The 57,671-nt window shown below is 34.8% G+C and carries 38 protein-coding genes (2 of these 38 cut by a window edge); 11 read left to right on the forward strand and 27 right to left on the reverse strand.

Annotated elements, in window-relative coordinates; all coding sequences use genetic code 11:
• A protein-coding gene (locus HYN56_RS04860) for a DUF4349 domain-containing protein (RefSeq protein ID WP_109191151.1) crosses the window boundary here: on the forward strand, positions 1 to 234 show its end. The gene continues 612 nt to the left of window position 1, outside the view; only the last 234 of its 846 coding nucleotides appear in the window; its start codon lies off the left edge, out of view; it ends in the stop codon at positions 232 to 234.
• A 2-nt stretch (positions 235 to 236) separates the two neighbouring features.
• Positions 237 to 1,874, forward strand: a complete 1,638-nt coding sequence (locus HYN56_RS04865; RefSeq protein WP_109191152.1) for a S41 family peptidase — start codon at positions 237 to 239, stop codon at positions 1,872 to 1,874.
• Positions 1,875 to 2,431: 557 nt separating this feature from the next.
• Here HYN56_RS04865 and HYN56_RS25145 read toward each other — a convergent pair.
• Complete coding sequence (locus tag HYN56_RS25145) at positions 2,432 to 2,803, reverse strand: hypothetical protein (RefSeq protein ID WP_205727647.1); 372 nt, start codon at positions 2,801 to 2,803, stop codon at positions 2,432 to 2,434.
• 315 nt (positions 2,804 to 3,118) lie between these two features.
• Between HYN56_RS25145 and HYN56_RS04875 the strand changes: the two genes are divergently transcribed.
• Both HYN56_RS04875 and HYN56_RS04880 read left to right on the forward strand, forming a co-directional pair.
• Positions 3,119 to 4,351 (forward strand): hypothetical protein, encoded by a 1,233-nt coding sequence (locus tag HYN56_RS04875; RefSeq protein WP_109191153.1) that lies wholly within the window; start codon positions 3,119 to 3,121, stop codon positions 4,349 to 4,351.
• 94 nt (positions 4,352 to 4,445) lie between these two features.
• Entirely contained in the window at positions 4,446 to 4,787 is a 342-nt protein-coding gene (locus HYN56_RS04880; protein WP_109191154.1) for a helix-turn-helix domain-containing protein, read from the forward strand.
• Here HYN56_RS04880 and HYN56_RS04885 read toward each other — a convergent pair.
• The 18 genes from HYN56_RS04885 to HYN56_RS04970 all read right to left on the reverse strand — a co-directional run bounded on the left by HYN56_RS04885 (position 4,777) and on the right by HYN56_RS04970 (position 42,437).
• Complete coding sequence (locus tag HYN56_RS04885; RefSeq protein WP_109191155.1) at positions 4,777 to 5,223, reverse strand: GNAT family N-acetyltransferase; 447 nt, start codon at positions 5,221 to 5,223, stop codon at positions 4,777 to 4,779. The two genes, HYN56_RS04880 and HYN56_RS04885, sit on opposite strands and share 11 nt — an antisense overlap.
• A 343-nt stretch (positions 5,224 to 5,566) precedes the next feature.
• Positions 5,567 to 6,223 (reverse strand): DUF1579 domain-containing protein, encoded by a 657-nt coding sequence (locus HYN56_RS04890; RefSeq protein WP_109191156.1) that lies wholly within the window; start codon positions 6,221 to 6,223, stop codon positions 5,567 to 5,569.
• A gap of 341 nt (positions 6,224 to 6,564) precedes the next feature.
• Positions 6,565 to 7,533, reverse strand: coding sequence for a DUF4837 family protein (locus HYN56_RS04895; RefSeq protein ID WP_109191157.1), 969 nt, complete (start codon positions 7,531 to 7,533; stop codon positions 6,565 to 6,567).
• A 47-nt stretch (positions 7,534 to 7,580) separates the two neighbouring features.
• Positions 7,581 to 9,389: a LysM peptidoglycan-binding domain-containing protein gene (locus tag HYN56_RS04900; RefSeq protein WP_109191158.1), complete on the reverse strand. Its 1,809-nt coding sequence runs from the start codon at positions 9,387 to 9,389 to the stop codon at positions 7,581 to 7,583.
• A 110-nt stretch (positions 9,390 to 9,499) separates the two neighbouring features.
• Positions 9,500 to 10,687 carry a phosphoglycerate kinase gene (locus HYN56_RS04905; RefSeq protein ID WP_109191159.1) on the reverse strand — a complete coding sequence of 396 codons (1,188 nt, stop codon included), beginning with the start codon at positions 10,685 to 10,687 and terminating at the stop codon, positions 9,500 to 9,502.
• A gap of 263 nt (positions 10,688 to 10,950) precedes the next feature.
• The gene (locus HYN56_RS04910; protein WP_109191160.1) at positions 10,951 to 11,457 is read right to left on the reverse strand and encodes a hypothetical protein; all 507 of its coding nucleotides are present in this window, start codon (positions 11,455 to 11,457) and stop codon (positions 10,951 to 10,953) included.
• Positions 11,454 to 12,158, reverse strand: coding sequence for a pirin family protein (locus HYN56_RS04915; RefSeq protein ID WP_109191161.1), 705 nt, complete (start codon positions 12,156 to 12,158; stop codon positions 11,454 to 11,456). The genes HYN56_RS04910 and HYN56_RS04915 overlap by 4 nt, the downstream gene beginning before the upstream one ends.
• 19 nt (positions 12,159 to 12,177) lie before the next feature.
• A complete protein-coding gene (locus HYN56_RS04920) occupies positions 12,178 to 12,936 on the reverse strand; it encodes a dioxygenase family protein (RefSeq protein WP_109191162.1) in 759 nt (252 codons plus the stop codon).
• Between the two features lie 244 nt (positions 12,937 to 13,180).
• Positions 13,181 to 13,684: an IS200/IS605 family transposase gene (gene tnpA, locus HYN56_RS04925; protein ID WP_109191163.1), complete on the reverse strand. Its 504-nt coding sequence runs from the start codon at positions 13,682 to 13,684 to the stop codon at positions 13,181 to 13,183.
• Positions 13,685 to 14,310: 626 nt separating this feature from the next.
• The gene (locus HYN56_RS04930; RefSeq protein ID WP_109191164.1) at positions 14,311 to 15,000 is read right to left on the reverse strand and encodes a LytR/AlgR family response regulator transcription factor; all 690 of its coding nucleotides are present in this window, start codon (positions 14,998 to 15,000) and stop codon (positions 14,311 to 14,313) included.
• A complete protein-coding gene (locus tag HYN56_RS04935) occupies positions 14,997 to 16,088 on the reverse strand; it encodes a sensor histidine kinase (protein WP_109191165.1) in 1,092 nt (363 codons plus the stop codon). The genes HYN56_RS04930 and HYN56_RS04935 overlap by 4 nt, the downstream gene beginning before the upstream one ends.
• A 163-nt stretch (positions 16,089 to 16,251) precedes the next feature.
• Positions 16,252 to 17,220, reverse strand: coding sequence for a PorP/SprF family type IX secretion system membrane protein (locus tag HYN56_RS04940; protein ID WP_240622658.1), 969 nt, complete (start codon positions 17,218 to 17,220; stop codon positions 16,252 to 16,254).
• A gap of 43 nt (positions 17,221 to 17,263) precedes the next feature.
• Positions 17,264 to 33,859, reverse strand: coding sequence for a T9SS type B sorting domain-containing protein (locus HYN56_RS04945; RefSeq protein ID WP_167398275.1), 16,596 nt, complete (start codon positions 33,857 to 33,859; stop codon positions 17,264 to 17,266).
• A 119-nt stretch (positions 33,860 to 33,978) separates the two neighbouring features.
• The gene (locus HYN56_RS04950; RefSeq protein WP_109191167.1) at positions 33,979 to 38,565 is read right to left on the reverse strand and encodes a PorP/SprF family type IX secretion system membrane protein; all 4,587 of its coding nucleotides are present in this window, start codon (positions 38,563 to 38,565) and stop codon (positions 33,979 to 33,981) included.
• A gap of 1 nt (position 38,566) precedes the next feature.
• Entirely contained in the window at positions 38,567 to 39,991 is a 1,425-nt protein-coding gene (sprC, locus tag HYN56_RS04955; RefSeq protein WP_109191168.1) for a gliding motility protein SprC, read from the reverse strand.
• On the reverse strand, positions 39,988 to 40,398 hold the full coding sequence (locus HYN56_RS04960) for a hypothetical protein (protein WP_109191169.1): 411 nt from the start codon (positions 40,396 to 40,398) through the stop codon (positions 39,988 to 39,990). Before HYN56_RS04960 ends, sprC begins: the two co-directional genes overlap by 4 nt.
• Positions 40,399 to 40,500: 102 nt before the next feature.
• A complete protein-coding gene (locus HYN56_RS04965; RefSeq protein ID WP_109191170.1) occupies positions 40,501 to 41,793 on the reverse strand; it encodes a hypothetical protein in 1,293 nt (430 codons plus the stop codon).
• Between the two features lie 191 nt (positions 41,794 to 41,984).
• A complete protein-coding gene (locus HYN56_RS04970; RefSeq protein WP_057115433.1) occupies positions 41,985 to 42,437 on the reverse strand; it encodes a hypothetical protein in 453 nt (150 codons plus the stop codon).
• Positions 42,438 to 42,871: 434 nt separating this feature from the next.
• Between HYN56_RS04970 and HYN56_RS04975 the strand changes: the two genes are divergently transcribed.
• The 4 genes from HYN56_RS04975 to recA all read left to right on the forward strand — a co-directional run bounded on the left by HYN56_RS04975 (position 42,872) and on the right by recA (position 46,212).
• Positions 42,872 to 44,020 (forward strand): DNA polymerase III subunit, encoded by a 1,149-nt coding sequence (locus HYN56_RS04975; protein WP_109191171.1) that lies wholly within the window; start codon positions 42,872 to 42,874, stop codon positions 44,018 to 44,020.
• 7 nt (positions 44,021 to 44,027) lie between these two features.
• Positions 44,028 to 44,411 (forward strand): DoxX family protein, encoded by a 384-nt coding sequence (locus tag HYN56_RS04980; protein WP_109191172.1) that lies wholly within the window; start codon positions 44,028 to 44,030, stop codon positions 44,409 to 44,411.
• Between the two features lie 141 nt (positions 44,412 to 44,552).
• Positions 44,553 to 45,062, forward strand: a complete 510-nt coding sequence (locus HYN56_RS04985; protein WP_109194728.1) for an acyl-CoA thioesterase — start codon at positions 44,553 to 44,555, stop codon at positions 45,060 to 45,062.
• Between the two features lie 142 nt (positions 45,063 to 45,204).
• Positions 45,205 to 46,212: a recombinase RecA gene (gene recA, locus HYN56_RS04990; protein WP_091490052.1), complete on the forward strand. Its 1,008-nt coding sequence runs from the start codon at positions 45,205 to 45,207 to the stop codon at positions 46,210 to 46,212.
• Between the two features lie 560 nt (positions 46,213 to 46,772).
• Here recA and HYN56_RS04995 read toward each other — a convergent pair.
• A complete protein-coding gene (locus HYN56_RS04995) occupies positions 46,773 to 47,513 on the reverse strand; it encodes a lysophospholipid acyltransferase family protein (RefSeq protein WP_109191173.1) in 741 nt (246 codons plus the stop codon).
• Positions 47,514 to 47,795: 282 nt separating this feature from the next.
• On the opposite strand from HYN56_RS04995, the gene HYN56_RS05005 reads away from it, so the two are divergent.
• Complete coding sequence (locus HYN56_RS05005; protein WP_109191175.1) at positions 47,796 to 48,173, forward strand: GxxExxY protein; 378 nt, start codon at positions 47,796 to 47,798, stop codon at positions 48,171 to 48,173.
• Positions 48,174 to 48,386: 213 nt separating this feature from the next.
• The gene (gene trpS, locus HYN56_RS05010; RefSeq protein ID WP_109191176.1) at positions 48,387 to 49,361 is read left to right on the forward strand and encodes a tryptophan--tRNA ligase; all 975 of its coding nucleotides are present in this window, start codon (positions 48,387 to 48,389) and stop codon (positions 49,359 to 49,361) included.
• A 90-nt stretch (positions 49,362 to 49,451) separates the two neighbouring features.
• On the opposite strand, the gene dprA is transcribed toward trpS, so the two are convergent.
• A complete protein-coding gene (gene dprA, locus HYN56_RS05015; protein WP_109194729.1) occupies positions 49,452 to 50,552 on the reverse strand; it encodes a DNA-processing protein DprA in 1,101 nt (366 codons plus the stop codon).
• A gap of 237 nt (positions 50,553 to 50,789) precedes the next feature.
• Between dprA and HYN56_RS05020 the strand changes: the two genes are divergently transcribed.
• The gene (locus tag HYN56_RS05020) at positions 50,790 to 51,761 is read left to right on the forward strand and encodes an HU domain-containing protein (protein WP_109191177.1); all 972 of its coding nucleotides are present in this window, start codon (positions 50,790 to 50,792) and stop codon (positions 51,759 to 51,761) included.
• A 249-nt stretch (positions 51,762 to 52,010) separates the two neighbouring features.
• Here the strand turns inward: HYN56_RS05020 and HYN56_RS05025 are convergent, their stop codons facing one another.
• The 6 genes from HYN56_RS05025 to mnmG form a co-directional block, all read right to left on the reverse strand.
• Positions 52,011 to 52,772, reverse strand: a complete 762-nt coding sequence (locus tag HYN56_RS05025) for a hypothetical protein (RefSeq protein ID WP_109191178.1) — start codon at positions 52,770 to 52,772, stop codon at positions 52,011 to 52,013.
• Between the two features lie 78 nt (positions 52,773 to 52,850).
• The gene (locus HYN56_RS05030) at positions 52,851 to 55,130 is read right to left on the reverse strand and encodes a helix-turn-helix domain-containing protein (protein ID WP_109191179.1); all 2,280 of its coding nucleotides are present in this window, start codon (positions 55,128 to 55,130) and stop codon (positions 52,851 to 52,853) included.
• A 102-nt stretch (positions 55,131 to 55,232) separates the two neighbouring features.
• The gene (locus HYN56_RS05035) at positions 55,233 to 55,817 is read right to left on the reverse strand and encodes an OmpH family outer membrane protein (protein ID WP_109191180.1); all 585 of its coding nucleotides are present in this window, start codon (positions 55,815 to 55,817) and stop codon (positions 55,233 to 55,235) included.
• A 238-nt stretch (positions 55,818 to 56,055) separates the two neighbouring features.
• Positions 56,056 to 56,904: a class I SAM-dependent methyltransferase gene (locus HYN56_RS05040; RefSeq protein WP_109191181.1), complete on the reverse strand. Its 849-nt coding sequence runs from the start codon at positions 56,902 to 56,904 to the stop codon at positions 56,056 to 56,058.
• An 84-nt stretch (positions 56,905 to 56,988) separates the two neighbouring features.
• Positions 56,989 to 57,459, reverse strand: a complete 471-nt coding sequence (locus HYN56_RS05045) for a GNAT family protein (protein WP_109191182.1) — start codon at positions 57,457 to 57,459, stop codon at positions 56,989 to 56,991.
• A gap of 117 nt (positions 57,460 to 57,576) precedes the next feature.
• Positions 57,577 to 57,671, reverse strand: the 3' end of a protein-coding gene (gene mnmG / locus HYN56_RS05050) for a tRNA uridine-5-carboxymethylaminomethyl(34) synthesis enzyme MnmG (RefSeq protein WP_109191183.1). 1,777 nt of this gene lie beyond the right edge of the window; only the last 95 of its 1,872 coding nucleotides appear in the window; its start codon lies off the right edge, out of view; its stop codon occupies positions 57,577 to 57,579.

The following is a 57,671-nucleotide window of genomic DNA, read 5'->3' on the forward strand; positions in this document are numbered from 1 at the left end:
TTGCAAAGTCGCGTTTCTGAAAGTACAATTACTATTGAATTTTATAAAACTGTAGCCGAAAAAGAAGGCGTCAAAATATCATATGGTTCAAAACTTTGGACAGCTGTTAAATCAGGATTTTACAGTTTATCTGACTTTTTAATTTCCTTAATCAGCGTTTGGCCATTTGTTATTATATTTATTGTATTAGCCTATTTTATTAGAAAAAGATTAAAAAGAAGAAAAAAAGAATAATCATGTATCCGTATTTCAAAAAGAAATTTATTATACCAGTCGCTGCGGCGGGAATGTTGTTTGTTGGAACCAGTTTTAAAGAAGATTTCTTTGAAATTGCGAAACAGATTGAGATTTTTACCACCTTATTCAAAGCCGTAAATACCAATTATGTGGATGAAACGAATCCGGGAGATTTGATGGATAAAGCCATTAAAAGCATGTTGGCAAGTTTAGATCCGTATACGGTTTATTTTAACGAACAGGATGTTGTCAATTTCAAAATTAATAATACAGGAGAATATACCGGAATTGGTGCTTTAATTTCCAGAAAAAAAGATCGTTTGATTGTTCGCGAACCTTATAAAAATTATCCTGCTGATAAAGCGGGACTTAAAGCCGGCGACGAAATCATTCAAATTGGAGATATTCTAATTGCTGATTTTAAAGATGATGCTTCTTCTTTATTAAAAGGAACAAAAAATACCAAAATCAATATCAAATATCTTCGTCAGGGAAAACCGTTTACGACTGTTTTGGTTTTAGATGAAGTCGATATTAAATCGGTTCCTTTTTATGGAAAAATTGATGATAAAACAGGTTATATCGTTTTGGCACATTTTAGCAGAAAAGCTTCAAACGAAGTAAAAGAAGCGCTTGAAAAACTGAAAGCAGACGGAGCGAAACAAATCGTTTTAGATTTAAGAGGAAATCCGGGAGGCTTACTAAACGAAGCAATTGATATCTGTAATTTATTTGTACCGAAAAATGAAGTTATTGTAACCACCAAATCCAGAATCGAAAAACACAATAACACTTATAAAACACAGAAAGAACCAGTTGATACTGAAATTCCTTTGGCAATTTTAGTAAACGGAAGAAGTGCTTCGGCATCTGAAATTGTTTCGGGTGCTTTGCAAGATTTGGATCGTGCGGTTATTTTGGGAAGCAGAAGTTTTGGAAAAGGTTTGGTACAACGTTCGGTTGATTTGACTTATGGAACTCAATTGAAAGTAACCATTTCAAGATATTACACCCCGTCCGGAAGATGTATTCAGGCACTGGATTATGCGCATAAAGACAAAAACGGCGTTGCACAAAAAACCGATGCTAAAAATTATAATGCTTTTAAAACCAGAAAAGGAAGAACTGTTTATGACGGTGGGGGAGTTTTACCGGATATTGAACTGGAAGAAGCCAAAACAAGCGCAATTGCTAATGCTTTGATTAAAAATGACGGCGTATTTGATTATGCGACCTCTTACTATTATAAAAATCCAAATCTTGGAGATAAAATTCCAACAATAACTGACGCGGATTACACTGCATTCAAACAATATCTGAAAACCAATAAAATCACATTTGATACTGAAACTGAAGTGGCTCTGAAAAATACTTTAGCTGCGGCTAAAAATGAAAAAATTGACGAAACTATTGCTCCTGAATATCAGCAGTTATTGGCCGCTTTAGAAAAAAGCGAAACCACTTTGCTGGATAAAAACCAAAAGGAAATCAAAAACATGCTTCAGGAAGAACTGATTAAGAGATATCAATATCAGGAAGGTTTGTATCAGTTTTATATCAAAAACAATTCAGAAATTAAAAGAGCTGTGAGTGTTTTAAATAACCAGACAGAATATAAAACAATATTAAAAATGTAGTGAATGATTGACACGAAGACACTAAGGCACAAAGGGTATTCTTTCTCATTTTAGGATTAATTAAACTTTGCGCCTTAGTGCCTTCGTGGCAAAAGCAATAAAAAAGCCACTTAGAAATACTTCCCAAGCGGCTTTCAAAAAACAATGGTTTGGTAGTTAGTTATATAAAAAAATTGGCTATTATCTAAATAAATCTATACAGCCAAAATTAGAATAGAATTCCATTATAACCATCCACCAAAAGTTATTTGTATGTCAGAATAAGGTAGTTTTTATTGCTGCGTTTTTTGTTTTGCCACGAGGGTTCTAAGACACAAACTTTTGTTTTTGTCAATCCCGAGGAACGAAGTAGCTCTGCAAAGCATTAAAAATTTGTGTTTGTAATTCTTCGATCCTCAGAATTACACAAGAATTCCGTCTACAAAGTTGTAAATCTTCGTCGAGTTCCGAGTGTGATTCTTCGTCTTATGAGCACAAGATTGCTTTAAAACTTTGTGTCTTAATACTAATAGTTATCGGGATTGTGGCAAAACAAAACCGCTTGAAGATTACAAAACCTAATCTTCCAGATTTTTTAATTGTGACTCCAGATTCTCAATATATTTCTTTTGCAGCTCTATGGTATATTTAGCTTCTTCATACAAAATCTTATAATCGAATTGCTGCTTTTGTGTAGAAGAAATTGGTTCTTCTTCCGCTTTACCGGGTCCTTTTAGCATTTCTCCTTTTCCTGTGAGAAGCCATTCAGGATTTATTTCAGGATATGCATATAGTATTTTCTCAATAGAAGTACTATTTATTCCTGAATTATTTGAAATAGCTTTTCCAATTTGTCCAATAGAAAGTCCAGCTGTAACTGTAATCATATTATTATTTATGCCTTTTACAGACATAAATTCAGCAAGCCTTTCCGTCGTTGAAGTATTCATAAATTATTAAATATTGAAAAAAAACTACATTTAATCACAAAACATAGAAATAAATCTATATTTTTGTTTTCGTATAAACAAATTAAGCAAAGGTATAGTTTTAAAACGATTGACATACAATAGTTCAAACTTTAACCTGTTTCTATACGCACCTCAATAATTTCCAACTCCAATTTTCTTCCAAAAGAAGCCTATAGCTTCTTTGTAAAAGCCACTATTCATACAACTTAAACTTTTATGCGGTAAAATTCGCATAAAATCGAATGAGAAAAAACCTACAGCAGACATAATTTTGCGTTTTAATTTTTAAATGTTATGAAAAAGTATTTTAAAGTGATGGTCATGTTGGGGATTTTAGGACCGTTGAATATTTATGCTCAGGTTGGTATGCCCACCAACAATCCTAATCCTAATGCAGTATTAGATTTAAACAGAACAGATGGTACCAGCGAAAAAGGATTACTGCTACCCAAAGTAGCCCTCAAAGCTACAGACAATTTTGCCCCCATGGCTGCGCATGTTGCAGGTATGAAAGTATATAATACAGCCACTGATGGCTCAGGTGAAACTGCCGTAACTCCAGGAGAGTATAACAATGATGGAACAAAATGGGTTCGTGTAGTTTCCAAAAATGAAACCTCAGATGCCTGGGCTTTAGGAGGTAATAACAATGGTGCAATAAAAGAATTAGGAACAAAAGATGCACAACCTATTCCTTTTATAACAAATGGAACAACTAAAATGAATTTGTCAACTGAAGGAGTTCTAGGTCTTGGCGGTAATAGCGATGTAGATTCCAGTATTCTTGTTCCAAATAATCCTAGTAATCCAGCTAGTGCTTGGTATTCCAGATTAAATTTAATGTCCGATAAAAACCAACAAAATCCTGCTATTGTATTATCAACTTTTACCGATGATAATACATTTGCTTCTGGTTTTAATTCTCTTTATTTTTTGAAAGGTTCTGGTTCTCATCAAAATCCAAAGCCAGCATTTGACGGTGATGTTCTTGGTCAGTTAAAATTTTATGCTTACGATAATAGATATTCTACAAAATTTAGTTTACTGACTATAATACGAGCATCAAGCTTTTTAGACGCTTCCGGTAATAAAGCTGGACTATTAAGTTTAGGAAATGGTGGTATAGCCACAATTTATGATAGTTCTGTCGTTTTTGGAAATTCTAATTATTTCGATCAAAATCAAAATAAAACTCAAGTTTTCATAGCTGGAAAAATAGGTACAAATTATAAACTTCAGTCAAGTATTACGGGTGCAAATATTTCTGATGTAGATCAAACATCACTATACATAAATACAACAAATTCTACTGTAACCTTTAATCTTGCTAAAGCAGCTGCATCAAATAATGGCCGAATAGCTACAGTTGTAGCAAGTGGAGGCACTTCATCTAAAGTTGCACTAAAACCAGCAACGGGAGACAGTATAATACTAATGGGAACAGCACCAATAACAACTACTACAGCAGCATTTATTAGTATTAAAGTAATTAGTAATGGAGTAGATACGTGGTATCAAATCCCATAAAGTTCAAGGTTTAAATATAACAACATATTCTATAAACATAGGTTTATAAATACTTACAAGTCTGTTTTATGTAATTCATTAAAAACGAAACAAAATGACTAAAGCAAAACTCACCAATGCAAGGCTTGCCAAAGGAATCTCGCAGGAAGAACTTGCAGATTTGATAGGCATGACGCAATCCAACTACAGTCGGAGAGAAAACGGTCATAAGAAAATCTCTGAAGTGGAATGGGTTAAGATTGCAAAAGTATTGGGAGTCGAAAAAGAAGTTATTTATGAACCTGATGAAGAAATAAACCTAAAAAATACAACAGTAAAAATGCTCCAGTTTAACATACCAAATTTTGTACTGGAGCATATCGAGTTGTTGAAAAAAGAAAACAAGATCCTGAAAGAAAAACTCAAGCAGTTTAAAAATCAAAATATTAATCCCTAATCATCTCAATATGCGGAATATCATCTTCTAAATACATTTCACTTGTCTGAACAAAACCGTGGCTTTCGTAAAACTTTTTTAGATATAATTGAGCTCCAATGGTTATTGCCTCTTTTCCAAAATTAGCTTTAATTCCGGCAATGGCCTCACGCATTAATTCGTGTCCCCATTTTTTATCTCTGTAATTCACGTCTACCACTACTCTTCCTATCGAAGCGTTATCAAAACTAATTCCGGCATCAAATAAGCGGGAATAGGCTACAATTTTACCTTCGTACTCGCCAATTAGATGTAATGCTTTTTTGTCTTTACCATCAAGATCCAAATAAACGCAATTTTGCTCCACTACAAAGATTTCACTTCTCAATCTGAGCAAATCATATAGTTCATTTACATTTAATGCCTCAAAAGGCTTTATTTTCCATTTTAACATTATTGTGTCGTGTTTTTGCCACGAAGGCGCTAAGACAGAAAGTTATTTTTAAGATTGCATTTGAATCTCGCAAAGTCACTAAGTCGCTAAGTTTTTTTTCTACTAAGGCTCTAATCTGCCACGAAGGCGCTAAAACACAAAGTTATTTTTAAAATTGTATTTGAATCTCGCAAAGTCGCTAAGTTTTTTTCTAATAAGGCGCTAATCTGCCACGAAGGCGCTAAGACGCAAAGTTAAGTTTTATTTTCAAGGGAAAACATAAAAGGCGCTAAGACACAAATACAAGTTTCATCAAGGATTGAAACAAAACTTTGTGGCTTAGCGCCTTTGTGGCTGAAAAAAAAGATTACTTTTTCTTCATCAAGATTTCCATGCTTTTATATTCGGTTCCATTTTTGGTGTCGAACATTTCCATTTTACGTGTTTTTGGATCTACAATCGTATATACTTCTCTGTAAGGATTCTTTTTTCCGGTAACAGGATCTGTAAATTCTCCTTTAAAGGTTGCACTTTTAGTGCTTTCATCGTATTTACCAATTCCCACCATCATTCCGGTTCCCATATTGTCTATAAAAGTGGATGTGTATTCTTTACTGGCATTATTAAATGCAAGTGTACTTTTTCCTTCAAACGGAGCACCCATTATTTTTCCAACATAATTTGATTCCTGATAACGTCCGCCCAAAATCATTTTGATAGTCGCTACTGAAGATGCTTTTTCCGGTTTTCCATTTGGTTCGTACCAAAAAGTCATCTCACAATTCCACGTTCCTGCTTCATCTGCCATCCATTTATGAGGCTCGCCCGGAGTTGCAAAATCTTGCCATGCTTTAGCTTGTGCTGCAGAATCGACTGGTTCAACTGCCGATGTTTCTTCTACTACAGGTTCTTCAGTTTTAATACTATCTGAAACTTTTACTGGTTCAATTTCGGTTTTTACTTCTTTTTTACAAGAAATAAAACATAATGTAATAATTACTAATGTTGCGGTTATTTTTTTCATAACTATTTGTTTTTATGTTTGTTACAATAACAAAAGTAAGAAATATATTAAAATGAATTTGTTTCAGGTTTGAAGTTTATATTCTAAAGCAATAGATCTAAGGGCAAAAAATAGCCAGAGATTGTCAGGATTAAAAAGGATTTTTAAAAATCTATGTGTTCTGATAAATAATATCTGGGAGCGATTAAAAGACTTTTCTTCTTTGTGACTTTGCGGTATTTTTTTAATGTCCTGATAATCATTGTGGAGTTTCTGGCGGAAATCCTTCCTTCGTCAGGATGACAAACTGGGGAAAAAGTCCAATATTCATAAACGTTGAGCTTCTTGCGCTTAAGAAAAAACTATCTCTTATCTACTTTAACTGATTTAATAATGGCTTCAAGTTCCAGCATTAAATCTCGTTCCTGATTGGAAGGAGAATAACAGAAACCTTCTATAACCAAAAGGCGGTTATATACTTTGTCTACAATTGCATAATTGATAAAAGGTCCGGCCATGAAATCGTTTTTTAGTTCCCAGGTTCCTTTGGTTTCAAAAGCTTCTTTATTATCTAGCGTTACTTTTGAGAAATAAGGTGCATAAGCTTCGCTCGTAATCATAGGTGTATTAGGTTCACGGCCTTTGATATAGCGTCCAACGGAATCACGCATGCGAACAATAGAATTGACTATGTCCTTTCTTTTTTCAAAATTATGAAGCGGAATTTGATATACCAACAAACTGGTATTTCCGCTGATAATCTCTTTTTTCAGCCAGATGAAATTCTTTTTGTGCAGCATATACTCATACCCTGTCGGAATTTCTATATTGATGTGAAATTTATTCTTGAGAATTGCAGGGTTTAGGAGAGACTTTCTATTGTCTTCCTGTACTTTTTGAATTTCTGAATTTCGGATTTGACGTATTATTTCAGCCGAATTGTCTTCGATACTACAAATAAGATCGTCAACAGATTTTTCGTAAATGCGGAAAGTATTGTGTGGTAATGTTTTACTGTGAATGATTTCGAATTTTGCTGTAGCTGTTTTTTTAACTACAATAATACTTCGGCTATCTGTCACAAATCCTTCCAGCAAACGTGCCGGATACTGGTTAATGGTAAAAAGCGGTTCTTCCTGTGTGAGTCCGAGAACCGGTGAAGCAAATTTATTTCTGATACTATCTCCCACTTCTCCATACCATAACTGATCATCGATAATAATGGAAATGGTATTGGTTTTTCCCGAAACGGAATCATCCTGTTTTTGCCCCTTAAAGCACGAAATCAGGAAAAACGGAAGTAATAGCAATAAAAAATGGGTTTTATTCATTTTCTTAATTTATGAAATAAAACCCAAATTTAAATAAGATTTTTCTTTTATCCGTTTATTTTAAGTTTCATTCCCGGTTTAATATCTTCATCTTTAATACCATTCCATTTTTTAATATCTGAAATTGTTACTCCAGGATATTTTTTAGAAATACTGTATAAAGAATCTCCTTTTTTAACGTAATAATCTTCACTAACGTTTTTAGAAGCTGCTTTTTTCTTAAATGAATCAACCGAGTTTGATGCAATTGCTGTTGAAGACGGCTCTTCTATAACTACGGCTGCTTTAGAAATAATTAGTGTTTTTCCTAAACCAATGTTATTTGAAGTTAAATTGTTAAGTTCTTTTAACTCCGCAATAGTCGTACCGAATTTCTTTGCAATGCTGCCTAAATTATCTCCCGCAACAACAACATAGTCCATATCTACAGCTGTTTTCTCTTTATTTTCTACAGATGCAACAGCTTGTTCTTTGTCTGCAACAGGAACAGTTTTAACAGGAACTTCCTCTTCTGCTTTGATTTTCAGGCTTCTTCCAACTGCTACTGCATTTGTTTTTAAGTTATTCCACTTTTTAATTTCTGAAATACTCACATCATATTTAGCGGCAATTGCTCCTAAATTATCTCCTTTTCTAACTTTATAAAATTCAAAATCGCCTTTATCAATTGCTGTCGGTTTCGTTGCTGCCGGTTTTGCTTTTGGAGCATATTTTACAGCCAATCTTGAAGAAGTTGATCTAAACTCTGTATCGTGTTTTACGTAAGCATAAATCTGATCTTCGTTAGAAACAAAGGTTGCAATTTTATCTTTTGGTAATCTGATAAAATGTTGTTCTCCCTGATAATAAGGAACCACATTCATTTTATAAGACGGATTTAAAAGCTGAATCTGAGATTGTGGCATGTCCAGTAAATCGGCAATCTGTTTGAAAGACATTTGGTTTTTGATTGCGATCGTATCTGTTTCAAAGTTTTTAACGACAGCTCTTTCCGGGTTAATTCCGTGTTCTTTATGATATTCAAAAAGATACATTGTAGCTAAGAAAGCCGGAACATACCCTTGAGTTTCTTTTGGAAGATAATTACGAATGTCCCAGTATTTTGTTTTTCCGCCAGAACGACGAATTGCTTTAGTAACATTTCCAGGACCTGAATTATAAGAAGCTAAAACCAGTTCCCAGTCACCAAAAATATTGAACATTTTGGTCATGTATTCAGAACATGCGGCAGTAGCTTTAAGAGGATCACTTCTTTCGTCGATATACGAATCGATTTTTAAAGCATATTGTTTTCCGGTTCCGTACATAAACTGCCAAAGTCCCGTAGCGCCCATTCTAGAAACTGCTTTAGGATTTAAAGCAGATTCTACAACGGCTAAATATTTTATTTCCAAAGGGATATTGCTTTTTGCAAAGGACTCCTCGAAGATTGGGAAATAATATTCTGATAAAGCCATTAATCGTGAAAACGATTTTTTACGGTTCTTAAGAAATGACTTTATTATGTTTTCTAAACCCTGATTGTATTCAATCTCAAAAGGTGATTTCTCATTCATTGCTGCCAAACGCTGTTTTAGCAATTCGGTTGGCAATTCTTCATCAACAGTAACGTCTTTGTTGATGGTTTGAATGTCTTTGGTCAGGTCGTCATAAATATCCAGACTTACTAATTCGTTCATCCATAAACTATCTACTTTTGTTGCCAGAAGATTGTCTTTTTTGAATGTGCTCTTAATAGAATCTAAATATGTTAACTTAACTTCTGGCCTACTTTCTAAAGTTGAAGCTGTCTCTTGTGAGAAGGCAGCCATCGTAAAGAAAGCAGAAACCACTATTGATAATTTCCTTACAATCATATAACATTATTTTAAAATTCTGTAATTCAAATAATTACGAGAAGTGTACTTTTGCAAAAATAAGCCCTTTATCGAAGAAAACTAATTAAAAAAATGTTAATTGTGATATTTTAGTCTAAAATCGCAGCGATTCCAGGTAAAACTCTTCCTTCTAACATTTCAAGCATTGCCCCACCACCAGTAGAAACATAGCTCATTTTATCTTCAAATCCGAACTGTTTTACAGCGGCAACAGAATCTCCACCTCCAACTAATGAAAACGCTCCTTTTTCTGTAGCTTCAGCAATATAATCTCCTAATGCGATTGTTCCTTTAGAGAAAGTTTCCATTTCAAAAACTCCTAATGGACCATTCCAAAGAATTGTTTTTGACTCTAAAATTACTTTTTTGAAGTTCTCTAAAGATTTTGGACCTGCGTCTAAACCTTGCCATCCGTCAGGGATTACCGTTACGTCTACAATCTGAGTATTTGCTGTGTTTGAGAAATCATCTGCAGCCACAACATCAACCGGAATATGAACTTGTACATTTTTCTCTTTTGCTAATCTTAAGATTTCTAAAGCTAAATCCAGTTTATCATCTTCACAGATAGACTCACCAATTTTTCCGCCTTGTGCTTTAATGAAAGTAAATGTCATACCTCCACCAATAATCATGTGATCTACTTTATCTAATATATTTTCGATAACTGTGATTTTAGACGAAACTTTAGAACCACCAAGAACAGCCGTTACAGGTTTTACACTGTTATTTAGAACTTTGTTTAAACTGTCAATTTCTTTTGCCAACAATGTTCCGAAACATTTTTTGTTTTCGAAAAACTGTGCAATGATTGTAGTCGATGCGTGTGCTCTGTGCGCTGTACCGAATGCATCGTTTACATAAATATCTCCAAGAGAAGCCAATTCTTTTGCAAAAACAACATTTCCTTCTTCTTCTTCAGCGTGGAAACGTAAATTTTCTAATAAAAGAACTTCACCTGGCTGTAAGTTTTTAGCAGCTGTCTGAGCAGGCTCTCCAATGCAGTTTTCTGCAAACTTAACCTCAACTCCTAAAATTTCAGAAGCTGTTTTTAAAATATGTTTTAAAGAATATTTTTCTTCAGCACCTTTTGGTCTTCCTAAATGCGACATTAAGATTACACTTCCGCCCTGAGCCAAAATGGCATCAATAGTTGGTTTTGCAGCTTCAATACGTGTCGTATCAGTTACATTAAAATTCTCATCCAACGGAACGTTAAAGTCTACACGGATAATTGCTTTTTTATTTTTAAAATCGAAATCGTTTAAAGTTTTCATCTTGATAATTTTTAGTTTTTTTTTAGAAAGAAAAACAAATATAGGACTTTTAGTCTTCTAATAAATTCGGATAAACTAAAAAAGAAGCAAGAAAAAGAACGAAAACGTTATAAATTTACAAAAAAAATGGTTTATTTAAGAATAAAAACAAATTTAGACCACAATTTAATACTGCCTTTTATAAAAAAACCTTTCCTGTCAACAGAAAAAACAGGAAAGGCAAAAAATGAAAATAGATTTATTTTTTGTTTTTGGAGGATAAATTAGTCTTCTGTCTGAATGTAACAAATAGACAAATTGTTCTGAACCGGAAACATAATGGTTTCGTATTCGTTTTGGTTTTCGACGTTTTTAGAAACCAGATAATTTCCTTCAATAATTCCGAAATAATTTAATAAAGGCGTATAAAAAGTAATTCCAATTTTATGTTTTGATATATCTGTTATATCTGTATTTATAATATCTAACTGATAATTGATGAAAGGAAAATAATGGCTACCCAAAACATCCATAACACGATGAAAATTTCCTTTTAACTGCTCCACATAACCACTTGCTGCAATTCCGGTTAAGAAATGCAACTGATTTGCTTTTTCATTTTCACTCAGCAATTCTCTAAATGTATTCTTCGGATTTGTTGCTGAATTGAATTGCTGACTCTGCATTTGATATTCTTTGAAAGTATCTTCAAAAACATATTTGTCCCACAAAAAAGAAGACGAATTATCTATGACAATACGATAAGCCAATTTTATCTTTGTAATCTTCATGAATTAAGCATTTTTAACGGCACTTCAATTACCATTAGAATAGCATTTTCTGAAAGAGCTTCCCATTCAATTTTATCCGTTTCTTTTAAAGCTAATCCGTCTTTGGCTTCTACAAGTCGATCCTCCACTTCAAAGGCACCATTGAGTACAAATACAAAAACACCATTTTTTGAATTTCTTAGAGTAAAAGATCCGTGTTTTCTTCCATCATAAAGTCCGATAAACCCAAGCGCTCTTTCAACTTCAAATAAAGAATAAAGCTTATTATGTCTGCTAAAATCAAATTTGTACTGCTGGAAATAGTTTTTAAAATATTGTCTTCCCATTTCAAACTCAATTTCCAGATAACTTACATTTTCATTTTCGTACGGATTGAAAATTTCAACCGTTAATTCGTCATCAGCAGCCAGAACGCGAATTTGATCTATTCGCAGAAATTCTTCATTACCCAGATTGTCTTTATATTCTATTCCGCCGAACAAAGGCAAAATGATGACATTTGTTTTAGAATTTATAAATCTCGTAATACGTTGCTGAGGAGCCAGTATTATTTCATTCAAAACCTTTAATGATCCAAATGCATTTCTGGATAAATTTTGATATTCTTCAAAATTAAAAGTCGCAAAACAATTGTGTTTTCCGGAATTGAAAATGCCTCTTGAATCTGATTTATAAATTTGGGCTGGAATCTGCGCTATCATGATACACTATTCTAAAAAATTAACTTGCTACGTTTATGGTGTGTGTTAAAACATAACCTTCACTAATACTTCCCGTTACTGTTCCCAATTCATTAGTAACTGAATCAGAAAACACATTATCTGAAGCATTATAGGTATAACCTGATAATCCTTTAGTGTACCCATTTGCAGTTGATGCATTTACTGTAGCCACTGCACTATTGGTTCCTTCAGGAAAAGCAATTTGTGTTACCAATAAAGAAGTCCCGCTTGCATTGTAAATGTGAACGTGAATGTGAGTTGCACGGCCTGAATACCAACCCGGAAAAATAGAGGTAAAGGTTACCAATCCATTTTCGTCTGTGGTTTGTCTTCCTCTTAAAAAGTGATAGGAAGTATAATTGACAGACTGCATCGAAGTACCTCCATACTCAGAATAATATCCGTCTTTATCGCAATGCCAAATGTCTACAATTGCATCTTTTAAAACGGCACAGCTTGCTTTGGTATTTTTAATTGTGATTTTAATCGTAAAAGCAACACCTGTTCTATCCATCACGATATTTGATTTTACCAAAGATGATGGCGTAATTGTTGGAAACGGACCAGCGGTTTCAGATGGTGTTACCGAACAACTACCAGAAGAAGATCCTGAACTTGAACCTGAGTCAGAACCTGAATCGGTTCCGGTTGATGAAGCAGATGAATCGTCATCTTTACTGCATGCGTTTATGATCGGAATTGCCAAAGTACCAATTCCTACTAAACCCAAACCTCTTAAAAACTCTTTTCTTTCCATTTTTTTGTCTTTTTAAATGTTATTCAATTAAATGATTAACAGCTATTTTGAAGTAAAATTATTGGAAATTGAGCCTCAATAAAAAGTTTGAGGTAAACAAGATTATTTATGAGGTAAACTGAAAAAAAAGTTTTTTTTGTAGTAAAAAACGCATTTCAGTATAATCCAGATATAGTATAAAAAGAGGCAGCCTGAAAAGTAATAAAGAAAAAATCCTCTTTGAGAAGCGTATTATACATCCAAATTAAAACAAGCAGCAAGAGCTAAAACTCCGGCCGATCGATATAAAATCAAACATCCTCAAAAGGTATTCATTTTTGAAATCAATATTGAATAATTTTAAAAAAGCAATATACTCCTCTTTAAACGTTTTGGTTTTGTGATGTTCTTCTTGATTTTCAATATATTTAATCACATTCGTCAATTGCGAATGTCCATATGAAAAAGCACCAAAACCATTCGGCCATTCAAATTTTCCATTTATCCATTTTTGTTCATTAATGAATTTGGATGAACATGATTTAATATCTCTTACTAAATCCGATAATGATACATTCGGTTTTATTCCCACTAAGAGGTGAATATGATCCGGCATTCCGTTAATTGCAATCAGTTTTTGTTTTTGATTAGTAACAATTCCTGTGATGTATTTGTAAATTTTATCTTTCCTGTTTTTAGAAATTAGGCTTTGTCTTCCCTTAACTGCAAAAACAATTTGAACATAAAGTTGCGAATAAGTATCGGCCATTTTTTTATTAAATTTATTGAATAGTAAATCTAGAAAACAAATCAAACTGTAAGATAAATATTTCTTTTTTTTATACAGATAAATATGTCGCCTCTCCGGGGCTTTATGCAGGGGTTGCTAAATTATGCTATAAATATTGGGCTTCTCCGAAGCCATTTTAGATCTCTTGCAAAAGTTTTGAAGAGACGAAATATTTATAGCAAAATTTGCTCAACATTACTTAAAATCCCAATTGCTCGAACTGGAAATTCTGACTATTAATATTGGGTAACTCTTCAGTCATTTTTAAAGCTTTGGTAAAGTTTTGAAGAGATGAATATTTATACAATGGTTATTTAAAATCCCCCATCTCGTAAAAGGAAAATTTTAGGAAACAAAAAAAAAGAGCTTCGGAGAAGCTCAATATTTATAGAAATCGGATAATCATCGACAATAAAGCTCCAGCGGAGCGGCATCTTTATTTACAATGGCTGTAGATTTTGCTCCGTTGGAGCTCTTTTGTATTAACGTAATTAAATTTCTATAAATACTTTGCTCCTTTCAAGCTTAGTAAAATAAATAGAGATCAAAACAAAAAAGATTGTCTAATAATGGACCGCATGATTGAATATACAATCGGTATTATATCACTTTCCTTCGAAAAGTGCAAAAAATGCTTCTTCGTAACTCACACTGATTGGAATTTCGGTCTGATCAATGTATATAATTTTGTTTCTGATTTTAGAAACCTTGGAAATGGGAACTATAAACGAACGATGTACACGTACAAATTCTGTTTCAGGTAATTTCTGAATTATGGCTTTTAAGGTCATACGTGCGACAACTGTTTTTTGATCTTTGATATGAATCTTTAAATAATCATCCAGACCTTCAATATACAAGATATCTGAAAATAGGATTTTAATAAGGCTGTAATCGGCACGGATGAAAAGATATTGTTGTTCGATATTTTGGTTTTGCAATTTCCATTGCGAATAGGCTTTTTCAGTGGCCTGCTGAAATCTGGAAAGCGAAATTGGTTTCAATAAATAGTCGGTTGCACTGAGTGTAAAACCTTCAACAGCAAATTCAGAATAAGCTGTTGTGAAAATAACCATTGTTTTGTGTGGGAGTTTTTTGTAGAAATCCAATCCGGAAATCGACGGCATATTGATGTCAAGAAACAGCAAATCGACTGGATACTTTTTTAAGTATTTAAATGCTTCATCCGATTTTGTAAAAGTTCGTTCCAAATCTATGTATTCAATAGTATCACATAAACTTTGAAGAATTTCTAATGCTAATGGCTCATCATCTAATGCTATTGCTTTTATCATCGTATTTTAACGCTCAAATTTACCACATACTTTTCTGCCGAATCTTCTATCATTAAAGCATGTTTGTTAGGATATACCAACTTTAATCTGTCAATCGTATTCTGAAGTCCAATTCCGGACTCGGACTGAACCGAAAAGGTCTTTTTATTGGAAACATATAAAGTTAGTATTTCTTCTTCAATATCAATTTTAATATAAATTTCGGAAGTCTGATCCGGATTTACACCATACTTGAAGGCATTTTCTATAAAAGAAATTAAAATAAGCGGTGTTATGACTTTTCCATGCGTACTTCCAATTACTGAATAATTGATATTTACGGTGTTTCCTAAACGTGTTTTTTGAAGCGAAATAAAGTTGCTTATATAATTGATTTCTTTAGTCAGATCGATAACCTCATCATTTGAATTGACCATAATGTAACGCATCAACTCAGAAAGCTGAACTACTGCATCCGGAGTTTTGTCGTCTTTTTTTAAAGCAAGCGCATAAATACTGTTCAGAGTATTAAACAGAAAATGCGGATTGATTTGTGCTTTTAAAAAGGCTATTTCTGATTTTACTTTTTCTTTTTCAACACTTTGCAATCTACCCGAAATGGCAAAAAGCAAACTGGTCACTACACCAATTAAATAAACCAAAGAGGTATGACCATATTGTGTTGGCGGACCACCATTGAATTCAAAAGACATGGGATGACTTCCGTGCGGAGGCGGAGGAAATCTTGCATCAAATGGTTTGGGGTGACCGGGAAATTTTCCGGAATGGTATTCAAAATCTAAAAAGTTTCGGCTTGGATGATCCAAAACGGTGGAAATCCAAAGAAAGAATAATAGAAAAACAATTATAATTAAATAGTATAAAAGTTTTTTGTCTGAGAAATATAGTTTCGGAATTAAATAATAATAATTGAAATAGAAGAAACAGAGTAACCCAAAGTAGATAAAAAGATAAATTCTGTCATGCGCATTACTGTACAGATTTGGCAAAGAAAAAACGGTATTTGTAGACGTAAATGCATACGGCAAAAATAAAAAAGCGAGGCACAATACTATGTGTTTCGCATAAAATGAAAATTTTGCTTTCATAATTCAAATCTGATTATACCGTTTTTAAACAAAAATGATAAAACTCAAATTTAATGTTATTGCAGATTTATTTCAAATTATTGCGGTAAAAACACCTAATGTTGCGACTCGCTTTTAAAATGTCAGCCTTTTTCGGGCCTATATTATAATCGTTATTTGGCGATTATTCGTGAACAGGACTCTGCGTACAAGGACAGTTACTGATCGATTGTAAGAAATCAAATCCGATTGTTATCGAATGTGTTCCTGAATTGTAACTTCCAAGACCGTTAAACATTAACTGGTAAGAATAAGCAAAATAGAACTTAGATTTCATAAAACCGGCCATTGGTCCCATTGCTAATGGTTTTGGGAACTGGTCATTTAAGAAACGATACGAAACGCCAATCCAATAGTAATCTTCGTAACGATTGTAACGTCTGTATTTGAAGTTAAAATCGGTAGTAGAACGCTGGTCACTTGCAAAATACTGCAAGAAAACCGATGGTTCATATTCGATACGTCTGTTTTCGCCATCTCTAAATGTAAACCCTGAATATACCTGGAAATTGGAAAGCAAATCCGGTTCGTTGGTTCTATCCTTAGTTAGGTTTTTCTTTAAAACGTTATTGGCATTAAAGCTTAAATAAAATCCTTTATGACGGTATAAAGCACTAAGGTCAAAGTTATTATTTGAAGTTTGACGATTATCTGTTACAGAAGGATCAAGACCACCTCCGACTCCTTCAAAATTCCCTGTTTCTAAACGGAAGGTATTTATATTATACGAGATACCAAATGATAGATATTTTTCAGAATAATAATCTAAGATAAGGTGGTGTGCAAACGAAACTTTGGCTCCGGTTTGTTTTGTATTACCGTTACTATCGTTATACAACGATATACCAACTCCCGAACGATCCAGAACACGAAAATCTGCATACAATGATTGGTTATCCGGTGCATCTTTAATTCCGACCCACTGTGTTAAACCATTGGCCCTGATACGGAGGTTATCTCCAATACCGGCATAAGCAGGTGAAAGAATAAAAGGGTTATCAGCTAAATACTGTGTAAACACCGGTAGGTTTAACTCTTGGCTGTAACTTGTTGTTACAGCCATGAGTACTAAGGATAAAATAAACTTTTTCATTGTAATAATTTTTTTAGATAACATCATTGGGGCTATAATTTTGTTATCTGTATAATGTGAAATGTCCAACAAACTCTCTATTATCTTTTGGATCATTCAGTTTAAGAACATACCAGTAATCTCCTGTTGGTAATTCATTTCCGTTGTATCTACCGTCCCATTTTCCTCCAACTTTATATTTACCGACTACTCGACCGTATCTGTCATAAACATCGAACGTCAGATCTTTGTAAGCTAATGCACCACAACCTGGACCAATAGTAGTATTAGCACCTGAACCGTTTGGTGTAAAGTAGTTCGGCAGACAGAAGTCGTAGAATGTACCAGGAACATCAATTGTTGCTTCACAACCATTTTTGTCTCTTACAATCACTTTATAAACATCTGTTCTGTAGATTCTATAAGTATTTGATGAAGAGAATGGCTCTCCGTTGAAACTGTATTCGTATGGCGCAACACCTCCGGAAGCTTTTACTGATATCGTATTGATTTCATTGCTTTGTTTTGTTGTATCAATTAAACTTAGTTCAGCAATTGCATTTACAGGGAAAACTGCAGTTGGCACTTCACATCCGTTAGTGTGTCTTGCAACGATGAAGTGATCACCAGCAGGAACATTTGTGAAGATGTTACTTGGCTGATAAGTACCATTGTTGTCTAATGAGTAATCTACATCTGTAGGACTATTAGATGGATCAACAGTAACTATTATCATATTTGCTTGTGCATTGTTAACACAATCGTATGTTACCTCAACAGTTGGGTTAAGAACTACAGCATTGTCCATATTAACTTCAACCATAGTTGTACAACTAGCATCTTTAATGTAAACATTGTGTAAACCTCCTTTAAGGTTACTAAAGTCATGTCTTGTACCATTATTCAATGGAACATAAGTACCATTTTCATTATCAAGACTAATACTGTATGGCAATGTACCACCAGAAACCTCTATACTAAATGCACCATCTCTGTCACCATCACAAATTTCTTGTATAATAGGACCAACCACTTTACCTTCTAAAGGATTTGGCTCTGTGATTTCCCGTTCAATAATTACGAAACATGAGTTTTCATCCTGAACTATTATTGTATAAGTCCCCGGAGCTAATCGATCAAAAATAAACTTATCATCGAATTGTCCTAAGTTTGGAGAAATTGCATATTTAATAACACCTGTACCACCAGTTGCAGCAATAACAATTTTACCATCATTAGCTCCAAAACAAGTTGCATTTGTAACTGATGGAGTTGCAAGCAACTCTGCATCTGGTTCTTTAATAGTTATTGGACCAGAATCGTATTGACAATCTCCACTATCAACTCGTACAACATACACTCCTTTAGGAAGTAAGTCGAAATAACCCTCTGGTTGAGGACCTCTTACAACCACACCAGAATCATTAAATAAAGTATAAGAATAATTTCCTAATCCACCTACACCTACAGCATCAATAACTGCAGTAGCACTTCCTTTACAATAAACCTCAGCGTTCATTAAATCTATCTCTAAATCTAACGGTGCTAATGGGTTTATAGTAACATTGTTAGAAATAACTCCAATACATCCATTAGAATCTCTTACATAATACTGGTGATCTCCTATACCTACTGAAAAAGTCGTAGATGATCCAAATGAACCAGCAATAGTTGTAAATGTCTTATCAGTACTATACTCATAAGGACCAGAACCACCAATTGCACTTAAAGTTAATGTCGCATCAGTTTTACAAGTAATTCCTGTAGCAAGTGTTAATGACGGCTCAACTTTTGACGGCTCGTTAATCACTATCTCAGCACTTGGTGCTGAAACACAGTTAATTCCGTCAACCACTGTTACACTATATCTTCCTGCACTTAAACCTGAGAAAACTGGGCTAGTTTGCGATTCACTTGACATTACAGGATCAGTAGAAAGATAATTCAAGATATATGAATAGTTCATTTCCTGACCTCCAGTTGGAAGATCAACAGTAATTTCACCACTTGTATCTCCATTACACAATAAAGTATTTACAGTTGCATTTGCTGTAACTAAAATTGGATCTGGATTTTTTAATGTTACTGTTGCTGTATCAATACATCCATTAACGTCTTTAACGTTTACGGTATAAACTCCTGCTGTCAAATTCTCAAAATAAGACTGAGTAGAATATCCTACACTTACTGGACCAACCAATTCATAAAGGTAGTCTCCACCTAGCCATCCACCTTCAGCGCTTACCGTGATAGTACCATCATTACCCGGATCACAAGTGATTGGAGTATGGCTTTCTGATATTGTTAAGGCTGCATCAGGCTGTTCGATTATAAATGATCTTTCAATCTCACAGCTTGGCGGACCAACTAATTTTGCTGTTACAGTATAATTACCAGCTGGTAAGTTCGGAATATTTATTGTTGCTCCTGATGTTGTTCCGCTAAGGTTAACAGGACCCGTAATAACATAATCAAAAGCTCCTGCATCATCACTTGGGTCTGTTTGGTTGTCAACAATAGTTAAATCAACACTTCCTGTTGCACTTCCAAAACAAACAACATTTTTAGTAATTCTCTCCAGTTCAAATGTATTTGGATTATTTACATAATGAATATTTGTAATAAAACATCCTGTAATAGGATTAGTTACTGTAACTAAATAGTTTCCAATTGTCAATCCTGTGAAAGCGCCATCATTATTTGTTTGATCGTAAGTACTTCCAACTGAAATTCCTTTTACATTGTAACTTAAAACTGGCATTGGTGTAGCAGTTCCTACAGTAATTGCATTTACTTGAATACTTTCGTCATTATTACAAGTAATTGCTGTTGTCACTGTAATTGCAGCTGGAGTAGCAAACTCAATTCCGACAAATGGTTGTATTGTAGCTGTGGCTGTACCCAAACATCCTTTATCATCATATACATTAATTACATAATTTCCTCCTAATAGATCTGATTCAATATAAACAGGATTATCTCCTCTTTGAACCGCCACTGGGTTTCCATCTCTAAAGAATTCATATACTGTATACGTATTAGAACCTCCCGATGGTAATGGTATTGTAATCGTAGCATTATTCTCTTTGTTACCAGTTGTACATCTGTAATCTGCCACTACTGGAGCTGGAATCACAATTGGTAATGGTTCACTAACATCAATATCTTTAAAAACAGGACATCCTTTTCCAGAAGTTACAGTAACTCTGTACGTACCTGCTGGAAGGTTTGTAAATACATTACCTACCAATGTCATTCCGATTGGAGCTGGATTAATAGCATATGTATATACTGGATTATTATTTACAGTTCCTGTTGTAGGATCCATTTTAACCGTAATCGATCCTGTACTTCCTCCATTACAAATTACTGGACTTGGAACTAAAGTAAATTCGATAGCAGTATTTGGTACTGGAATTACAGCATCTACTAATACCGTACAAGTTGTTACATTATCTCTAACTGTAAATTGGTAATTACCAGGAGTCAAATTACTAAATACAGGAGAAGAACCAAACATAATACCATCTTGGCTAAACTCATAGTTCGCTGTTCCAGAACCTCCTGAAGGCAATAATGTTACTTCACCTTCATTTCCATTACAGATTGGAGAATTAGTTATTTGATAACCAGAACGTAAAGGCTGTAATATCGTTACCGGAGCATCAACTATACATAAGTTAGCATCTCTAACATATACTGTATAATCTCCAGGTGTAGTTACTTCCAATACATTGTTGTTTAATTGCCAAGTATTTTTGTCTAGACTGTATTCTAAATCTGATGTAAATCCTGTAGCTGTTACCGTAATAGTATAACCTGTTGTAGTAGCACAATGAGTTGGCACTACAGCAGTTATAGCTGGCATTGGATCTTGTGCGATGTTAACCGTTTTAAAGTCGTAACATCCGTTGGCATCTCTAACATAAACATCGTAAGAATCATATGCCGGAGCAATTTTAGCTGTAGCAATTTCTATTCTTGTAAATGTTTTATAATCTCCCGAAGCCGGAACTGTTGGTGGAGTTGTTGTTGGTACCACTGCATAAGAATACTCTTTTACACCTCCTACAATTGTAGTTGGATCTATGGTAATTACTGCAAACGGTTTATCACAATATTGATTTTTAACATCTGGAACAAAATTTATTAAGCTTAGCGCTGCTGGTTCTTTAATTTCTACATCAGTAGAAGTTATTGTACAACTTGGGTAAGCACCTTCTGTTACCACTACTCTATATTGTGTACCAGCAGTGAATCCGAAAGGAATTACAAATGGATTTGCCGTTGCTGTATCTCCTGGACCAGAAGTTACTGCCACTGGGTTTGTACCATTGAATACTTGATAAGTATAAGGTCCGCTATAATCTACAATATTAATTTCAATGGCCCCACTATTATTACCATTACAATCTACGTGAGCAGAAGCAATAGCATTCACAGAAGCAATTTCGTAAACAGGAATTTCATATTCAGGAGATTTGATACGACATCCTGTATTGTTGTCTATCACTTCAAACTGATAACTGCTTCCTGCTGTTGCATCATTATAAGTAAACGTATTTCCTGTAACTGTTGTAGCAGGTCCTGGGATTAATACACCGTTTTCATATACATTATATGTAAATGCGTTTGGCGTATTGCTTCCTCCAGTGATTTGTACATTTATTTCTTGTGCTCTGTTAATACAATCAATCGGATCTCCAAAAGTACCAATTGCAGAAATAAATTTAGGCAACGGATCTAAAACAGCTGGCAATTGTGTTGATTGAATACAGCCATTTGAATCTTTTACATAGAATGTTGGATTTTGAGTAAATCCAGTGTCAGATAATTCAAATGAGTATCTATTGTCTGCTGGTGTGCTGTTACTTTCGAAATAATTCGTACCATCGATACTGAAAGTATATGTACCTGTACCACCGCCACCTGTAACAACCGCAGTTGTTTTAGTTGGATCAACAGCACAGCTAAATGGTGTTACAGTAGCCGACGCTGTTACAAGAACAGGAGTTGCTATAGTTACATCTACATTAGCTTCACATTCTCTCGCTGATTGTACACTTACGTTATAATCTCCAGGAGTTAAACCAGTAAACAGATTATTATTTTTCTGAACTATTGGCGCGCCTGCTGGTGACGTCGGTGTAAGCGTATACGTATATTCAGGATTATCATTAACTGCTCTTAAATTAACAGTAATAGTTCCGTTGTTATTTGTGCCCTGTGGCGTATTACAATCTACTGGCGTAATCGCTATATCAGATTGTAATAAATCTACTGGCGTTGGAGGCAGCATAACAATTTTTTCTGTAATCGTGTAATTACAATTTCTAGCATCATAAACTACAAACTCGTAAGTTCCATTACCAGTTACAGTATATTCAGCAGTATCTGATCCTACAGGGAATGCTATAGGAAGCGACGCTCCAGTATTATCCTTATTAACAGTATAAGAATAAGAACCGTATCCTCCTACTGCAGTAATTTTGATCGTTCCGTCTACAATACCTGTACAGAAAATATCTTTTTCGTTTGTTGCCGAAGCAAATAGCTGTGGTTTAATTTCGTTATTTGAAACTGCAACTTCACAACCAAAAGCATCTTTTACAAAAATTTCATAAATTCCTGGAGTTAAGTCCTTGAATGTATTATCTATTGTCCAAGATTGTTTATTATCGATACTATACATGTATCCTCCTGCACCACCTGAAGCCGTAACAACCAAAGTGGCTAAATCTGTATTATCATAACAATAATCAGATGTTGTAGCAATAATAGCTGTTGGAGGAGTTGGAATTACCAAAGTAAATGAATCCGTAACAGTACAACCATTAGCATCTTGTACAGATACTCCATAAAGTCCGTCAAGTCTTAAGCCTCCAAAAATACCATCTGTATTTGTGATTGCTGGACCTGATGGAGGTGTAAGCGTAAATTTATTATTACCCCATCCTCCTTGAGCAGTAACTTTAACAGCGCCGTCAGTTGTACATCCTAATGGTGTAACATCTAAAGGATCTAAAGTGAATGCCACAACTGGCTCATTAATAACTGCAACTGTTGAAGTTGCAGGACATCTTGGATAAGCTGATTCTACTATTCTTACAGTATAATTTGATCCTTCTCCTAATCCGAACGGTATTGTAAATGGATTAGAAGTAGTAGTATCATGAGATCCAGATGCGCCTATTCCCACCACCGGTGTAGCACCATCGTACAATGCATACGTATATGGCCCTGTGTAACCTGAAACGAAAATTTCAATACTTCCATTCGTTGCAGATTTACAAGTTACATCAGCTACAGTAGTTGCTCTAACCTCTACAGTATTAAATACTGGAACTTCATAAATATTACTCAAAATTTCACAATGCGTTGCGTTATCAGTTATTCTAAACTGATATTTGCTTCCAATTGAAGTTGCATCGTAAGGAAATGTTTGTGAAACACTTGATGCTGCAAGAACTATATATGGATCACCATCGATCGAAACTTCATATTTCAAATCAATTGGAGTTGTAGATCCGCCTACAACTGTTATTTCAATAACTTCTCTTCCGTTTTGACAGTCAATTTGCGAATCTGCTGCTGTTGATCTCGTTGCTGTTGCTGAGATTAACTTTGGAAGCGGTTCTAAAGGAGTAGTCAATGTAGTACTTTCTACACAACCGTTAGCATCTTTAACCCAATATGTTGGATTTTGAACTCCAAGATTATCGGAAATTTCAAATGTATACTTATTGTCTGCCGGACTACTATTACTTGTAAAATAATCTGTACCGTTTTGACTAAAAGTATAAGTTCCTGAACCACCTGTACCTGTTACAACTACCGTTGTAGTTGCAGGATCTACCGTACAGCTAAATGGCGTTGCGTCTGCAGTAGCCACTACAGCTGCCGGAGCTGGTACATTTGCCGGTAATTGCAATTCACAACCTCTGCCAGAAATTACTTTAATCGTATAATCTCCCGCACTTAATCCTGTGAATACATTATTATTAAGTTGTGTTTTAACAGGTCCCGTTGGTGAAACAGGTGTTAATTCATAAGTATAATCTGGATTATCATTTGCTGGATTTAAATTAACAGTCAATGTTCCATTGTCTGTTGCTCCTACTTGACCAGCAGTACAATCTACAGGAGTAGTAACAATATCTGTCAATACAAAATTGATTGGTGTTGGAAGAATTAATTTCACGTCTACCGTTCTCGTACAAGATGTATTAACATCTCTAACTGTAACTGTATAATCTCCAGCTCCTATACCATTAAATGTCGGACTAAACTGTACCACATTTGCAATTGCTGGCAATGAAGTTTTTATTAATGTATACTCGAAGTTATTCGGCACGAATCCTCCTTTGACTTCCGCAGTAATTACACCATTGGTCTCTTCACAAATTGGCAATGTTGTAAAACTTGCTTCAAGCTCAAGTGGTGTAGAAATTAGATCTAAATCTACCTTATTACCACATCCGTTAACATCTTTTACTTCTACACTATGAGGTCCAGAAGAAAGATTTGGAATAGAGAATGATGCAGAAGGCATAGGAACAGGAGCTGCACCATCTAAAATATAATAATGTTGCCCCATACCTGTCGTTGTCAAATTAACATCGATTACAAAAGAACCTTCTGTAGCACAGATATCATTTGTCACCGCAGTAATAACCGGCGATGGATCTAATTCTACTTCAATAAAAGCTGTAGCAATACATCCGTTCGCATCTTTAACGTAAACGATATAACGACCGTTATCTCTATTGAAAGTATTAGATGTATGTGCTGTTAAACTAAATGTTGCACTAAAAGCTGCATCTGTAGGAACTGGATCCACATTATCAATTACACCAGCAGCCCCTGTATCAGGGAAAACCTGATATAAATAAGGATGTGCTGTGATACCGTTTGCAACATCTGCAGCTCTAACAGTTCCACCTTTTCCAAAAGCTTCAATAACACCTTTTGCAGAACCACAATTATCATTTTTCGCAGTAGCGCTTAATGACAATGGTACAACTGACTGTGTTATTGTAAACGTATCAGAAGAATTCATACAAACTGTATTTCCTAAATTGTCCTCTTCAGTAAATAAGATATAGTAAGTACCTGGTTTAAGAGGTCCTACATTATTTACAGTCATAGTTGGTAAGGTAACTGTTCCGCCTACTGCAGGTGTAACAATGATATTCGTTTGTGAATTGTAAATTTCATATTTAACTCGTGTTGTAGTTGGTTGCGGATTTGCAATTGTAAATGAAACCGTTCCATTGTCAGCTCCAGTACAAGTTACATTTGCAGCAGTAACAACACTTGTTAATGTAGATGCAGATTTCGTTGGTCCATCTGCCTGTTTGAAATAATAACATTTTGTTGTATCATCATAAACAACAAAAGAATATACTACTCCCGGATTAAGATTATTAAATGTAGACTGTAATAATAGCGGATCTCCCGGTAGTGCAGGAGGTGACAAAGCATCTGCACTCTGGTAAAAAGCAGCATAAGTTGCATAATCAAATTTTGTTGGATCTGTTGGATCTAAAGGATATTTAGCAAAATAATATGGTCCTCCAGGAATTGTTGGCGTTGCTGTAACTACTAAACTAGCAGTTGTACAAGACGCTGGTCCAGGAGTAACCTCAATTTTCAAATCTTCTGGCGGTGATGCCATATTGATTTTTTTAGTAAGTGAACATCCGTTTATATCAGATACTGTTAATTCATAAATTCCAAAATTTAAGATATTAAACGTATGGTCTTCATTTCCTGTAGGATGATAAACCTGAGTTGCGCTGGTGTTACTTGTTAAAGTATAAGTATAACCCGATGCAGCAGGAGCTGGATTGGTAGTTCCACCTGTCAGACCTATTACTGAGATAGAACCAAAAGTTGTACCTGTAGTACCTCCAACACATTTAATTTGAACATCAACTAAAGCAAAATCAATTTTTGGAGCATCTATAATACTAGTTGTTTCATCTTTATAACAACCTTTAGCATCAGTAACTCTAACAATATAATCTCCTGCAGGAAGACCTGTTGTCTGAATACCATAGTTTACGTCTGGTGTAGCAGGAACTAAAGCAGAATTATCTTTAGTTACATTTATTGTATAAGGACTCGCTCCTTTTGTCTGATCAATTGTTACAGTGATAGAACCCGTAGCATCTCCATTACACAAAATAGTTGAATTTGGAGTGAGAGCAAATTCCGGATTTGTTTTTGGTGCAACAACTACTGTTGAAGTAAGACTACAATTAGTTGTAGAAGCATCCCTTAAAGTGAACAAATAAGTTGTATCTCCACTTGCAGTAGTTGCAGTAGGATCAGTATATGTAAATGTTGTACCTATAACTGGTCTAACTGTAGGATCAGGTGTACCATTTATAGTAACAGTATAAGTATACGGTGTTTTTCCTCCCGAAACAGTCCCTTTAATTTCAATATCCTGACCATTACAAGTAGCTAAAGTTTCTAATTTGGCATTGAATTTTAACTCTGTTTCTATAGCTTGTGCTGGTAATGTTAAGATACAGCCTGTAGTCATGTCTTTAACTTTAACTACATAACTTCCTGGATTTAAGTTGTCGAAAGTTCCGCTTGTCTGATATTGCCCATCGTTAATATTGTACATATACGTCGGAGAAACAACAGCAGGTGTTACTACGATTTTCGCTTTCCCTACTGCATCATAACATAAATCAGAAGCTGTTAAATCAATACTTGCATCTGGCTGAATTGCTGCGTCAACATTAAATGTTGTCGAAATTGTACAGCCGTCTCCACTCAAATCTGTAACTGAAATTCCATATGTTCCAGATTGAGTCAAATTATTAAATGTAGAACTAGACTGTGGTCCAACTACAGTATTATCTGGTAATGTAAGTGTATATCTGTTATTACCCCATCCGCCAACTGTATTGATTACGACTTTACCATTGTTTGGTGAACAAGTAATCGGTGTAATAGTTGGTGCAGTAAATGCAAACTGGATTGCTGGCTCTTTTACTTCAACCGCTTTTGTTGCAGTACACTCAGTCGTTGGATTTGTAATTGTAATGGTATAAGTACTTGCCAATAGGCCTGTAAAAGTAATAACGTTTCCTGACTGTGATGATTGAGTATTAGGAATCACCACATTTGCACTATTTCTAAGTACATAAGTAAACGCTCCTGCCGCACCAGAAACTGTAAATACTATACTTCCATCATCATCTCCTTTACAAGTTACATTAGCACCTAGAGTACCGTTAACAAAAACAGGCAACGCTTTATCAATTGTATACTCGCCAAAAGTTGCACAACCGTAACTATCTGTAACTTTAAATTTATAAGATCCCGGAGGTAAATTATTAAATGTATGACTTTGAGCTGAAACATTTGTAGCAACAAGATCTGCTGCAGCCACCGTTGCATCAGTATCTGTTATTTCAAATCTAAATGGTGCAACACCATTGTCAACTGAAACTGTTAGGCTTGTTTTATCCTGACCTGTTGCACAAGTAATTGCTGCTGGCGGAGTAAAAGCCATGTTGGCTGGTGGGTCTAATGCCTCAACATCTGGAGATACTAAAACTCTAAATGGACAGTTATTTGCATCGTAAACATCAACAGTAACTGGACCTGTTGCTGTAGTTTGATAAGTGTTTGATATTACTGGTGTTAGACCATTATAACTATATCTGTATTTATTAGGACCTGTATAAGGTGTACCAGGAAGATCAATAACTACTGTAATTGTTGCTGCTAACACTGTAGTTCCACTACCACATTTTAATGGTGTAGTAACATCTGCGTGCGCAGTTAATTCTGCAGGATTATTTAATGTTTCTGATACAACAAATGTACATTTTTTAGCATCAGTAACTCTAAACCAATATGTCCCAGCTCCTATATTACTATGTTTGTTTGTAGCCATAGCAGAAAATCCTGTTGTACCAGAAGTAGTAGAAACTTCATAGGTATATGGTGACAAACCTAAACTTGCAGTTACCTCTATAGAACCATTTGTTCCATTATAACAAGTAGGATTTATTGGTTTTGTAACAGCAGTTGGATTTTCTTTTGTATTAATTGTTCTAGAAACAACTGTTGTACAGTTATTTTTATCTGTAATCTCAAAATAATGTGTTCCCGCCGCACCCGTGTCAAAAGTAAAAACTCTTGATCCTGCTGGTACATCAGTATATAATCCTGTAAATGGAGCTCCTGTTGTATTATGTCTGTATTTAAAATCAGGGTATCCGTTAGCAATAGTTACCTCAATTGTAGCATCTGGAGAAGCTGGTGCAACATCACAATCTAAATCAGCTAATAATTTAGTTGATGCTGAAACCGGTATAGCAATAATTTCTTCATCTAAATCAGTATAACATCCTGTAGAGGTATCTGTAACTCTAATAATATATTTTCCTGGAACTAATCCTGTGAAAGTTCCATCAGCTTTTGCAGTACCATTATTAATACTGTAAGTATAGTTTGCCTGTGTATTTGGAATTACTTTTAAAGTTGCTCCGGCACCACCCGCACATAAGCTTGAATCTGGATCTAAACTTGCGCTTGGTTTTGTTTCTGGATTAATTGTAAACGTTCCTGTTACTTCGCAGCCTTTTGCATCTTTTACTACAAATGAATAATCACCTGCATCTAAACCAGAAAATAATTTATTACTGTGTGAAACTGTCGGTCCTGCTGGTGCTGTTGGAGTAATAGAATAACTGTAAGATCCCCATCCACCTTTCGCATTAAATGTAACCGAACCTTTAGCTTTACAAGTCACATGTACTAAATCACTAGGGTCTAAAGCTAATACTGCCGTTGGAGCAGAAATTGTTTCATCATCAGACTGAGAACAATTTGTATCAACATTTGTTACTATAATGGTATGTAAACCTGCATTCAAATTTGGTGCAGAAATAGTAAATGAAGTTCCTGCATTAGGTGAAATTCCTGTTTGAACTGGTAATGCACCATCAATTTGATACGTATAATTTACATTATTACCTAAACCAGAAACTGTAAAAGTAACTTCTCCTTTAGAATCGCCTAAACAGTTTACATCGCTTACAACTTTACTTGAAATTGTGAAATCTTGTAATGGCTCAACTCTGTCATTCTTAGTGAAAGAACAATTTTTAGCATCTTTAACTTCAAAAGTATAAGTAACTCCTGGGTCTAAACCTGGGAAAGATCCTGTAGTATTACTTGTTGCAGCAGCTGTCGGAGCTGTAATTGCATATGTAAAAGGTCCTGTTAAAGTAACTCCTGAAGCATCTTTAACATCTGTAATAGAAAAATCTACTTTATTACTTGGACATTTAAGTGCCGATTTATTGATTGTCATTGCTTTTGGACCATTCAAAGCTACAATAGTCAAAGCTGGTGTAGTTGTATAACTACATGCATTAGTATCTGTAATTGTTACAGTATAATTTCCTGCTGCAGTAATACCACTAAAAACTTTAGAATCCTGAGTAGTTAATGCAACACCATTTCTATTTAAAGTATATTTATAATTACCATTACCACCAGTAACAACAGTTCCAACTGTAATTGTTGCAGGATTATCGCAAGTGTACGGTGTTGTTATAGATGCAGTACCAAAGATTGCATCTGGTGCAATCAAAGTTACTTCTAACATCTGTGTACATTTATTAGAATCTTTTACATAAAAAGTATATTTTACTCCGGCACTTAATCCTGTAAAATATGTTTGATCATTATACGTAATTCCATCTGTACTATATTTAAATCCGCCAGAACCTCCGCTTGCTTTTAAAAGAATTGTTCCGTCGTTAGAAGTATTACATTTAGGAGCAGTATTATCAGATGTTAAAACAATAGCGTTCAATGGAGCGATCGTAGCTGTTTTACTAATAACAGTACAATTTCCGGAATCTGTAATTCTAAAAGTATAATCTCCTGCTACAGCTGTTGTATAAGTAAAAGTATTTCCTGTAATTGTAGGCTGTACCAAAGTACCAGTTGTATTTCCTGAAGCTACTGCAACCATAAAAGGTCCTTTTCCTCCGGAAATAGTACCTGTAATTACTGCTCTATTATTTGGAGCTACATCACACGTCAAAGCTTTTGTAACGGGAACTTCTACTGTTAGTTTCTCGTTTATGACTTGAGTAATAGAATTAGATTCACAACCAAAACTGTCTTTAACTACAAAGGTATAAGTACCCGGTTCTGTTGCAGCATAGGTGAAAGTAGGACCCGTAAAAGTTGCACTAGCATCGCTTACTTTACCTCCGTTAAATTGTGTAGTATAAGTATAATCAGCAACTCCACCATTCACTCTTACAATTATTTGAGCTGTGGTGTCAAAACATAGATTTGAAGTGTCAAATCCTATTTGTGGCGGAGTAGGAGCTACAACATCTACAGATGCCATAACTGCAGTCTCACATAAATTTGCATCTCTCGCAATTACCTTATAGTTTCCTGTCTTTTTAATATCAGGAAACTCTCCTGTTGATTGAAAGGCTTTTACAACAGTTACACCATCAGTCTCTCTTAATTCATATTCGTAACCCGGGGTTCCATCGCTTGCCTGAGCTTTAATTATTGCTCCTGTATCACATGTAGCAACTTGATCAACCCAAGCATTCACTTTTAGAGCTTTTGGAGTTTTTATTTCTTGTGCTAATGGGAAAACACAGCTTCCAGCCGTATCATCATAGCGAATTCTTATATTGTAAATTTTACCTTCTAAGCCTGTTAAAGTTTTACTTCCTATATTTGAAGCAGGAACAGGAATTACAGTTTCCCAATTTCCACCGTCTACAGAATATTGAAATCCTTTTACAGGATCAAAATTTTTAGCTGATAATGTAATTTCTCCATTTCGCTCGCCACTACATTTTACATCTTTATAACCTGTTATACCAGCAGAAAATGCTTTACTTCCATCCACCACGATTGGAAAGTTAGCAACAGTATTACATGCTTTAGGCATTTGTGTAACTACTAAATCATCAACAGCAAAGTCAATACCGTTAACCTGAGAAAGTTCTAATCGTAATACGAAATCTAAAGTAGTATTATTTCCTGGATCAATTGTTCTCGTGTATTTAACCCAACCATTAGTTTTTGGTATTCCACCTGTAGATTGCGAAGATAATGGAACACCAGAAGCATTTTGCAACTCCACTGTAAGAGATGCATCTGGCTGATTATTCCCTACTTTTAATAAATTGGTACCAACAAACGTAACTTTAATTGGCACGTTTGGAATAATATCTTTAATGGTTTTTCTATATAAAACGGCATTGTTAGGAATAGATGTACCAGCATCAACGGCTAAAAATCTTCCGTTCGAGTTGGTCCCTCCACTAGTATTATCTCTAGGGCTCCACCATCCAGAGTAAGGATTATTTCTCAATAAATTTGTAACAGTGTATTCTCCATTACCAAATAATTTGTCGTTATTACATTTCGTAGCTTCTACTTGGCGTTCCCAACAAAAGTTAGGATTAATACCAGGCGAACTAACATCTGGTCCAGAACCAAAAGTTTCATTCAATAAAACACTTTCAGTAGGAACGCTTATCACATTATAACTTACAGATATAGTATGGTCTCCTTGTGTTACATTCCTAAAAACATTGGTAGGTGTATTGGTATTAAGAACTCCATCTATAAAGTAGTCATAAGTAAATTGAGGACTACCGCTTCCACTATTTGTAACTGTTACTGTTGTTGTTGCAGAACCATCACAATTAAAAATAGGATCTGCTACTTTTATAGTTGGAGCTGCTGGCTGTTCAAGTAAAGTAACTGCTGGTAAAGCTATTTCGCAATTAGCATCTTTAACATAAAAAATATGCGTTCCTGGATTAACATAGGCTTCTTTGTCAGTTGTCCAAGTTACCTTACCATCGTAACTGTATTGGTAAGGCCCTGTAGGTCCAACAATAGGAACCCCGCCTTCGGCATTTGTAATCCTAACCTTTCCCTTTTGCACATTACCTGCTGGCCCACAACCTGATAATTCTGCTACACCAGCAGATGCCGTTAATGCAGTGGTTAATCCAATAGAAATAGGATAATTAGGTTCTGTACAAGTAGTTCTGTTTTTGGTATATCTAACACTTATTATATAATTCTCAGGAGGAACATCACTATAAACTCTGCTTCCCGTAGTACCTGTAAGCGTCATTGTATTATATGCCGAAGAGGTATAGTTGTTTTCTCCCTGTAATCTAGTTTCAATAGTGTATCCTTTAGTTTCTGTAACAGTAATTGTAATTTTTCCATTTGGATTAGCACAATCTCCATCTGTTTTAGTAATGGTGTAAGTAGGCTTATCTGCTACAGGAACATTAATCTCTTTTTCAACAGAACAGCCATTTGCATCTTCAACACGAATTAAATATTTGCCTGAAGCAACTGTTGTAATTACATTATTTGCGTTTTGAAAAAATGGCGCATCATTAATACTTACCAAATATCTAAAAGGATAAGTCCCTCCTCCTGTCGCAACAGTAATAGCACCTGAACTACAACTATTTAAAGTTTTAGTAATTGTTGGAGTTGATGTTAATTGATTTGGAGCATTGGGTATAACAACTGAAGGCTTATTATCAATCATGCAATTTGATCCCTGAACGACTGTTTCTACTCTATAAGTACCAGAATCTAAACCTGTAAATGTATACTCTGCATTTTCTGTAGGACCAAAACTGCTTAATGGATCTGTACTTCCGGTAGGCTTATAAATATTATAAGTATATTTTTTCTTAATATCATTTGTAATTACTCGAATACTTCCTTTTCCATCATAACATCTTGGCGCTACAATTTCTGTAGTTACAGCATATGTAACATTTTTGATGTCAAGATTTATGACCTTAAATTCACAAGATCCAACTACACCTTTAATTCTGATGTAAGCAGTGTAATTACCCGGGGTTGTTGTATTGAAAATATTACTATCCTGAAATGTTCCTGATGATCCTGTAGTTGTAAAACTATATTCGTATCCACTACCAAATCCTCCAACAGTGATGTTACCTGTAATTTGACATGTTCCGGCACTATTTCTAATAATATCGCTCTTTGTAACCGCTGTAGGGATTAAAGTATTTTGATATACATTAAAATAAAATATATACGGAGTTCCTGTATTATCAACAATTCTGATTCTAAACTGACCTGCAGAATTTGCTAAGTAGTCTTTTCCTTCTCCTACTTTTACCCAACATGAAGCCGAAGCCGTTTCGTTAGCACAATCACTATTCGAAACTGTAATACAACTCCCTCCAGATATAAATCTCTCCCAAATAATAGATTGTGCATCTGTTATTCCAGTATTGATAGCTCTGGAATCATTTCCACCACACAAAAATAGTTTTGGTAATAACTTACCATCGTTGGGACATTGCACTACCTGCCCTGCATAAGGTAGTTGAGCATAAGGAATTACTGGATTTGTAAGAGGAGCTGGTGCAGCATTTTTTAATACTTCTTTAGCAGCATTCAAACTAAACGGATTCTCATTCTGATTATTCGCTTTTAAGAATAAATTCTCATGTGAAATTGAATTAAGCTTCGAATCGAACGCAACCCAATTTTGCGCATAGGAAGCAAAATTGAATAGCAAAGCTAAAACAAAAAGCAGCGTTTTTAAAGTTGTAGGTTTTTTCATAATCATCTTTTGTTACTTCTGTCTTATCCCCTAAGGGGCATTAGCGAATAAAACAATTTGTTTTTTATAACATTTATTTTCAAAGTCTCTCTTAGCTCTAAGGGAGATTTATTTCTCTATTAATTCTCCACTTTCACAATGGCCATTTTGCCGTTGTATGGTTTATTTCCTTTTGCCTCTAATGCTTTTGTTGCTTCTTGTAAACCATCATACTTCTCGTAATAGATATAATATTTACTTGTTGCTACATTATAAAAGAAATTAATGTCCGTACGTCCCGCAGCCACTGCTTTAGTTAAGAACTCATCTCGTTTCTCTACACTACTGTGAACTGCAACAATTAAATAATAGCCGTTATCAGAGTTTTTAATATTCTTAATAATCTGCATGTTTGACTGCTCTTCCCCAAAATCAAAATCATTTGCTGTCAATGGTGTATTACTTAATTTCGTTGTTTCTTTAATACGTTTAAGAGCGGCAACATCCTGTGCATATCTTCCCTGATCATTTTCATAAGCCGCACGTTTAATTCTACGTTTACGCTCAATTTCAGTCTCTGTTTTAATACGCTCTAAATCGGCAATTAAAGCAGCGCCTTCTCTTTCCATTTGTAATTGAGCCGCTTTCAGTTCGTTTATCTTATCCAGATATGCTTTGTTTAACGGATCGTTTTTAGGGAACTTTTTAAGTCTGTCATTATACAGAGCCGTTAATCTGTCAATCTCATTCTTCATGCTCTTATTTGCATCAGCAATCTGAAGTTTTAAAGCTTCAATCTGACTGTTTTCTGCTGCTACACTCTTGAATGGTTTTGGCTCTCTGTAAATTCCTCTTTCACTTAAATCATTCTCTTCTTTTAAATCATTCAAATCTTTTTGTTTATTAGCAACTGTTGCTTTGAATTGATTTAATAAATCACTTTGAATTTTACTAGTATTTTCAACAGACTGCGTTAAGCTTTCAATCGCTTTTCCTGTATCATCTTTTGCTTTTGCTGCAAGTGCTGCTGCCTCTGCATCGGCCTTCGCTTTTTCTGCTGCTAATTGCGCCTGACGATCCTCCTCTTCTTTCAGCCTTCTTGTCTCTTCTTCAGCTCTTAATTTTTCCGTTGCTTCTGCATCTGCTTTCGCTTTTGCATCGGCCAGTAATTTAGCTTGTAAAGCAGCCATATCAGCTTTAGCTTTTGCGTCTGCCGCTAATTTTGCCTGAAGTGCCTCTGCATCTGCCTTAGCTTTTGCGTCTGCAGCCAATTTAGCCTGACGGGCTTCTTCATCTAATTTTGCTTTGGCTTCAGCAGCTTGTTTTGCTTTTAGAGCTTCTGCATCCGCTTTGGCTTTTGCATCCGCTGCCAATTTAGCCTGACGAGCTTCTTCTTCTAATCTTGCTTTTTCTTCAGCTGCTTGTTTTGCCTGTAATGCTGCTGCATCCGCTTTCGCTTTTGTTTCGGCTGCTAATCTTGCTTTTTCAGCTTCTGCATCGGTTTTCGCTTTTGCGTCTGCTGCTAATTTAGCCTGACGTGCATCTTCCTCTTCCTGTAATTTTTTCGCTTCTGCTTCTGCTTTCGCTTTTGCAGTAGCTTCTGCATCAGCTTTAACTTTTGCATCGGCTAGTAATTTAGCTTGTAAAGCAACCATATCTGCCTTTGCTTTTGCATCTGCTGCTAATTTCGCTTCAAGAGCTTCCGCATCTGCTTTGGCTTTGGCATCGGCTGCTAATTTTGCCTGACGAGCTTCTTCCTCTACTCTTGCTTTTTCGTCCGCTGCTTGTTTTATCCTCAATGCTTCTGCGTCTGCTTTCGCTTTGGCCTCAGCAGCTAATCTTGCTTTTTCAGCTTCTGCATCTGCCTTAGCTTTTGCATCTGCTGCTAATTTAGCCTGACGTGCATCTTCTTCTACTCTTGCTTTTTCGTCAGCTGCTTGTTTTATTCTTAGTGCTTCTGCGTCGGCTTTTGCTTTTGCTTCGGCTGCTAATCTTGTTTTTTCAGCTTCTGCGTCTGCTTTGGCTTTAACTTCTGCTGCTTGTTTCGCTTTTAATGCCTCAGCATCGGCTTTCGCTTTTGCGTCTGCGGCTAATTTAGCCTGACGAGCATCTTCTGCTTCTTGTAATTTTTTCGCTTCTGCTTCCGCTTTGGCTTTTGCAGTTGCTTCTGCATCGGCTTTAACTCTGGCATCAGCAATTAATTTAGCCTGTAAAGCTTCCATATCTGCTTTTGCTTTGGCATCGGCTGCTAATTTGGCTTTCTCTGCTTCTGCATCTGCTTTTGTTTTCGCTTCTGCTGCCAGTCTCGCTTTTTCAGCTTCTGCGTCTGCTTTAGCTTTATTATCTGCTTCTAATTTAGCTTTAGCTGCAGCTTCTGAATCTGCTTTTGCTTTAGCATCTGCAACCAATTTTGCTTGAAGCGCTTCTGCATCTGCTTTAGCTTTTGCTTCAGCTGCTAATTGAGCCTGTCGAGCCTCTTCTGCTTGTTTCAGTTTTAATGCTTCTGCATCTGATTTGGCTTTTGCTTCAGCAGCAATAAGTGCCTGTCTTGCTTCCTCATCAGCTTTAACTTTTGCTTCAGCAGCCAGCTTTTCTTTTAATGCAGCTTCTTCCGCAGCTTTGGCTTTGGCGTCTGCTGCCAGTTTAGCTTTATTTGCAGCATCAATAGAAGATTTAGTTTTAGCTTCTGCTGCTGCCTTCGCTTTAGCTTCTGCTGCTAATCTTGCTTGTAATGCATCTGAATCTGCTTTTGCTTTAGCATCGGCTGCCAGAATTGATTGCATATCTGCCGCCTCTGCTTTTGCTTTTGCATCTGCTTTACGTTTTGCTTCTGCAGCATCAGCTTTTGCCTGATTATCTGCAATTAGTTTTAGTCTGCGTTCCTCCGCATCAGCCTTAGTTTTTTCTGCTGCTGCCAATCTTGCTTGTCTAGCAGCTTCTGCATCGGCTTTTGCTTTTTCAGCCGCGGCTAATCTAGCCTTCGCTGCAGCTTCAGAATTTGCTCTTGCTCTTTCTACTGCAAGCTGTGCCGCCGTTTTTTGCTGCGTTGGTGTTGCTGCAGCTGCAGCTGCAGCTTTTGCTTTTGCAGCCTCTGCATCGGCTTTAGCTTTATCTGCTGTCGCTAGTTTTGCCTGTAAAGCTTCTGCGTCAGCCTTAGCTTTTGCATCAGCAGCTAATTTTATTTTTAATGCTTCTGCATCTGCCTGTGCTTTATCTGCCGCTAACTGCTCAGGTGTTTTCTGTTCAGCCACTTCAGATTTATTTGCAGCTGCTTTTGCTCTTGCAGCTGCCGCAGCATCTACTCTGGCTTTATTATCAGCAGCAAGTTTTATTCTACGTTGCTCTGCATCTGCTCTTGCTTTATCAGCGGCTAGCTGTGCTTGTGTTTTTTGTGTTTCAGCAACAGCTCTGTTTGCTGCAGCAGTTTGTGCTCTCGCTGCAGCTGCGGCATCTGCCTTTGCTTTTGCCTCTGCTGCTAGTTTTATTTTGATAGCTTCGGCATCGGCCTTAGCTTTATTATCTGCTTCTAGTTTAGCTTTTGCTTTCGCTTCGGCATCTGCTTTTGCTTTAGTATCTGCTTCTAGTTTGGCTTTCGCTTTTGCCTCTGCATCTGCCTTCACTTTTTCTGCAGCTGCAAGTCTTGCTTGTTTCGCTTCAGCATCTGCTTGTGCTTTTGCTTCGGCAGCCAATCTGTTCTTTTCAGCTATTTCAGCTCTGTTAACCTGAGTTGCCTCTGATTTTGGCTTAGCCGGAACTGGTTTTGGTTTAGAAGGGTCAATAATCGATCCTTCATCGTCATCACCATAATAATAACTTCTGTTTTTAAATTTATAGGCAATTGCAAACTCATGTGATCCTCCCAGATTGGAGAAATTGCCCATTCCCCTTTCATAATTATATTCTATAGCAATACTTGGAGTAATATTAATTCCAAGTCCTGCTGAAACTCCATAGAGTGTGTTATATCCTGCCTGAGCCCACACTCCTTGTTGAAGAGTCAGCATTCCTAAACCGGAAATAACGGTTTTATCTTTTTTAATCTCTGTTCTTACAATACCAGAGAATTTACTTCTGTCAAAAAAACCATAACTGTCAATATATCCGGTGTACATTGCATGCAACTGGATGGCTCTTTCCGGATCATCTTTTACCATTCCTGATCCGAAATTGTAAAGCACTAAATTGTTAATTGCTAATCCGAAATCTAAAAATTCTGTACCGTAATTAATTCCCGGATTTACTGTTAGCAACGTGCTTTTTGGAAAATCTCCCTGACCGATTGTAGCATCATCTGAAATGATTTTACCTGTATTTAAACCACTTTGATAAACTCCAACATTTAATCCAAAAGTCAAATTACTGTCCTGTTCTAAAACAATGTTGTGAGCAAAGTTTCCAATGGCTCCAAATACTGTCATTAATCCATAATTCTGCTGAAAAAGACCTGCCGAAAATGCTTCATTTTCTCTAAAACGGCCTGAATAGTTGAACAAATAAGTCTGTGGTGCATTATCAAATTGTACCCATTGTCTTTTGTTATAAAAGCTTACATAGGGATTCGATTCACGAACAAAACTGAATGTTGGATTAATTATATATCTGTTAAACTTTAAAGAATTTCTGATAGGTAATGAAAACGAAACAACTCCATCCTCAGAAGCAGTCTGAGCATAGAGTACATTTGATAAACCGTAAAATAAAGTGATGAATAGTAGGATTTTCTTCATATTATTTTATAACCGTTATTGATCCTTTTTTCTCACCTGCATCGCCTTTAATAACATAGTAATAAACCGGATTTACATTTTTAAAATCTATATTGCTTTGAGGCCAATCGCCTTGATAATTCATAACATCGAGTACTTTATCTCCGTTTGAACTTATAATAATGACTTGGGTGCTTGCATTTTTGTATTCATCAGGAATGTTCCAGTAGGGGTTCATTCCGCTTAATTTTATAATATTCGGAATAACACTTGATGGTCCGGAATCTCCGTTTATTCGGAATGAAAATTCTCTGCTTGCAGTACAACCTGATATTTGAGAAATTTTCACTTTATAATTACCTTTTACTGTAATTAAATAAGAACTTCCCGTTTCACCAGAAATTAGATTATCATTTAAATACCACTCATAAGTTGGAGTTTGAGCATCAGTAGTAACAGACACATTTAATGTTTCTCCTTCGCTTAACTTGTAACCATCCTGAGCATCGATACTAGCTTCAAAACCGTTACTTTGAAGATTAATACTTCCAGTAGCACTACATCCTCCAAAATCTACTTCAACAGAATAAACACCAGACTCATTTGTAGAATAGGTTCTATTGGTAGCTCCGTTAATAACATTGCCATCTTTTTTCCATTGATATTTGTTTCCAGATGTAGCCGTTAAAACTGTGCCTGTACCACTTGCACAAAATGGATTTCCTAGGCTAGAACTAATTGTTACTGCATTACCTGAAGACGAGTTTCCAACAGTAACCTGATTAGAACTAAAATTGGGATCAGTACATGAACCATAATCAACTGTCGCATAATAATCTCCTGCTGTATTTACTGTTAAGGTTTTTCCACTTTGTCCTGTTATAGCGATCTTATCTTTATACCAAATATACTTTAGGTTTGGATTGTTTAAAGGAGACGTTGCTCCTCCGTCTATTGATAAAGTAAGACTTGAACCAGAACAAATTGTAGCAGTGTTTTCTTTATTATTTATTGAGAATGTTTCTTCGTACTCTTTGAAATAAGCTGGAAAAGATGTAGCTCCTGCAGAATTTCTAAATCTGGTACTTGCATAAGTTTGAGAACTTTTAATTCTTAAACCATAATTATCAGAACCTACAAGATTTACCGGTACTGCAAATTTTATAGTTTTTTGCGTAGCCGATAAATCTATAGTCTGTAATAAAGTTGTAGCAATTGGATTATTAGCTGCATCTAAAAGTTCTACAGTAAATGTAGTTCCTGCAGGAAAATTGGCATAACTAAAAGTTGCAAAAAATTCATTAAAAGAGTTACCCGCACAAAGTTTCTCTAAACCATCTAATTGTTGAGGAACTATCGTTTGAGCATAAGAATTTGATCTAGCAAAAAATAGAATGCTAAATAAAATTAAAACTTTAAAAAAAGATAAAGTAATTTTTTGAATCATATAGTGCGTGTTCTGGCTAAGTCTATACGCTCAAAAAACAAAATATCTATGAATGTTTCTGAAAAGTCATATTTATAGTTTTCGATGATATCTTTTGCAAGAATCGAAGTTGCTGTAAGAGATGAATCTTCTTTACAATCGTTTGATACTGTATTGGGTTCAGCCGCAATAGTAAGGCTATCCTTGGGGGTGGACATCCTTACTATTAACTGATTAAAATTGTCTGAACTGCTGTTTTCAACTACAGCATTATTAGTTTTATTTTGGTCAATATCAGCCAACGTTGCACAACTATCAGAACAAACAGCCATTGTAGGTTTCCCTGCTGTATTCTGTGCATGTAGTGTTAACGAAATAGGCGAAACCAAAAATATTATATATAAAAAATATTTTTTCGTAGATACCATTATGTTTTGATCTTTATTTGGGTCCGTACAAGACGATACATAAATTGTGTCTGGGGACTTTATTAATAAAATTTACGCGTGGAAATAAAAATCGAAATCTATTTATCTATTGCCGCTTGAAGCCGTGATTTTTCCTAATTGTAATCTGTAATCCGGCTTTTTTGGATTTGCGATATCAATGAATGTTTCATTGTTACTGCTTTGAGAATAAACGTTAAAGAATACGCTATTTCCATACCAGCTCTCTAAATCTTCATTGTTAGAATTGTACTCTGTAAAGATGTTTCCGTTACATAAGTTAAAGTACATTTCTTCGAATTTGATTTTTTTAAGATTCGCATCGTTGATCTCAATTTTACTGTCTAATAAAACAGCAGGATTAAATCCAGAGATTACACTACGCTTTAATTCAAGAGAAGCTGTTTCTGCAACATAAACACATTCTTTTACTAATCCTGCCTGGATATCAGCTTTAATGTTTTCACTGTCATTAAGCATAGTAATGTTTGTAGCAGCTACAAGAGTTTGTTTTTTTGTAAAGTCTGTTTCGTTCTTTTTCTCATAAGATTTCACCTCCATACAACGAGATCCGTCTTTGTTACTTGATAAGTAAGAAGATCTAACAGCTAAAGAGTTGAATAAACGACATTGAACACCTTGTGTAAATTTGAAGTCGTCGTTAATAGATTTATAAGAAACTAATTTAGATGCATTCACATCGCCACCAAAGAAAGCAAATGAGTCACCTCCGGAGAAGCTTACCATTACATTGTCGATAACTGTTTTGCTACCAACTCCAGCAATAGTTAAACCGTTGAAAGTATCAGCACCTTTAACTTTTTTACCCGCAAATTCGATTCTAACGAATCTTAAAATTCCAGAGTTTGAAGCTACGTTATCTCCACCATAAGTAGTAAGTGTTGGATCTAAATCAAGGTTATAAGAACCTACGTTTCCAAATTTATTAATTGGTGCATCACCAAGGATTACTACTCCACCCCAGTCTCCAGCTTTTTTCATGCTGCGGTTTGAAGTAAATACAATCGGGTCTGTTTCTAAACCATCTGCAATAATCTGAGCACCTTTTGTAACTACCAATGTTCCTTTTGTTTCGAAATCACCAATAATTAAAGTTCCAGGTTCAATTGTTAAAACAGCATTGTTTGTAACATATACGTTTCCTTGCAAAACGTAGATATTTCTTTTCAGCAATTTAGTATTAACAGAAATGTTTCCTGCTAAAATTTGGTTTGCTTCTCCATAGTCCACTTTGTTAGGCTTAAATTCGGTCCAATTATTTAACCAATTGTTGTAGCCCATAATTCCTTTCTCTTGTTGAGCACTCATACTCGTAACCGTCAAAAGAACGCAGATTAATTGAGTAATTTTTTTCATGATTAGGGGGTATTAGGGTTAATAATAAATTTGGGTATGCGTAAATGAAAAAACTCCTCCCGAACTTTCTGAAATTTTCAGAACCCTCGAGAATGAGTCTTTTTTTATTTTGTTTTTCAAAAGCATTCCACTTAGATTTTATCCATCTACGTAAAGACTTCGAAAAAGGTTTTAAAAAAAATTAATCAATATTACATTTCGTTCAAATCGTTGAACTCGTGTAATGATTTCAATGTACTTTCGTAAAATAAAATAGCAGCAATTAGATTTCCTTTATCAGAGTAAGGCATCATTTTTCTTTGGAATTCTACAGTTGTATCCAAAAATGTTGATGTACCAACTGCCTGCGCATCTAATACTTTTTTGTGTTCGTTATCGTCCGGAATACCAAGATCGGCCATAGTAACTCCAGGTTTTGTAACCAAAGCAATGTAAGGAAGAGTTTTTACCAGAACTTTAATACGCTCAATGTATAACTCCAGAAGTTCCCCTTTTTGCATACCACTCAATTCTTTTTGATCATGGTATTTACGAATAAGAGCTGTTGTGCTAATAATACTTCTTGGCGCGTTTTTAGCCTGTGCCGAAACGGCTGCAGTTGTTAAAATAAAAAGTGCACTTAGTAGAGTAATTTTCCCTTTCATAGATTCTTATTTATAATTGGTTGTTGATAAAAACAAAAATATAGAAATTAACTTAAATTACAACTCGAATGATTTTTTTTTTCAAAAAAAAACCTTAAAAAAACCTTAAAAATCAGTCTTATGTCGAGAAAATGTGCGTTTTAACGGGCTTTTTGTTAAAATAGTTAAAATCAAAACCGTAAGATTACAGCTATAAAAAAGGCATTTTCTTTCTTTTAAATAATCAAAAAAAACTTACGTTTATCGGTTTTCTCAAAAAAATATTAACAAAAACATCTCGATATCTACTCATCTTGAGGTATTTATTAACAAAATTATTCTCGATAACGACAAAAAAAAATCTTAAAGAGCACTTTAAATTTTAAAAATATCAGTATCAAATAATCTTTCTCCCGAAAATTTTTGACTATATCATTTTCTTCTATCTTTGCCCTATGCAATTTTCTCAAATTTTAGGTCAAGATTATATCAAAAGCCACTTGATAAAAAGTGCTGCTTCTGGTAGAATTCCACATGCACAATTATTTGTTGGTCCGGAAGGAAGCGGTACATTAATAACTGCCATTGCTTATGCCCAGTATATTTTATGCGGTAATACCGGTGATGAAAATTCGAACGGAAATGATTCCTGTAATCTAAAGTTTGACAACATATCGCATCCCGATCTGCATTTTATTTATCCGACCGTGACCACCGAAGATGTTAAGACAAAACCAAAAAGTTTAGATTTTATACAGGACTGGCGCAGTTTTATTCAGGAAATGCCCTACGGAGGTTTATTCGACTGGTACAAAATTCTGGGTGTTCAAAACAAACAGGGAGAAATTCGTGTCGAAGATGCTCAGGAAGTTTTAAAATCGCTTTCGTTGAAATCGTATGAAGGCGGTTATAAAATCATGATTATCTGGATGGCTGATAAAATGAATATTGCCGCTTCTAATAAACTTTTAAAACTTCTCGAAGAACCATCGGATAAAACCATGTTTATTCTGATTTCTGAAAATGAAGAAGATATTATACAAACCATACGTTCCCGTTGTCAGGTAATTCATTTTAATGCACTTCCTGAAAAAGTGGTAACAGAAGCTTTGGTTACACGCGAAAATATTGATTCTAATTTAGCCAAAAAAATCGCGCATCAGGCACAGGGTAATTTTAACAAAGCATTGCATTTGTTAAAAGAAGACGATGATGAATTTCCGTTTGAACAATGGTTTGTCAATTGGGTTCGTGCTGCTTTTAGAGCAAAAGGAAATGCTGCGGCCATTCAGGATTTAATTTCCTGGAGCGAACAAATTGCTGCACTGGGACGCGAAAGCCAGAAAAAATTTATTCAGTATTGTATCGAAATGTTCCGTCAGGCTCTCATGCTAAATTATCAGGCTCCGGATTTGGTTTACATTGAACCAAAAGTAGATAAATTTAAACTGGAAAATTTTGCTCCTTTCGTCAATGGAAATAATATTCATGAAATATTCAAGGAACTTTCAGATGCTATGTATCACATTGAGAGAAACGGAAATGCAAAAATAATCCTAACCGATTTATCAATCAAACTGACTCGTTTAATTCATAAAAAATAGATTTCAAATGAACAATGTTGCCTCAATCTTAATTTTAGCTTTTTTAGCTTTAACATTTTTACAGTCAGGTTACGAAAAAATATTTTACTGGAATGATAATGTTGCCTGGCTTAAAGAACATTTTTCTAAAACGAGATTAAAAAATCATGTACCACTGGCATTAGCGCATCTTTTAATTGTGGAATTAATTTCCGGAATTTTATGTGTTGTTGGAGGCATCCAGTTGTTCACAAATAATGGTCGTGAATTTGGTTTTTACGGAGCTATATTTTCATGCATCTCTTTGTTAATGATGCTTTTTGGACAGAGATTAGCAAAAGATTACGATGGTGCGAGAACCATTGTGATTTATTTCATACCAGCCGTAATGGCTGTTTATTGGTTGAATTAAACCAATCTAAAAGTTTAAAAAATAAGCCACAGATTACAGAGATTTAAAGGATTAAAAAATCTGTGGAAATCTGTGAAATCTGTGGCAAAAATAAAAATTGTTCGCTTTAGCGAACAGCAAATAAATTTATTATTCAAAAAAATGAATCCAAAACATCCTTCAGAATCTCTGACTATTTTAACTGATTTAGTTTTACCGAGCGAAACTAATCCTTTAAACAATCTTTTTGGTGGCGAATTATTAGCCCGTATGGATCGTGCCGCAAGTATTGCTGCCCGCAGACATTCACGCCGAATTGTAGTTACGGCTTCTGTAAATCACGTTGCTTTTAACAGAGCCATTTCGCTTGGAAGTGTTGTAACAGTCGAAGCAAAAGTTTCAAGATCTTTTAAAAGTTCTATGGAAGTTTTTATCGACGTTTGGGTAGAAGACCGTGAATCCGGAAACAGAACAAAAGCAAATGAAGCTATTTATACTTTTGTAGCTGTTGATGACACCGGAAGACCTGTTGAAGTACCACCAATTGTACCGGAAACCGAATTAGAAATTCAACGTTTTGATGCTGCCCTGCGCCGTAAACAATTAAGTTTATTACTGGCCGGAAAAATAAAACCGGCAGATGCAACAGAATTAAAGGCTTTATTTTTATAGTTCAAATTTGTGACAATTTGGAACAATCAAACTTCCAAAAAAGAATTAATTTTACAAATTCGAAATCTAACGTGTAAATTAAATAAAGAATTTTCTTATTTTTATCCGGAAAGACAAATAACAATTTAAGATATATAGAAAAATGAGTTCAGACAAAGAAGCCAAATTAAAAGCGTTACAGTTAACACTTGATAAACTTGATAAAACCTACGGAAAAGGAACCGTAATGAAAATGGGCGACAGAGCCATTGTGGAGGTAGAAACGATTTCTTCAGGTTCACTTGGTGTTGATTTAGCTCTTGGAGTTAATGGTTATCCAAAAGGAAGAATTATTGAAATATATGGTCCGGAATCTTCAGGAAAAACCACTCTGACACTTCATGCTATTGCAGAAGCTCAAAAAGCCGGAGGTATCGCAGCTTTTATTGATGCAGAGCACGCTTTTGACAGAAACTATGCTGAAAAATTAAATGTTGATATTGAGAATCTTATCATTTCTCAGCCAGACAACGGAGAACAGGCTTTGGAAATTGCAGAAAACTTAATTCGCTCCGGAGCTATAGACATTGTTGTTATTGACTCTGTTGCAGCCTTGACTCCAAAAAGTGAAATCGAAGGTGAAATGGGAGATTCTAAAATGGGACTTCACGCACGTTTGATGTCTCAGGCATTAAGAAAACTTACAGGAACTATCAGTAAAACAAATTGTACGGTATTCTTTATCAACCAGCTTCGTGAAAAAATTGGTGTTATGTTCGGAAATCCTGAAACGACAACCGGAGGTAATGCACTTAAATTTTATGCATCTGTACGTCTAGACATTCGTCGTTCTGCTCAGATTAAAGATGGTGAAAACGTAATTGGTAACAGAACTAAAGTTAAAATCGTAAAAAATAAAGTGGCACCGCCTTTTAAAACAGCTGAATTCGACATTATGTACGGAGAAGGAGTTTCTAAAACCGGTGAAATCTTAGACTTAGCTGTTGAATTTGACATCGTTAAAAAAGCTGGATCATGGTTCAGTTATGGCGATACTAAATTAGGACAAGGTCGTGACGCTGTTAAAGCTTTGATTAAAGATAATCCAGAACTTGCAGAAGAACTGGAAGTAAAAATTAAAGAACATATCAAAGAATTAGCAGACGCTTAATTCATTTCGATAAATCAAAATATATTGATTTTGAGTCCGATAGATTATAAAATTCTATCGGACTTTTTATTTTTTTGAAAATAAATAATTACTGACGCAACCTTTCCAGTTAATGATCATCTTATAAAAAACAGGTCTTCGAAATTGATATGCCATATATCAGTTTGGATTTTTTTTTTAGAATTTACATTGGTTGGTTATTTGAACTAAAATCCGTTAGTTATTGGGTACTAACGGATTTTTTATTTTTTTTAATCTTTTGACGCAACCTTTTTCATTTTTTTTTATCTATAATAATGTGACGTTAACTTGAGTTATGACTAAACTCTTTATTATCAACCATTAATATTTTTAACCATGAAAGAAAAAATAGAATTGTTGTACAATAAAAACCGAAGAAAAACCAAATTGAAATTTAAAAAAGTATTGCGTTTTATTTCCGAAAAGATAATTCACAGATAATAACTTTTGAATAAAAATAGGGGGTTTTTAATTCAAAGAAAAGCCGGTAGATTTTAAAAATCTACCAGCTTTTGTGTTTTATAAATTTTTGAACTAATTTATTTTTGAAACTCCAATAATCCATTGTAAATCAAATTCCTAACCTGATCTCTTAATTCCTTTCTGTGATCAATCGTTAAATCTTTGGTTTCGATGAATGGAAGAATTCTGGCTCTCATTTTCCCAGGACTTCCGCTCAAAAAGGTATATGAAAAACGTTCTTTGTTGTCCGGAAAAATAATTGGGACAATTGGAATCTGATGATCTATTGCCAGTCTGAAAGCGCCGTCTTTAAATTCATCCAGCAAAATACTTTCGTCATCCGGAACACCTCCTTCGGGAAAAATGCAAATACTTAAACCCTGATTTAATCGGCTTTGAGCTCTTTTGAAAACTTCATTTTTGCTTTTTGAAGAGTTTCTGTCAACCAGAATACAGGTTCTTTTATAGAAAAATCCAAAAAGCGGAATCTTTACCAATTCCTTTTTTCCAACAAAAACAAACGGATTTTTAATTAAGGCCAACATAAGCATAATATCGGTCATTGAGGTATGATTGGCCACAATCATATAACTTTTGCCTTTAATAAGCTTCTGTTCGCGTTTTACGGTGTAATAAAACCCCATTCCGAAAAGAATAAATTTAGCCCAAATTCGTGCCATTTTAAAAAAATAGGGATATCCTTTTTCAGAAAGAATAGAAACTACCAGAAAAGGGAACATAATGAGTATTGGAATCGCCATCAAGACGTAAAACCAAACTCTCCAAAGAATCCAAAAAGCAATTTTAAATATTTTCATAGCTTCAAATGTAATAAAACGGAAATGAATTTTCTATAATGAATTATTCTATTCGCTATTTTTTTGTAGCGCAGAGATCATTGAGTTTTTTCGCAAAGAAAAGAAGTTTAATTGGAGTATTGCTAAAGCAAAAAGTTCGCAGAGCACAATTTGAAATAATCTCTCCGAAGATTTTGAAAATTCTCCGATATCTATGTTATCGATAAATTTCACAAAAAAACATTTCATTTAAAAACAAATTAATATATTTATACGAAAATCTGCGTTAAAATATAAAATAAAATGAGTGAAAATGAAATTTCGACTATTACAATTGGTTTAGCTATAGAAATACATAGGTCTCTTGGGCCAGGATTATTAGAAAATGTATATCAAGAATGTTTATTTTATAAACTTAAACAAAAAGGTCTAATTGCGGAAAAGGAGAAACCCATGCCAATACTTTTTGAAGAAGTAAAATTGGACTGCGGTTATCGGATTGATATTTTAGTGGAAAACAAATTAGTAATTGAAACAAAAGCCGTTGAATCTTTAACAATAAATCATTTAGCACAGACATTAACTTATTTAAAATTAGGAAACTATAAACTTGGTTTATTAATAAATTTTAATGAAACTCTTTTAAAAAATGGTATTAGAAGGGTAGTAAATAATTTATAACTGAATACTCAAGATACCAATAAAGCTTTGCGAACTTATAGCAAAGCTATCCTTCGAAAGATACAACTTCTTTTCTTTGCGAAAATCCTTTGTGCTCTTTGCGCTAAAAAAAACTTACAAAATCTTACTAAACACTACACTTCAAAGAAAAACATAACCAACTTTGCGGTTAGAAAAAACATCACGACATTTGCAATTCAGAAAAAATTGAGAATGGCAAAAATACTTACGGGTGTTCAAAGTACTGGAACGCCACATTTAGGAAATTTATTAGGGGCAATTATTCCGGCAATCGAATTATCAAATGATCCGACTAACGAATCTTATTTGTTTATTGCAGATTTACATTCAATCACTCAAATTAAAGACGGAAAAACTTTAAGAGAGAATACCTACAGTACAGCTGCAGCTTGGCTTGCTTGTGGTTTAAATCCTGAAAAAGTAACGTTTTACAGACAATCAGATGTGGTGCAAACTACTGAATTAACCTGGTATTTAAGCTGTTTTTTTCCTTTCCAAAGATTGACTTTAGCCCACTCTTTCAAAGACAAAGCAGATCGTTTAGATGACGTTAATGCCGGACTTTTCACCTATCCAATGTTAATGGCTGCCGATATATTATTGTATGATGCTGAATTTGTTCCTGTTGGAAAAGATCAGTTACAGCATTTAGAAATTACTCGTGATGTAGCTTCTCGTTTCAATCATCAAATGGGAGAAACATTTGTTCTTCCTGAAGCTAAAATTCAGGAAAACATTATGTTGATTCCGGGAACAAACGGAGGAAAAATGAGTAAGTCTGCCAACAATATTATCAATATCTTTTTGGATGACAAAGCATTACGCAAACAGGTAATGAGCATCGAAACAGATTCGACTCCGCTTGAAGATCCAAAAAATCCTGATACTTGTAACGCATTTGCAATCTATTCGCTTTTAGCAAATGAAGAACAAATTGCTCAGATGAGAGCTAATTATCTTGGCGGGAATTATGGTTACGGTCACGCCAAACAGGCTTTATTTGAATTGATTACAGAAAAATTCAAAACAGAAAGAGAAAAATACAATTACTACATCAATAACCTTGAAGAAGTGGATGCTTTACTGAAAAAAGGTGCCACAAAAGCTTCAGTAATTGCAGATGGTGTTTTGGCAAAAGTTAGAGAGGTTCTGGGATTTGAAAAATAAATCGAAATTGATTATATAAAGGAAACGCTGATTAGAAATACTAGTCAGCGTTTTTTATAAATCAAAAAATTATATATAGGATTTTCTGCGTTAAATTACTTCAAAAAGTTTTCCAGGAAGTGGTCTTATAACACCTTTGAGTTCCATATTGACTAAAATCGATGACATTCTGAAAATGGGGAAATCGCATTTAATAGCTATAATATCAAGTAATTCTTTTCCATTATCCTGAAGAAAATCAAATACTTTTTGTTCTTCCGGTTCCAAATCAACAAAAAGTAGTTTTTGGACTGACTTTGGTTTTTCTTTAATATCCCAGTTCAGCATATAAATCAAATCGGCAGCGTTGGTTAAAACGTTTGCTTTCTGAGTTTTAATTAAACTATTACAACCCTGACTGTATTTGTCGGTAACTCTTCCCGGGACAGCAAACACATCGCGATTATATTCATTGGCCATATTCGCCGTAATTAAGGATCCGCCTTTATCAGCAGATTCAATTACGATAGTTGCCTCACTCATACCAGCTACAATTCGATTTCGGCGTACAAACTTTTCTTTATCGGGATTAGAGTCACTCCAGAATTCAGTTATAAATCCCCCATTCTCTTCCATTCTTGCCATGTATTTTTTGTGCGAACGCGGATAAATTTGATTTAAACCATGTGCTAAAACTCCAATCGTTTGCAAATTATAATCCATAGCGGCTTGATGGGCAACAATATCAACTCCATAAGCAAATCCGCTTATAATTATGGGATCTAAAGGAGCCAGATCTTCAATCAATTTTCGGCAAAATTCTGAACCGTAAGAAGTAATCTGTCTCGTACCCACAATGCTGATCATTTTTCTGTTTTTAAAGTTGAAATTACCCGCACTAAAAATTAGAATGGGCGCGTCAACGCAATGTTTTAGTCGTTCAGGATAACTCTCATCCTGAAAGAAAGAAGTCTGTACTTTGTTGTTTTTTATGAATGATAATTCCTTTTCTGCCTTCTCAAAAACACTTTTATCCTTTAAGTTTTTCAGCAACACACTTCCAATACCATCAATGACAGCAAGTTGTTTATCTTTAGCCTTAAATATAGATTGAGCATCTCCAAAAGATTGCAGTAATTTCTTCCCCATAATATCACCTACTCCATCAACTTTTAGCAGTGCAAGCAGATAAAATAATTCCTGTTCGTTCATTTCTTGTAACATTATGTAAAATAGAGAGTTTGTTTTATCATTTTTTTTACTACAAATATCTACAAAACAAAGTAAATTCCTAATAAAATAAATAGTTAAAAATTTATTCTTCGCGTAGAATTTTAAAACGACGAACTTAAATATTTGAAAATGAATTGTATAAAAATTAATCTCAATTGTTAATAAAAATTGTGAATAAAATTTTGATAACTATACACGATGCATAACTTTGTTACTATGAAAATCGAAGTATATATCTCACAGTTATTGTATCGTTATCAGTGTGTAACGGTTCCAGGATTTGGTGCGTTTTTAACAGAAACGCATTCAGCTGAGCTTAATGAAAGCACTAACTCGTTTTTTCCTCCAAAAAAGACTATTTCTTTCAACAGTCGTATCAAAAATAATGACGGATTGTTGGCAAATCATATTGCTCAGGCTGAAAAAACATCTTATGGTTTTGCCGTGAGTGCAATTGCATTTGAAGTTTTAAGCTGGAAAAAAACCTTGGAAGAAAATGGCGTAATTCTTTTAAAAAACATTGGTGAACTGCGTTTAAATTCAGAAAGCAATATCGTTTTCCGACCAAACGACCAAACAAACTATCTTGCTAATTCTTTTGGTTTAAGCCCTTTTGTTTCTCCAATCGTGAAAAAAGAAATTTTCGAGAAAAAAATCGAAAAGATCGCTGCAAAAGAAAAAGATGCTGTTTTATTATATGAAAATGAAGAGCAAACAAAATCTTCTAACCCATTCCTGAGATATGCCGCAATTCTGGTTTTAGGACTTGGAATTACCGGAAGTATTGGTTATCCGTTATATCAAAATCAGATTGACAACCAAACTTTGATGGTTGAAAAATCCGTTCAGAAAAAAGTTCAGAACAAAATACAGGAAGCCACTTTTTTTATCAAAAGTCCTCTTCCGGCTGTAACACTTGCAGTAGATTCTGCAAAAGTTGAAACGGCAGAACAAACAATGCCATATCATATCATGGCCGGTGCTTTTAGAAGTGAAGCAAATGCCAGAAAAGCTTATAACCAATTGATTAAAGATGGTTTCAAAGCAAGAATGCTGAAAGAAAACAAACATGGATTATTTCCGGTTTTGTACGGAAGTTATGCTACCATGAAAGAAGCTGAACAAGCCCAAAAAGAAATACAAAAAGGCGAAAATCCGGATGCCTGGATCTTAGTCGAAAATCTATAAAACTTCAGAATCCTATTCCTAACCGAATAGGATTTTTTTTGTCTTATTCTGTTCCTTAAAGAATTTTAAGTGGCAAGCTTTGAAGATGACTTCGAATAAATTCGATTCAAAAATTCTTAAACTGAAATGAACAAAACCTTCAAAGCATTAATTATTAGTTCAAATTACACAAGAAAAGGAACTCGAAAAAGTAATATCAACATTATAAATAAAAATCCTAATTCGCTATGAATTAGGATTTTTTAATGTTTATCGTGAAACAATTTTAGCATCCTGAGACAAAATTTCCTTTCCGGATTGATAAACCGTTAAAATTGCAGGTGGTGAATCTGATTGTCCTAAAACAATGATATAGCAATTGTACGTGAAATTTCCTTTTTTAAATTCATAGTAATGATTTCCTCCAGTTCCATCAGCATGAAAAACTCCTTTTTCAATTACCAAATCTGGTTTCTCTGTCATTTTCTGTTTAATGGACCATGAAGCATATCTATAATTGTCATTTCCAAGATCATCGATTCTGATTCTGAATTTTGAAGTCTCCAAAATAGCAACCGGTTCTTTAAAATTTGAAAGTGAAGCATTTACTTCTTTTTTCTGTGCCGCGATCAATTCTTTTTTCAATTTCAATTCTTCATCAGATTGATGATTGATACTGATAATTCTCCCATCGGTATCAATCCACAAATCGCCTCTGTTCAGCATAATTCCTCTCCAACCTACTTCCGACCAATCTGTTGCCGGATTTGATTTCGTTATTTTCTCAATCAAAACTTTATCAAAAATCTGATTGTATCTTTTTATAAAATCTTGCTTATCCTTTACCAATGGAATTGGATATTCTCGTTTAAATGGAAATTTAAAATGTTTTGAAACTGCTTCTTTATCATTGTTTTTCACTTCCAAAATAAACTTCGAAATGAACTTTTGATATTCGTGTTTCAAATCTTGAGCATTTAAAAATGAAGAATTACAAACTAAAAATGCTAAAACTATTTTAAATGCTTTCATATCAAAATGGATTTAATTCGTTAGAAATTAGATTTTTGCAAACCAAAAAATAATGTTTCACGTAGGACGTTCAAAAATTTAATTGATGCTTGCTTTAAACATTTTTAATTCGTCCCAGGTAAATTCATCTCCGTGTTTTTCTTTCAAACCGCTCAACGATTCTTCCTGATAAAACTGAAATGCCTCACGCAAAGCCAAAATTTTATCGTACGGAAGAACATCGGTAATTTCAATTTTTTTGGCTTGAATCAGTCTGATCAAATGTCCTTCGATGGTTTGAACATTCAATTTACGCATTCTCGCAATATCTTCAACAGAATTTTTCTCCATCCACAAGTCGTACGTTTCTTCAACAGTCGTTTTTTTAGCCGTTTTAAGCTCACTTTTTTCTGCTTTAGCTGATTTGTATCGAACAACGGGTTCTTCTGTCCTAAAAATGTCCGTATTTGTCGTTCTCAGCTCTTCCCGGATTCTTTCCGCTTTGTTGATTTTATAATTTCGAATAACTGGCGATGATAATTTTTCTTTAGAGATGGCTTCGCCCGAAACTACAACTTCGATCAGCAATTTAGCTTTCATTAATTGTAGAACTGCTTTGGTCTGCAGGTCTTCCAAAAAATTCAGCTCTTCGTAAAATTCCTTGACTTTTTTAAATTTCTGAATTTCATTTATTTTATAAATCAGATCATCGACCAATTTGTCCATTGGCTTGAAAAAATAATCATAGGCCGCCTCTACCCTTTCTTTCACAAAAATTAGATCCACCGTTTCTTTGATGAAAATTTTATTGAGCTGCGCAATGAATTTCTGCGAAGGATCTAAAAGCTGTTCCATGATTTCCATTCGTTTATGTGCCCAAGCTGCGTGTTTCGTTTTTTCGGAACCCGCAGCATTTTCGTTATAACTGAAACGATGATTTCGCCATTCCTGTGCCAATTCACCCCAATTAAAACTGTTTATCAAATAGTTGTGGATAAAATTTTTGGTTTCGAAATGAAGCGAATTCTGTAAATCTTGCTCTGTCGCTCTGTTCAAAGCGTAATCCATCACATCCTGGTCGTTCGAAATACCATTCATCTGCATCGGAGAAAGCAAAATAAGCCCGTTTAACGAACGCAAACGCGAAAGTGCTACATAGGCCTGCCCGGGCAGAAAAACCTGTGATACATCGAGCGCTGCTTTGTCAAAAGTTAAACCTTGGCTTTTGTGCACTGTAATCGCCCACGCCAATTTGATTGGATAATGCGCAAAGGTTCCTAAAACCTCTTCTTCGATTTCTTTGGTTTGTTCGTTGACTTTGTATCGAATATTTTTCCATTCGTACTTTTCTACTTCAAGCGTCATGTTCTCTTCCGGAAAGTGAACAAAGATTTCTTCGTCTGAAAGCGATTTGATTACACCCATTTTTCCGTTGAAATATCTTTTCTCAAAAGACAAATCATTTTTGACGAACATGATCTGTGCTCCAACTTTCAATTTCAGTTCTTCCTCAACCGGAAAAATCTTTTCCGGAAAATCTCCTACCACAAATGGCGTGTAAATGTATTCTTTACCATCTAAATCACTGATTGACTGATTGTTAATATAATCCGCTTTAGCATTATGTGTTGTCAGCGTGATATAACCCTTGTTCTCTTTGAAGTCAAAATCAGGCTTAACATACTGATTTAGAATGGCTATGTCTTCCGGAGTGATCTGATTATTTCGAAGATTGTTTAAAACCGAGATAAAAGCATCATCTGTCTGACGATAGATTTTTGACAATTCAATATAAATCGGCGGATACGTTTGAAGAACATGAGAATGGAAAAAGAACTTTCCGCGGTAATAGTTTTTCAGGGTTCGCCATTCTTCATCGCGAATAACTGGTGGCAACTGTAGTAAATCTCCAATAAACAAAACCTGAACTCCGCCAAAAGGGTGTGTGTTTCTACGAATGGTCTGCATCATAAAATCTACTGCATCCAACAAATCGGCACGCATCATACTCACTTCATCAATAACCAGAAGCTCCATGTTTTTGATTACATTTCGCTTGACGTTGTTCATTTTGAAATGACGTCGTAACGATTCTTTATTTTCAAACTTTACCGTTTCGGTAAATTGTGCACTTGCTTCGTAAGACGGAATAAATGCTGAAAACGGAAGCTGGAACATCGAGTGAATTGTTACTCCGCCCGCATTTAAAGCTGCAATTCCGGTTGGAGCCACAACTACAGTATTTTTGTGCGTGGTAGCAATGATTTCACGTAAAAGCGTAGTTTTTCCTGTACCTGCTTTTCCTGTTAGAAAAATAGATTTTTGAGTCTGATTGATGAATTGTAAAGTGTAAGCTGCCGCTTCTGAAACGTTTTGCATTGGGCTTGTATTAAAAACTAAAATTACCGCATTTTTATAAAAAGAAAAAACCTAAATCTTAGTGGATTTAGGTTTTTAGTAATTTAGTTAGTTTGGTAGTTTTTATTTTTTTGCTTCGCCTTCTTTAGTTTCAGTTGCTGGTTTTGCATCTGCTTTTGGCGCTGCTTTATATTTATCATTTAATTCTTTAATGATTTCTTTTGTGATATCATATTTGTCCTCAGCATACAAAACAGTTGCTGCATCTCCTGTTCCGTAGATGTAAGAGTAACCGTTTTTCTTTCCGTATTCTTTGATGAATTTTTTAACTCCACTAACAAGAGAATCCATTTCAACTCCGCTTTCTTGTTGCAATTGTTGAGCTAATGCTTGTTGAGCATATCCTAACTGTTGCTCTCTTTTTTGTAATTCTGCACCTCTTTGCTGCGCCCAAGCCTGACCGTTTGCTTGTGCCTGACTTTGGAAGTTAGCAGCGTCTTGTTTAAAACGTGAAATTTCAGCTTGTAATTGTCTCCCTTTTTCTTCCGCTTGAGCTTTATACTTTGCCTCTAGATCTTTTGCCTCAGTGTACTCTTTCATCAAAACCGAAGTATCCACGTAAGCTGTTTTTACTTCCTTTACCTCTGCTGTTTTGTTACAAGAAACTGCGAAAACTGAAAGTGCGATAATAACTAATGCTTTTTTCATTTTTTTTAATTCTAATTTTTTTAAGTGATTGAAGACAAAAATATAAAAAAATCAATAGCATCAGCATAAACTTTAAAAAATGCTCGAATTTTATGATATTGTTTTTATTTATAGAAAGAATTATTACTATAAATCGACGCTATCGCATTGATTTAGATGTTTTTTATCTCTTTTTTAAACAAGAAAGGCTATTTCATCTTCGAAAAGACAAAATAGCGTTTTCCAATTTCTACCGTTTTTATTTGTTCTTCAAAACATAAATATGCGAAGAATATTCTTTTGTACTCTTAGCTTTCCAGTTCGATTTTAGACCCACGAAAAAAGCTTTAATATAATTCATTTTCCCCGTTTTATATTTTTCGGATAAAAGGCTTACATAAAACGAATCAAATTTCATCGGAAGTATTTTTTCCAGTTTCATATCTACTTTTTCAAAAAGCAGCTGAATTGATTTTTTAGAGAAATGCCAAAAGTGAATCGGCACATCATAAGCTGCCCAAAAAGTTCCATAATGATTTGCATCAAACGATTTGTAATTTGGAACCGCAACAATTAATATTCCAGTTGGTTTTAACAAACGCTTCAATTCCTGGATTTGATGTTCCAAATCCGGAACGTGTTCCAAGACATGCCACATCGTAATTACATCCAAGGAATTATTTTCTAAACTGCTAATTTCTTCTACGAATGAAATTCCTTTTTGTTTTGCAATATTTTTTGCTCTTTCGCTTGGTTCTACTCCAATGGTCTCCCAACCGTTATTTTTCGCCGTTAAAAGAAAATCTCCGGTTCCGGCTCCAATATCCAGCAATTTACCTTTTTGTGGCTGTTCGCTATTAATTAAATTCAATTTATTCTGAAGCGCTATATTTTTTACAAAATGATAGGCTTTTTCAAATAAGGAACGTTTGTTGTCTGTATGCGAAATATAATCTTCACTTTCGTAATACTTCCCTAAATTTTGCAGTTCAGGCTGCGGCGAAGTAATCAGCATATCTAATTCTTCATCATAATACAAATCGAAAATTTCTTTTGAAACAGAATGGTCTTTTACCGTAAGAAAGTGTTTTTTGTTTAAAACGTCCATTTTTAAAATTATAGATATTTGGGTTTAATTTATAGCAAATCCTAAAAACGAAATTTCATCATTTTTAGGATTTTTTAGTTTTTGTTATTTGTTGTTTTTCCAATTGATCTTTACAGCTGAGATCTTTTCATTTTCTAATCTGATATCATCTAAAACATCAAAACCATTTAGAACATAAAATTCTAATGGTGATTTATATTTTTGATTATTTCGTTTGATATCCTTTTCATGATCTATTACCCAGCCATTCAAACTTTGATTATTATTTTTTATTTCTTCTAATAAAATTCTGCCGTATCCCTTTCCCTGAAATTGATAATTCAACATTATTGCAAACCAAATTTCACTGTCACGAAAAAAAGTGTAAGCCCATCCTTGAATCTCATTTTTTGAATCAACTAAAAGATAATTGTCCATTTCTGAAATCGAATTTATATAAAAATCGAATTCCTGAAAGGTTTCGTGACCAAATTGAATTGGATATTCATTATTTCGAAGTTGCCACAAAGTTTCTTTTTCATTCTCTGAAAAACTATTTTGATGTACAACTTTCATTTTTTGATCTTTTTTATTAAAACGTTTCACGTGGAACATTTGTTTAGTAATCAGTGTTCAGTTTTTTAGTTGGCAGTTACACTGAACACTTTAAACTGAACACTGATTACTACAAATCTATCTTCCCATATAAATCAAAAGCACGGAAATATCACTTGGTGATACGCCGCTTATTCTTGAAGCTTGAGAAATGGTTACAGGACGAATCTTGC

It is taken from the genome of Flavobacterium crocinum (genome assembly GCF_003122385.1).
GTDB classification, from domain to species: Bacteria; Bacteroidota; Bacteroidia; order Flavobacteriales; family Flavobacteriaceae; genus Flavobacterium; species Flavobacterium crocinum.

Coding starts and splice junctions, on each gene's coding strand:
- trpS (WP_109191176.1), top strand. CDS start 48,387: ATGGCAAAAATACTTACGGGTGTTCAAAGTACTGGAACGCCACATTTA.
- HYN56_RS04920 (WP_109191162.1), bottom strand. CDS start 12,936: ATGGAAAGAAAAGAGTTTTTAAGAGGTTTGGGTTTAGTAGGAATTGGT.
- HYN56_RS05035 (WP_109191180.1), bottom strand. CDS start 55,817: ATGAAAAAAGCATTAGTTATTATCGCACTTTCAGTTTTCGCAGTTTCT.
- sprC (WP_109191168.1), bottom strand. CDS start 39,991: ATGATTCAAAAAATTACTTTATCTTTTTTTAAAGTTTTAATTTTATTT.
- HYN56_RS04980 (WP_109191172.1), top strand. CDS start 44,028: ATGAACAATGTTGCCTCAATCTTAATTTTAGCTTTTTTAGCTTTAACA.
- HYN56_RS04935 (WP_109191165.1), bottom strand. CDS start 16,088: ATGAAAGCAAAATTTTCATTTTATGCGAAACACATAGTATTGTGCCTC.
- HYN56_RS05030 (WP_109191179.1), bottom strand. CDS start 55,130: ATGCAAAACGTTTCAGAAGCGGCAGCTTACACTTTACAATTCATCAAT.
- HYN56_RS04930 (WP_109191164.1), bottom strand. CDS start 15,000: ATGATAAAAGCAATAGCATTAGATGATGAGCCATTAGCATTAGAAATT.
- HYN56_RS05005 (WP_109191175.1), top strand. CDS start 47,796: ATGAGTGAAAATGAAATTTCGACTATTACAATTGGTTTAGCTATAGAA.
- HYN56_RS04965 (WP_109191170.1), bottom strand. CDS start 41,793: ATGAAAAAAATTACTCAATTAATCTGCGTTCTTTTGACGGTTACGAGT.
- HYN56_RS04985 (WP_109194728.1), top strand. CDS start 44,553: ATGAATCCAAAACATCCTTCAGAATCTCTGACTATTTTAACTGATTTA.
- HYN56_RS04975 (WP_109191171.1), top strand. CDS start 42,872: ATGCAATTTTCTCAAATTTTAGGTCAAGATTATATCAAAAGCCACTTG.
- HYN56_RS04995 (WP_109191173.1), bottom strand. CDS start 47,513: ATGAAAATATTTAAAATTGCTTTTTGGATTCTTTGGAGAGTTTGGTTT.
- HYN56_RS04950 (WP_109191167.1), bottom strand. CDS start 38,565: ATGAAGAAAATCCTACTATTCATCACTTTATTTTACGGTTTATCAAAT.
- HYN56_RS05040 (WP_109191181.1), bottom strand. CDS start 56,904: ATGGACGTTTTAAACAAAAAACACTTTCTTACGGTAAAAGACCATTCT.
- HYN56_RS04890 (WP_109191156.1), bottom strand. CDS start 6,223: ATGAAAAAAATAACCGCAACATTAGTAATTATTACATTATGTTTTATT.
- HYN56_RS04915 (WP_109191161.1), bottom strand. CDS start 12,158: ATGATAGCGCAGATTCCAGCCCAAATTTATAAATCAGATTCAAGAGGC.
- HYN56_RS05025 (WP_109191178.1), bottom strand. CDS start 52,772: ATGAAAGCATTTAAAATAGTTTTAGCATTTTTAGTTTGTAATTCTTCA.
- HYN56_RS05020 (WP_109191177.1), top strand. CDS start 50,790: ATGAAAATCGAAGTATATATCTCACAGTTATTGTATCGTTATCAGTGT.
- HYN56_RS04900 (WP_109191158.1), bottom strand. CDS start 9,389: ATGATTGTAAGGAAATTATCAATAGTGGTTTCTGCTTTCTTTACGATG.
- HYN56_RS04960 (WP_109191169.1), bottom strand. CDS start 40,398: ATGGTATCTACGAAAAAATATTTTTTATATATAATATTTTTGGTTTCG.
- recA (WP_091490052.1), top strand. CDS start 45,205: ATGAGTTCAGACAAAGAAGCCAAATTAAAAGCGTTACAGTTAACACTT.
- HYN56_RS04895 (WP_109191157.1), bottom strand. CDS start 7,533: ATGAATAAAACCCATTTTTTATTGCTATTACTTCCGTTTTTCCTGATT.
- tnpA (WP_109191163.1), bottom strand. CDS start 13,684: ATGGCCGATACTTATTCGCAACTTTATGTTCAAATTGTTTTTGCAGTT.
- HYN56_RS25145 (WP_205727647.1), bottom strand. CDS start 2,803: ATGAATACTTCAACGACGGAAAGGCTTGCTGAATTTATGTCTGTAAAA.
- HYN56_RS04880 (WP_109191154.1), top strand. CDS start 4,446: ATGACTAAAGCAAAACTCACCAATGCAAGGCTTGCCAAAGGAATCTCG.
- HYN56_RS04865 (WP_109191152.1), top strand. CDS start 237: ATGTATCCGTATTTCAAAAAGAAATTTATTATACCAGTCGCTGCGGCG.
- HYN56_RS04910 (WP_109191160.1), bottom strand. CDS start 11,457: ATGAAGATTACAAAGATAAAATTGGCTTATCGTATTGTCATAGATAAT.
- HYN56_RS04875 (WP_109191153.1), top strand. CDS start 3,119: ATGAAAAAGTATTTTAAAGTGATGGTCATGTTGGGGATTTTAGGACCG.
- HYN56_RS04945 (WP_167398275.1), bottom strand. CDS start 33,859: ATGAAAAAACCTACAACTTTAAAAACGCTGCTTTTTGTTTTAGCTTTG.
- dprA (WP_109194729.1), bottom strand. CDS start 50,552: ATGAACGAACAGGAATTATTTTATCTGCTTGCACTGCTAAAAGTTGAT.
- HYN56_RS05045 (WP_109191182.1), bottom strand. CDS start 57,459: ATGAAAGTTGTACATCAAAATAGTTTTTCAGAGAATGAAAAAGAAACT.
- HYN56_RS04940 (WP_240622658.1), bottom strand. CDS start 17,220: ATGAAAAAGTTTATTTTATCCTTAGTACTCATGGCTGTAACAACAAGT.
- HYN56_RS04970 (WP_057115433.1), bottom strand. CDS start 42,437: ATGAAAGGGAAAATTACTCTACTAAGTGCACTTTTTATTTTAACAACT.
- HYN56_RS04905 (WP_109191159.1), bottom strand. CDS start 10,687: ATGAAAACTTTAAACGATTTCGATTTTAAAAATAAAAAAGCAATTATC.